This is a genomic window from Rathayibacter sp. AY1A3 (genome assembly GCF_002930975.1).
Classification (GTDB): Bacteria; Actinomycetota; Actinomycetes; order Actinomycetales; family Microbacteriaceae; genus Rathayibacter.
Genome location: NZ_PSTO01000032.1, coordinates 1 through 46,800 on the forward strand (window position 1 = coordinate 1; position 46,800 = coordinate 46,800).

Consider the following 46,800-nt stretch of genomic DNA (forward strand, 5'->3'; position numbering starts at 1 on the left):
CCGTCGCCTCGCCCTCGAGGTTCGGGTCGGTCGCGATGATGACCTCCTGCACCTCGCCGTCCGCCCCACCCGAGAGGAGGCGACCGCATGTACGAAGGCATCGTCCAGGAGCTGATCGACGAGCTCGGCCGGCTCCCCGGCATCGGCCCGAAGTCCGCCCAGCGCATCGCGTTCCACATCCTGCAGACCGAGACGTTCGACGTCACCCGGCTCGCCGAGATCCTGCTCGAGCTGCGCGGCCGTGTGCACTTCTGCGACATCTGCGGGAACGTGGCGGAGGAGGCGACCTGCGGGATCTGCCGCGATCCGCGCCGCAGCCGCGCCGTCATCTGCGTCGTGGAGGAGGCGAAGGACGTCCCGGCGATCGAGCGCACCCGCGAGTTCCGCGGGCTCTACCACGTGCTCGGCGGCGCGATCAGCCCGATCGACGGCATCGGCCCGGATCAGCTCCGCATCCGCCAGCTACTGCAGCGGCTCGCGGACGGCGAGGTGCAGGAGGTCATCATCGCGACCGACCCGAACCTCGAGGGCGAGGCGACGGCGACCTACCTCTCGCGCATGCTCAGCACCCTCGGCATCCGCATCACCCGCCTGGCCTCCGGGCTGCCCGTCGGCGGAGACCTCGAGTACGCCGACGAGATCACCCTCGGCCGCGCCTTCGAGGGCCGCCGGCTCGTCGAGAACTGACGCGGCCGCCGGAGTCGCATGACCGCTCCGGCATGCGGTCGACCGGTAGACTCGCCCGTCGGGTCGCGACGGCGGTCCAGCCACCGACACGGGAGCAGCACGTGAGCCTGATCGTCCAGAAGTTCGGCGGGTCCTCCGTCGCCGACGCGGAGAGCATCAAGCGGGTCGCGAAGCGGATCGTCGCCACCAAGCAGGCGGGCAACGACGTGGTCGTCGCCGTCTCGGCCATGGGCGACACCACCGACGACCTGCTCGAGCTCGCCCACCAGGTCACGCCCATCCCCGCCCCCCGCGAGCTCGACATGCTGCTCTCCTCGGGCGAGCGCATCTCGATGGCGCTGCTGGCGATGGCGATCAAGAGCATGGGCTTCGAGGCCCGCTCCTTCACCGGCAGCCAGGCCGGCATGATCACGGACGCGCAGCACGGCGCCGCCCGCATCGTCGACATCACCCCGGTCCGTCTCCGCGAGGCGCTCGACGAGAACGCCGTCGTCATCGTCGCGGGCTTCCAGGGCTTCAACCGCGACACGAAGGACATCACCACCCTCGGCCGCGGCGGCTCCGACACCACCGCCGTCGCGCTCGCCGCGGGACTCGGCGCCGACACCTGCGAGATCTACACCGACGTCGACGGCGTCTTCACCGCCGACCCGCGGGTCGTCAAGAAGGCCCGCAAGCTCGACCGCATCACCAGCGAGGAGATGCTCGAGCTGGCCGCCGCGGGAGCGAAGGTGCTGCACATCCGCGCCGTCGAGTTCGCCCGCCGCCACGGAGTCACGCTCCACGTGCGCTCCTCCTTCAGCCCCAACGAGGGCACCATCGTCTACAACGCCGAGACCGCCGGCGCCGAGCAGAACGGACAAGCCGTGGAAGAGCCCATCATCGCCGGAGTCGCCGCCGACCTGAACGAGGCGAAGATCACCGTCGTCGGAGTCCCCGACATCCCGGGCAAGGCCGCGCAGATCTTCACGATCGTGGCCAAGACCGGCTCCAACATCGACATGATCGTGCAGAACGTGTCGGCTGCGGCGACCGCCCGCACCGACATCTCGTTCACTCTGCCCAAGGCCGACGGCCAGACGGTCCTCATGGCTCTCAACGCCGAGAAGGACGAGGTCGGCTTCGAGTCCCTGCAGTACGACGACCAGATCGCCAAGCTCGCGCTCGTGGGCGCCGGGATGCGCACCAACGCCGGCGTCTCCGCGAAGCTGTTCCGCTCCCTCTACGAGGCCGGGATCAACATCGAGATGATCTCCACGAGCGAGATCCGCATCTCGGTCGTCACCCGCGCCGACACCGTGAACGAGGCCCTGCGCGTCGTGCACACGGCCTTCGGGCTCGACGCCGAGGACGAGGCCGTCGTCTACGCCGGCACCGGCCGCTGACGGCCGGACACCCTCGCGATCCGGCCGTTCCTCCCGAGCGGCCGGACCGACCGGTACCCTCTCCCTCGATCCCCCCGCCACGAGCGGCCCGCGCGCCGCACGGACGAAAGAGCACAGCATGAGCAGCACCCCCCTCCACGTGGGCGTCGTCGGCGCGACCGGCCAGGTCGGGAAGGTGATGCGCCGCCTCCTCGAGGAGCGCGACTTCCCGATCGCGTCCATCCGCTTCTTCGCCACCGCCCGCTCGGCGGGCACGACGCTGCCGTTCCGCGGCGAGGACGTCGTGGTCGAGGACGTGGAGACCGCCGATCCGTCGGGGCTCGACATCGCCCTGTTCTCGGCCGGAGCCACGGGCTCGCGCGCGCAGGCGCCCCGCTTCGCCGCGGCCGGCGTCACCGTGATCGACAACTCCAGCGCCTGGCGGATGGACCCCGAGGTCCCGCTGGTCGTCAGCGAGGTGAACCCCCACGCCATCGACCAGGCGGTCAAGGGCATCATCGCCAACCCCAACTGCACCACGATGGCCGCGATGCCGATCCTCAAGGTCCTCGACCGCGAGGCGGGGCTCACGCGCCTGATCGTCAGCACCTACCAGGCCGTGTCCGGCAGCGGACTGGCCGGAGCGAACGAGCTGGCCGGCCAGGTCCGCGCCGCCGTCGTCGACGAGCACCTGCTCGACCTGGTGCACGACGGCTCGGCGGTCGACTTCCCCGCGCCGGACAAGTACGTCGCCCCGATCGCCTTCGACGTCATCCCCTTCGCGGGGAGCCTGGTCGAGGACGGCTCGAACGAGACCGACGAGGAGAAGAAGCTCCGCAACGAGAGCCGCCGCATCCTCGAGCTCCCGGAGCTGCTGGTCTCGGGCACCTGCGTGCGCGTCCCCGTGTTCACCGGCCACTCGCTCTCCGTCAACGCAGAATTCGCCTCCGCCCTCAGCCCCGAGCGTGCTCGCGAGCTGCTGGCCGACGCGCCCGGCGTCGTGCTGCGCGAGGTGCCGACTCCGCTGGAGGCCGCGGGCAAGGACCCGAGCTTCGTCGGCCGCATCCGCGCCGACGAGGGCGCTCCGGAGGGACGCGGCCTCGCGCTCTTCATCAGCAACGACAACCTCCGCAAGGGCGCGGCCCTGAACGCCGTGCAGATCGCCGAGCTCATCGCGGCGAAGCAGCCCGTCTCCTGACCTCCGTGGACGGGGCCGGCGCCGAGCGCTCCGGCCCCTTCCGGGTGGAAAAGCCGCGAATTTGATGGGGGAGCGGGGCCCCTCCCCGCCGCGGCGTGCTCGGGCGAGCGTAAACTCGACTCTCGTGAACTCCTCGGAACCGGTCGACGTCGCCCTCATCGGTGGGGGCATCATGAGCGCCACGCTCGGCGCCCTCATCACCCAGCTGCAGCCCGACTGGACGATCGCCGCCTACGAGCGCCTCGGCGACGTGGCGCAGGAGTCGTCGAACCCGTGGAACAACGCGGGCACCGGTCACGCGGCCCTCTGCGAGCTGAACTACATGCCCGAGGCGGCCGACGGCTCCGTCGACCCGGCCAAGGCGATCCAGATCAACGAGCAGTTCCAGATCTCGCGCCAGTTCTGGTCGAGCCTGGTGGAGTCCGGCGACATCCGCGAGCCCTCCAGCTTCATCAACCCGGCGCCGCACATGACCTTCGTGCACGGCGAGGCCAACGTCGAGTACCTCCGGAAGCGCTACGAGGCCCTCAAGGACCAGCCGCTGTTCGCCGGCATCGAGTTCACCGAGAGCGTCAAGACCATCCACGAGTGGGCGCCCCTGCTGATGGAGCAGCGTCCCGCCGGCGGCGGCCCCTACGCGGCGACGCGCATGCCGGCCGGCACCGACGTCGACTTCGGCTCGCTGACCCACCAGCTGTTCGACCACGTCGTCGCCCACGGCGGCACGCTCGACACCGGCCGCGAGGTCACCGACATCACCCGGCAGAAGGACGGCACCTGGCGCCTCGACCTCAAGCAGGTCGTCGGAGGCACGCCCCAGTCGGTGACCGCCCGCTTCGTCTTCGTCGGCGCCGGCGGCGGTGCGCTGCACCTCCTGCAGAAGTCGGGCATCCCCGAGATCAAGGGCTTCGGAGGCTTCCCGATCTCGGGCCAGTTCCTCCGCACCGACAACCCCGAGCTGGTCGCCCGGCACAAGGCGAAGGTCTACGGCAAGGCCGCGGTCGGCGCGCCCCCGATGTCGGTGCCGCACCTCGATGCGCGCGTCGTCGACGGCGAGTCGTCCCTCCTCTTCGGCCCCTACGCGGGCTTCACGCCCAAGTTCCTGAAGCGGGGCTCGTGGCTCGACCTGCCCCTGTCGATCCGGCCGCACAACATCGGCCCGATGCTCGCGGTCGCCCGCGACAACCTCGACCTGATGAAGTACCTGATCGGCGAGGTGCTCGCCGGCCGTGGCAAGAAGATGAAGGCCCTGCGCGAGTTCCTGCCCACCGCCCGCGACGAGGACTGGTACCTGATCACGGCCGGCCAGCGCGTCCAGGTGATGAAGAAGGACGAGAAGAAGGGCGGCGTGCTGCAGTTCGGCACCGAGGTCATCACCGGAGGGGACGGCACGATCGCCGGCCTGCTCGGCGCCTCGCCCGGAGCCTCGACCGCCGTGCCGATCATGCTCGACATCGTGCAGAAGTGCTTCCCCGACCGGATGAAGGCCTGGGAGCCGCGGATCCGCGCGCTGGTGCCGAGCTACGGCTCGACGCTGAACGACGCGCCCGAGAAGGCCGAGCAGACGGTCACCGCGACCGCCGAGACGCTGGAGCTGTCCGCCTCGGTCTGATCGGCTGCGATCCGTTCGAACGTATGTTCTAATGGCTCCATGAGGTGGAGCGGGCAGTCGATCGGCACGGCCGACGAGGCCGCGCTGCCCGGGCTCGTCAAGCTCACCGACCTGGTGCGGACGGTGCGCACGCCGGAGTTCGAGGGCATCACCTTCTACGAGGTGCTCGCGAAGTCGGCGCTCAACCGCGTGCACACCTCCTCGAAGATGCCGTTCGGCTGGAGCATCAACCCGATGCGCGGCTGCACCCACGCCTGCACCTACTGCTTCGCCCGGCCCACGCACGAGTACCTCGAGTTCGACGGCGGCCGCGACTTCGACTCGCAGATCGTCGTGAAGGTGAACGTCGCCGAGGTCCTCACCCGGGAGCTCGCGAAGCCGAGCTGGGAGCGGCACCCCGTGGCACTCGGCACCAACACCGATCCGTACCAGCGCGCCGAGGGCCGCTACCGGCTGATGCCGGGCATCATCGCCGCGCTCGCCGCCTCGGGCACCCCGATCTCGATCCTCACGAAGGGCTCGCTGCTGCGGAGAGACCTGCCGCTGCTCCGCGAGGCCGCCGAGCACGTCCCGGTCGACCTCGGAGTGTCGATCGCCGTCTACGACGAGGGCCTCCAGCGCTCCGTCGAGCCGGGTGCGCCGACCGCGGCGGCGAGGCTGGCGACGGTCACCGCGGCACGGGAGGCCGGCTTCGACTGCTCGGTGTTCCTGATGCCGATCCTGCCGTTCCTCACCGACACACGGGCGCACCTCGACGAGTCGCTCCGGGCCTGCCGCGAGGCGGGCGCCAGCACGATCATGTACTCGACCCTCTACCTCAAGCCAGGGGTGAAGGAGTGGTTCCTGCAGTGGCTCGGGCAGGAGCACCCCGAGCTGGTCGACAAGTACCGAGCGCTCTACCCGGGCCGCGACGCCTACGCGCCTCTCGAGTACCGGCGCTGGCTCTCCGCGCGCATCCGCCCGCTGATGCGCGCGCACGGGCTCGAGCGCGGCGAAGAGGACCCGGCCACCGGCTCCGTCAAGTCCTCCGCCCTCAATTCGCTCGGGACGCTGCGGACCCTCGGCGGCGAGCGGCGCTCCCTCCAGCACGACGGGCTGCTGGTCGGGGAGCTCGGGCCGGAGCGCGCCGCGATCCTGCCCGGCGTCGGGCAGCCGACGCTGTTCTGAGCCGGGGGCGGGCCCGGCCGCGGCTAGGATCGTCCGCATGGTCACCCGCTCCGGTGAGCCCTCGGGCTCCTCCGCCCGGAGCGCCCGCGACGCGGCACCCCGTGCGGTCCGGCTCGGCCTGCTCGACCCGCGCGAGGACCTGCTCGCGGCGACGAGCGCGTGGATCCGCACCCACGCCCCGGACTTCGAGGTCGTCGTGGCCGCCTCCACCTGGCACGACCTGGTGACGAGCGATGTCTTCCCCACCCAGGTGGTCGTGATGGACGTCGAGCTGCGCGAGCCGATCTCGATCGAGGCGCGGATCCGGACCTGCCGGGCGGCCGGAGCCGCGGTCGTGGCGCTCTCCGCGAGCGAGGACGACGAGGTCCGCGAGCGCGCCCTGAAGGCCGGAGCGGTGCGGCACCTGGCGAAGTCGCGCCCGCTCGCCGAGGTGATGGAGCAGACCCGCGCCGCTCTCGAGATGCGATCTGCCGACGTCTCGTCCGCGCAGTGGCGGCCCCTGCCGTCCGGAGTCGCGGCGCAGCAGCGCCCACGGCTCAGCGCCGGCGAGCTGGAGGCGCTGCGCCTCTACGCGTCCGGATCGAGCACCCCCGAGGTCGCCGCCAAGATGAACGTGCAGTTCGAGACCGCGAAGACCTACCTGCAGCGCGTGCGCCGCAAGTACGTCGCCGTCGGCAGGCCCGCGAGCCGCCGGGCCGATCTGATCCGCCGCGCCGGCGAGGACGGGTTCCTCCCGTGACCGGCCCCTGCTCACCCCGGAGGCCCCGCCTCCGGACCCGCCCCGAGGAGACCTGATGGCCAAGCTGTACTTCCGCTACGGAGCGATGAACAGCGGGAAGAGCACGTCGCTCCTGCAGGCCGCGCACAACTACGAGGAGCGCGGGCACCGGGTGCTGCTGGCCAAGCCGGCCGTCGACACGAAGGGCGAGGAGCTGATCGTGTCGCGGCTCGGCGTGACCCGTCCGGTGGACATCCTGTTCGAGCCCGACGGGGACCCGGTGGCCGTCTTCACCGCGGCCCGGGCCCGCGTCCTGGCCGAGTCGAAGCGCGACGTGAGCGCTCTGCTCGTCGACGAGGCGCAGTTCCTGCCGGAGTCGCACGTCGACGATCTGCTCCGGATCGCCATCCTCGAGAACGTGCCCGTCCTGGCGTACGGCATCCGCACGGACTTCCGCACCGCCGCGTTCCCGGGCAGCAGGCGGCTCCTGGAGATCGCCCACAGCCTCGAGGAGCTGAAGACGATCTGCCGGTGCGGGCGCAAAGCGATCTTCAACGGGCGCGTCGTGGACGGCCGCTTCGTCTTCGACGGCGATCAGGTCGCGATCGACGGAACGGCGGTCACCTACGAGTCGCTGTGCGGCGCGTGCTACCTCCAGGAGAGCCGCGGCCGGCTCCGCGGCTGACCGGTCGAGCGTTCCTCACCGGTGCGACACCCCTCCGAAACGAGGAAGTGGGTAGCCTGACGACGTGACAACACCGGAAACGGAATTACGCCTTTCGAAGCAGCAGGAAAGGTCGGGGGAAACGATGACGGCGCAAGGGGCACCGCTGAGGCGTCGGCCGTCGTGGGAGCAGGACTACCGGCGACGGCTGCTCATCACGGACGTCGTCGCGATCGTCGTCTCCGTCTTCGGCACGCAGCTCTTCTGGTTCGACCTGAACCTGAACTCGGACCTGGGGTTCAAGAACCCCGCCGACATCGCGGTCAGCTACACCTGGGTGTCCGTCGCCCTGTCGGTCGGCTGGCTCCTCGCCCTCCAGGTCTTCGACACGCGCGACCGCCGGATCGTCGGCACCGGCTACGTCGAGTACCGCCGCGTCGTCGACGCCTCCATCTGGCTCTTCGGCATCGTCGCGATCATCGCCTACCTGCTCCAGATCCTGCTCGCGCGCGGCTACATCATCACGGCGTTCCCCGCCGGGATCGTGCTGATCTGCGTCGGCCGCCTGGTCTGGCGCTCCTGGCTCACCCGGCAGCGCCGGGCGGGCCGCTTCTCGAGCCAGGTCGTGCTCCTCGGCTCCCGCGCGAGCGTCCTGCACACCGCGCGCGAGCTGCGTCGCGGCACCGAGGCCGGCTACAAGCTCGTCGGCGCCGTCTCGACCTCGGTCGGCGGTGCGGACGCGCTGCGGAGCGAGCAGGAGCTCTCGGGCCTCGCGGTCCACGGGTTCACCGGGATCGACGGCGTCCGCGCCGTGATGGACGCCACCGGCGCCGACACGGTGGTCGTCACGAGCTCCGACGAGCTGGCACCGCAGCGGATCCGCGAGCTGAGCTGGACGCTCGAGCCCGGGCGCGAGCACCTCGTCGTGGCGCCGAGCCTCACCGACATCGGCGGTCCGCGCATCCACACCCGCCCCGTCGCGGGCCTTCCGCTGATCCACGTCGAGACCCCGCGCTTCGACGGCCGCCAGCGGTTCGCCAAGCGGCTCTTCGACATCCTCGCGTCGACCATGCTGATCATCCTCAGCGCGCCGGTGCTCGTCGTCGTCGCCGTGCTGGTCAAGGTCACCAGCCCCGGGCCCGTGCTCTTCCGGCAGGAGCGCATCGGCCTGAACGGCGCGACCTTCGAGATGCTGAAGTTCCGCTCTATGGTCGTCGACGCGGAGGCGCGACTGGCGGCTCTCGCGTCGCAGCAGCGTGCGGAGGGGAACTCGATCCTCTTCAAGATGGCGAAGGACCCGCGCGTCACCCGGGTGGGCGCGATCCTCCGGCGCTTCAGCCTCGACGAGCTGCCCCAGTTCCTGAACGTCTTCCGCGGCGACATGTCCCTGATCGGCCCCCGCCCGCCGCTGGCCCGCGAGGTCGAGCAGTACGAGGAGCACGTGCACCGCCGCTTCCTGATGAAGCCGGGCATCACCGGGCTCTGGCAGGTCAGCGGACGCTCGAACCTCTCGTGGGAGGACACCGTCCGCCTCGACCTGTACTACGTCGAGAACTGGTCGATGACCGGCGACATCGTCATCCTCTTCAAGACCGCGCGCGCCGTCCTCGCCCGCGACGGGGCGTACTGATCGCCGGGGGGAGGGGCGCCGAGCCCCGCACCCTGTCCGTCTCGGTCCTCGAGACCCCGTTCCGCGTGGTCTTCGGACGCGGCGTCGGCGACGAGGACGCGGCGCGGATCGCCGACAGCTGGGCCGCCTGCGCGTCCGAGCCCGACGCGGGAGCACGCGACGTCCTCGCCGAGGTGGGGCAGGATCCCTCCGTCCCGGTCGACGGCTCGCCCCGGGTCTCGAGCGCCACGCTCGCGCAGCTCGAGGAGTCCCTGACCTCGACCCTGACCCTCGAGGCGATCGGCGCCCGGCGCGCCGACCTGCTGATGCTCCACGCCTGCGGGATCTCCGACGAGTCCGGCCGCGTGCTGGCCTTCGTCGCCGCCTCCGGGACCGGCAAGACCACCATCGCCCGGACGCTCGGGTCCCGCTTCGGCTACGTCACCGACGAGACGGTCGGCGTGAACCCGGAGGGGCGCGTCCTGCCCTATCCCAAGCCGCTGTCGGTGAAGCCGCTGACCGGATCGGCGCCGAAGGCGCAGCTGGCCCCCGGGTCGCTCGCCCTCCGACCGGTCCCGGAGGCGCCCCTGCGTCTGGCCGGAGTCCTCCTGCTCGAGCGCCGCGACGGCGTCGGGACGCCCTTCCTCGAGCACGTCGACCCGGTCGACGCCATCGAGGACCTGGTGCCGCAGACCTCCTACCTCTCGGCCCGCCCGCGGCCGATCGCCGATCTCGTCCGCACCCTCTCGGCGCTGGGCGGCGTCCGGCGACTGGTCTACTCCGAGGCCGCGAGCGTGGTGCACCTGGTCGAGGAGGTCTTCGCGTCCCTCGGCGCCGAGGCCCCGTCCGCCTGGTCCGAGGTGGTCTCCGTGCAGCTCGACCCTGTGGGCGAGGCCCTGCCCGGCACCGTCCTGCGCACCCCTGCGGACGACGCGGTGGAGCTCGCCGACGGCCAGCTGCTCGTGTTCTGCGGCGGCACCCTCGTGCGCCTGTCCGGCATCGGCCCGACGATCTGGCGCCACGCCGGCCGGGGCTCCGATCTGCCCGGTCTCGTCGCCGCGGTGCTCGAGGAGGCGGGCCCGCCGCCCGCCGGCGTCGATGCGGAGGCGGTCGTCGAGTCGGCGGTCGTCGAGCTCGAGGGCCTCGGAGTGATCACGAGAGGGACTCCGCCGCAGCCCACCCCCGACGGGTGGCACGGTTGACGCGCCTGGCGCCGAGGGCGCGGAAGCGCTGTGTCAGAATTCGGAAGAACCCGTCTCCGGCGCCCGCCGCGTGATCCGTACCAGCGAAGGAAATCTGACTCTGTGGAACTTCGAGACGTCCTCCGGCTGCTGCGCGACCACTGGATCCCGATCGTCGCGGCGATCCTCCTCGGCACTCTCGTCGCCTTCGGCTGGTCGCTGACGCAGAAGCCGCGGTACGTCGCCGACTCGCAGGGCCTCGTCTCCGTCGCCACCACCGGTGCCGACGACGGCCAGGCGATCTACACGCAGCAGATCGCGCAGTCCGTCGCCAAGTCGAGCCTCGCCACCTACGTCCCGATCGCCACCTCGCGCGACGTGGCGCAGATCGCGATCGACAGCCTCGGCCTCGACGTCTCGCCCGCCACGCTGATCTCGGCGATCGCGGTGCAGGCCGACACGGTCGCCCCGGTGATGAAGGTCAGCGCCACCGCCTCCACCCCCGAGGGCGCGCAGAAGCTCGCCGATGCCTGGGTCGCGGCCATCGCCACCAAGGTGCAGCAGGTCAACCAGGAGACGGGCGTCGGCGACACGGTCTCCCTCACCGTCCTGCAGACCGCGGCGCTCCCGTCCTCGCCGGCGTTCCCGAACCTGCGCCTCGTCCTCGCGGTCGGCGCGCTCGCGGGCCTCGTCCTCGGTCTCGTCTACGCGTTCGTCCGCAACACGCTGGACCGGCGCATCCGCACCGCCGAGATGGTCGAGCGCCTGTTCGACCTCCCCGTGGTCGGCACCCTCCCCGTCGACAAGCGCCTCAGCGAGACCAACCGCATCGTCCCCGAGGCCGACACGACCGACTACATCAAGGCCGACGGCAAGCACGCACTCGCCGAGGCGCTGCGCGAGCTCCGCACGAACCTGCAGTTCATGAACATCGACAGCCCGCCGCGCATCATCGTCGTGACGAGCCCGCTGCCCTCGGACGGCAAGTCGACGGTGACCGCGAACCTCGCGGTGACGCTCGCCGCCTCCGGCCAGCGCACCGTCGTCGTCGACGGCGACCTCCGCAAGCCGACGGTCGCCAAGTCGTTCGGCCTCGTGCCCGGCGTCGGCCTGACCGACCTGCTGATCGGCAAGGCGGAGCTGCAGGACGTCCTGCAGCCGTGGGGCCCGTCCGGCAACCTCTGGGTGCTCGGGGCCGGAACGATCCCGCCGAACCCGTCCGAGCTGCTCGGCTCCAACGGCATGGACATCCTCCTGCACGAGATCGCTCGCGAGGCCATCGTGATCGTCGATGCGCCGCCGCTCCTGCCCGTCACGGACGGCGCCATCCTCACCGCCCGCACCGACGGCGCGCTCGTGGTCATCTCCGCGGGCAGGACGACGACCGACGAGCTGGGCAAGGCGATCCAGAACCTCGAGCGGGTCAGCGGCCACACCCTCGGCGTGATCCTCAACCGCGTGCCCGCGCGCGGCCAGGTCGGCCGGGGCTACGGCTACTACTACACGAGCTACTACGGCTCAGAGCGATCGGGTGCCCGCCCGGACACGGCCGTCGAGCCCGAGCCCGCGTCGACCTCGGCCTGAGCGCCCCGCGATGATCTTCCCGGGAGACGACTCCGCCCGCCCCGCCCGCCGGAGCTGGCGACCGGACGAACCGGTCGCCGCCTCCGCCGCCCCCGTCTTCACCGTGCTCTCGGTCTGCACCGGCAACATCTGCCGGTCGCCGATGGCGGAGCAGCTGCTGCGCGCCGCACTCGCCGACGCGACATCACCCGCGGGAGGTCCGCTCTTCGCGTTCACGAGCGCCGGAGTGAGGACGCGCGACGGACTGCCGATGGACCCGGTCTCGGCCCGCTTCTCGGCTCAGCACGGGGGAGACCCGGCCGCGCACACGAGCGCGGTGCTCGGCGACGCGATCGTCGGCGACGCCGACCTCCTGCTCACGATGACGCGCGACCACCTGGTCGACGCCTCCCGGCGCTTCCCGTCGCTCCTCCTCCGCGGCTTCACGCTGCTCGAGTTCGCCCGCGTGCTGCCGTTCGTGCTGCGGGAGGTGCCGCTGCCGACGGTCGAGGACCCCGCCGCGCGGCTCCGCGCCGTCGTGCGGCTCGCCGCCGCCCACCGCGGGCGCGCCCCGCGGGGCGAGGGCGGCGACGACATCGAGGACCCGATCGGCCGCAGCGAGGCCGTGCACGAGCGCGTGGCGGCGCAGATCGCGGCGGCTGTCGCCGACGTCTCCCGTGATCTGAGAGCATTGGCGCGGCGGTAGTCGCGCGTCCGCGGGCGCGCTGACGCCTCGCCGCATCGCATCGCTCCTCCTCACCGTCGCGACCGCGACACGAACCCGCCACGATTCGGAGAACCCCTGTGAAGCTTTCTGTCATCGGCTGCGGCTACCTCGGTGCCGTCCACGCTGCCGCCATGGCCGAGCTCGGCCACGACGTCATCGGCATCGACGTCGACCAGAAGAAGATCGACGCCCTGGCCGCCGGCACCGCGCCGTTCTTCGAGCCCGGCCTCCCGGAGCTGCTGTCCTCCGGCGTCGCCTCCGGGCGCCTGCGCTTCTCGACCGACATGGCCGACGCCGCCGGTGCGGCCGTGCACTTCGTCGCCGTCGGCACCCCGCAGAAGCCGGGCGAGAACGCCGCGGACATGACCTACGTCGACTCGGCGATCGACGGTCTCCTGCCCTACCTCGAGGCGGACTCCCTCGTCGTCGGCAAGTCGACCGTCCCCGTCGGCACCGCCGCCCGCCTGGCCGACCGCATCGCCTCCTCCGGTGCGACCCTCGCCTGGAACCCCGAGTTCCTCCGCGAGGGCTTCGCCGTCAAGGACACGATCAGCCCCGACCGCCTCGTCTACGGCGTGCCCGCGGGCGAGGCCGGAGCAGCGGCGAAGGCGACCCTCGACGAGGTCTACGCGACGGCGCTCGCGGCCGAGACCCCGCTCGTGGTCACCGACTACGCCACCGCCGAGCTGGTGAAGGTCTCGGCCAACGCCTTCCTCGCGACCAAGATCTCGTTCATCAACGCGATCGCCGAGATCGCGGAGGTGACCGGCGCGGACGTCACGCAACTCGCCGACGCCATCGGCTACGACGTGCGGATCGGCCGCCGCTTCCTGAACGCGGGCATCGGCTTCGGAGGCGGCTGCCTCCCGAAGGACATCCGCGCCTTCTCGGCCCGCGCCGACGAGCTCGGCGTCGGCGAGTCCGTCGCCTTCCTCAAAGAGGTCGACGCGATCAACCTGCGTCGCCGCCAGCGCGTCGTCGACCTCGTCACCGAGGGCCTCGGCGGCTCCGTCGCGGGCCGCCGCATCGCGGTGCTCGGTCTGGCGTTCAAGCCGGAGTCGGACGACATCCGCGACTCGCCGTCGCTCGACGTCGCCGCGCGCCTGCACGACCTCGGTGCGACCGTGGTCGCGACCGACCCCGAGGCGATCGAGAACTCGCGCCGCCGCTACCCCGAGATCACCTACACGACCGACGTCGACGAGGCGCTGGCCGGTGCCGACGCCGTGGTCGTCGTGACGGAGTGGAAGCAGTTCCGCGCCCTCGACCCCGCGGCCACGGCGGCGAAGGTGGCCAACACCTTCCTCGTCGACGGTCGCAACTGCCTCGACCCCGCCGCCTGGCGTGCGGCCGGCTGGGAGTACCGCGGCCTCGGCCGCTGACGCGGCGGAGCCGTCGTCTCAGCGGACGCGGCTCGGCTGATCCGCCACGACGCCGGAGGTGCCGCGGAGGGGGATGTGCGCGAAGGCGTCGTCCCACTCCGCCGCCCTCCGGCGTCGTCGTGCGCGGACGACCATCCGGAGCAGGACGCCGGCGACCGCGCCGAGAAGCGCGCCGGAGGTGTTCATCACGACGTCGTCGACGGTCGCGAAGCGCGCCGAGAGGAAGAGCAGCTGGCCCGCCTCGATCAGCGAGCTCACGACGGCGCCGACGGCCACAGCGACCCACGCCCTCCGGAGTCGCAGGTTGAGGGCCAGGAGCAGCCCCAGGGGCACGAACAGGGCGATGTTGGCGGTCGACTCGATGAACGCGTAGTCGACCATCGGGAGGCCGTGCCGGGCGAACCAGGAGGTCACCCGGCCGAGATCTCCGCGCACTCCCGCATCGACGGGCGTCGGCCAGAAGGCGATCGCTGCGAGCGCGACCACGTAGGGCACGCCGATGGCGAGGGTGAGGCGGGTGAGCGACCGGGTCACGGTGCTCCTCTCGTCGGTCGTCGGGCGGAGGCGGCGACGACGGCGGAAGAACAGTCTCGCTCCCGGCTGCTGGGATCGGGCCGGGAGGCACGCCCGTGCGCAGGACATTCGGGACGCCGACAGGGGTGCTCGAGCCGGAGAGCGCGGGGCGGTGATCGCGCCGGCTCCGTCGTCGACCGGGCTCCGGCCCGGGCGAGCATCCGCCTGCGGGCGGAGCCCCGCCACAGCAGAATTCCGAGAACGCCCCGGGAACGACGAAGCCCGGCCGGATCATCGATCCTGGCCGGGCTTCTCACCGGTCGGGGTAGCGGGATTCGAACCCACGACCTCCTCGTCCCGAACGAGGCGCGCTACCAAGCTGCGCCACACCCCGGTGTGCTCATCACGGAGAACCGCTCACGAGCCTCGACAATAGTAGCCGATTTCCGGACCGCCGTCGGACACCCCTCGTCAGGCCGCCGGAGTGAGCGTGACGAGGGTCACCTCGGGCCGGCAGGCGAAGCGCACCGGTGCGTAGATCGAGGTGCCGACTCCGGCGGACACGTTGAGGTACGAGCTGCGCAGTCCGTTGTCCCACGTCGTCGAGCCGGCGACCTTGTCGCGCGGGATGTCGCAGTTGGTGACGAGGGCGCCGAAGCCCGGGACGCAGACCTGCCCGCCGTGCGTGTGCCCAGCGAGGATCACCTCGGCGCCGCGGGCGACGAAGTCGTCGAGGATGCGCTGGTAGGGCGCGTGCGCCACGCCGATGCTGACCCCGGCCGGTCCGTCCTCCGCGCCGCGCAGCTCGTCCACGGCTCCGGCGACGAGGTCGATGCGGTCGAGGCCGATGTGCGGGTCGTCGACGCCGAAGAACTCGATGCGCGTCCCCTTCACCGTGATGCTCTCGGCGCGGTTGTTGAGGTCCACCCAGCCGAGCCCGTCCGAGAAGAAGCCGGTCAGCCCGTCGGTGTCGAGATCGGCCTCGTGCTGCTTGGGGTTCTTGGAGGGGCCGACGAAGTAGCGGAGCGGGTTCTTGATCCGAGGGCCGAAGTAATCGTTGGATCCGTTGACGAAGGCGCCGGGGATCCCGGCGAAGGGCTCCAGGGCCCGGCGGATGCCGAGCACGCCGTCGCGGTGGCCGAGGTTGTCGCCGGTGTCGACCACGACGTCGGGGGCCAGGGCGAGGAGCGAGCGGATCCACTCCTGCTTCTTCGTCTGCCACGGGGCCATGTGCAGGTCCGACACGTGCAGGACGCGGATCGGCTCGGAACCGGCGGGCAGCACCGGGAACGACGTGCGCCGGACGGTGAACAGCGTCCGCTCGACGCCGATGCCCCAGGCCGCGGCGACGGCTCCGGCCGCGGCGACGGTCGCGAGGGCGGTGGTGAGGGGGCGACGGGTGCGTCCGGTCATGGGTCCTTCTCTCGCACGTCGGCCGCGAGCGCGGCCGCGTTCATTCTGCCGGACGCTCCCTCGGGAGCAGCCGGGGGTGCGGGGGCTCAGCCCGCGCGGGGCGGGGCGCCCGGTCCGGCGCTGATCTGCAGGGTGATCTCCGCGCCCCGGGAGACGCGCGACCCGGCGGGCGGGTTCGTCTGCGCGACCGTCCCTGCCGGGCGGTCGGAGGGGACCGGAGAAGTGTCGACGCGGACCGTGAAGCCGACGGAGCGCAGGCGTGAGGCCGCCGCAGAGGGGCTCTGGCCGGTGACCTGGGGCACGGCCTCCTGCGGAGCGTCGACGAGCGAGCGGACCGGAGCCGGGAACGCCGTCCCGCCGTACTTGGCGTCGGCGACGCGCATGATGCGCGGCCAGATCTGGTGGCGCACCTGACCGGCGTTCACCCGGTTGAGACTGAATCCGCGCATGGAGGTGAAGCCGGTCACGTTGCCGACCCAGGTGGCGGTGGCGACCTCGGTGCTCGCGCCGACCATCCACGTGTGCAGCGCGTCGTCCGTGGTTCCGGTCTTGCCGATGTGCGGCACCCCGGTGCGGGGGTTGGAAGGGGCGCCGGTGCCGCCCGTCACCACCTGCTGCAGGGCGTAGCCGGCGGTCGCGGCCACCTCCTCGGACATCCCCTGGCTGCACTCGGAGGCGGGCGGCGCGACGTCGGCGCCCGTGCGGTCGACGATGCGGTCGATCGCGATGGGCGTGCAGACGGTGCCCTTGTTCGCGAAGCCGGCGAAGGCCGTGGCCATCGTGAGCGGAGCGATCTCGTTGGTGCCGAGGATGGTCGGCGCGAGCTTCTGCAGCTCGGTCCCGTCGGCACGGTGCACGCCCATCGCCAGCGCCGTGTTGCGGATGCCGCAGAGATCCAGCTGCTGGGCCATGGCGGCGAACGAGGTGTTGATCGAGCCGGTCGTCGCCTGCAGGGCCGTGGTCACTCCTCCGTTGCCGCCCTCGTCGTTCCCGGGGTTCCAGGACTCGCCGTAGTAGACGCCGTCGGGCTCGCAGCTGTCACGGAAGGTCGTGTAGGCGCGGCGGGTGCCGTCGACGCTCTCGCCGAGCGAGTGCCCCTCCTGCAGCCACTCCGCGAGGGTGAACACCTTGTAGGTCGAGCCGACCTGGAATCCCGAGGAGCCGCCGTACCCGAAGTCGGTGTTGTAGTTGACGCTCGTGTAGTTGGGGCCCGTCAGGTCCGGATCGTTGGAGTAGTCCTTGTTCTGGGTCATCGCGAGGATGCGGCCGGTGCCGACCTCGACCGAGACGCTCGCGCTGCCGATGTTCACGTTCGCCATCGACTTGGGCACCCAGTCGTCGGTGGCCGAGACGGCGGCCTGCTGCAGGTCGGAGTCGAGGGTCGTGTAGATCCGGTAGCCGCCGCGCTTGAAGGTGGCGTCGCGCTCGTCCTGACTCGCACCGAACGCGTCGTCGTTCTTGATGACCCAGGTGACGTAGTCGCAGAAGAAGGCCGCGACTCCGGCCGTCTGGCAGCCGGTGCTCGGCTCGGTGATGTCCGGCGTCACGGGCTCGGCGACGGCCGCCTGCGCCTGCTCGGACGTCACCTTCGACTCGAGGTCCATGCGGGTCACGATGTAGTCGCGCCGGTCCCGGGTCTGCGGGTAGCCCTCCGCGGCGGGGTTCGCCGGGTCGCCGGGCCGGTCGAAGCGGAACTTCTCGGGGTTGTTCACGATCGCGACGAGCGCGGCGGACTGCGCGAGCGAGAGGTCCTTCGCGCTCACTCCGAAGTAGTAGCGGGCGGCCGCCTCGACGCCGTAGACGGTGCCGCCGAACAGGGCGATGTTGAGGTAGCCCAGCAGGATGTCGTTCTTCGGGTACTCCTTCTCGAGCCCGATGGCGAGCCGCATCTCGGCGACCTTGCGCTCCGGAGTGGTCTCCGTGGCCTCACGGTAGGCCGCGTCGCGCTCGATCGGATCGCTGAGCGCCTCCGCTTTCTGCACGAGCACGTTCTTGACGTACTGCTGCGTGATGGAGGAGCCGCCCTGGACGTCCCCGCCCATGGCCGTCGTCGCGGCCGCGCGGACGGTGCCGAGCAGATCGATGCCGCCGTGCTCGTAGAAGCGGGGGTCCTCGGAGGCGACCACGGCGTCCTTCACGAACGGCGAGATCTCGTCCCAGCCCACCTCGACGCGGTTCTGGGCGTAGAAGGAGGCGAGCAGCACGTCGCCGCCGGAGGAGTCCTTCGCGTACACGTCGCTCTTCTCGGCGAGCGTGCCGATCTCGAGGTACTCGGGGAGGTTGTCGAACATCTCCACCGTGTTGCCAGCGGCCATGCCGCTCAGCGCGATCGCCGGCGTCACCGAGGCGGCCACCAGGACTCCCGCGACGACGCTCATGGCGACGATGCCGATCAGACCGCCGACGGCGCCCCCGATGGTCTTCACGACTCTGGTCCCGCCCTGCCCCGACATAGAATCAGCGTAGTCGCCGCGCTCGGACGAGCCGCGGCGCTCATCCCGCCGACGCGCGGCGCTCAGCAGTCGTCCCGCACCGGCCGCACCCGAGGAGAGCCATGTCCGTCCCGCGCTGGGAGTACATCACCACCCCGCTGATGATCCACAACACCACGGCGATCCTGAACACCTGGGGATCCGAGGGCTGGGAGCTGGTCCAGATCGTGACCGGTCCCGAGGGCGGCCTCGTCGCGTACCTCAAGCGCCCCGTCGCCGAGGCCGGCGCGTGATCGCCGAGCGTCTCGCGGAGCTCGGCGTCGAGCTGCCCGCCGTGGCGGTCCCCGCCGGCGCCTACGTCCCCGCCGTCGTGCACGGCGGCCTCGTCTACACGGCCGGGCAGATCCCCTTCGTCGACGGCGCTCTGCCGCTGGTCGGCAAGGTCGGCGCCGAGGTGTCGCCCGAGCAGGCGAAGGAGCTGGCCCGCACCTGCGCCCTCAACGCGCTCGCGGCCGTCGCCGACGCGATCGGATCGCTCGACCGGGTGACGCGGATCGTGAAGCTCACCGGCTTCGTCGCGTCCGCCTCCGGCTTCACCGGGCAGCCCGGCGTGATCAACGGCGCCTCGGAGCTGCTCGGCGACGTGTTCGGCGAGCCCGGCCGTCACGCGCGCTCGGCCGTCGGGGTGGCGGAGCTGCCCCTCGGCGCTCCCGTCGAGGTCGAGCTGATCGTCGCCTTCGACTGACGCACCGCCCCCTCCGGCCCACGCGGCGGGAGGGGGCGGCGCCCGGTCAGTCCGCGGCGATCGCGGAGGAGATCACCGCCATCACCTGCGTGTCCGCGAGCGTCGTCGTGTCGCCCACGGCACGTCCCTCCGCCACGTCGCGCAGCAGCCGGCGCATGATCTTCCCCGAGCGGGTCTTGGGCAGCTCCTGCACCACGAAGATCCGCTTCGGGCGGGCGATCGCGCCGATGTGCTCGGCGACGTGCGCCTTCAGGGTGGCCTCGAGCTCGTCGTGTCCGTGGGCCAGCGCCTCGGCCTGACTCGCCTTCGCGATCACGAACGCGACCACGGCCTGGCCGGTGGTCTCGTCCGCGGCTCCCACGACGGCCGCCTCGGCGACGACCGGGTGCGAGACGAGGGCCGACTCGATCTCGGCCGTCGAGAGGCGGTGGCCGGAGACGTTCATCACGTCGTCCACGCGCCCCAGGAGCCAGAGGTCGCCGTCCTGGTCGCGACGCGCTCCGTCGCCCGCGAAGTAGCGGTCGCCGAACTTCGACCAGTAGGTCTCGACGTAGCGCTCCGGGTCGCCCCAGATGCCGCGCAGCATCGCCGGCCAGGGCTCGGTGATCACGAGCAGTCCGCCCTCGTCGGCGCCGACCGGCGTCCCGGAGTCGTCGACCACGTCGATCGAGATCCCCGGCAGAGCGACCTGCGCGGACCCGGGCTTGAGAGTCGTCACCCCGGGCAGGGGGGACACCATCATCGCGCCGGTCTCGGTCTGCCACCACGTGTCGACGATGGGGGTGCGGCCGCCGCCGATGACGTCGCGGTACCAGACCCACGCCTCCGGGTTGATCGGCTCGCCGACCGATCCGAGCAGGCGCAGGCTCGAGAGGTCGAAGCGCTGCGGGATCTGCCGGCCGAGCTTCATGAAGGAGCGGATCGCCGTGGGCGCCGCGTAGAGGATCGTCACGCCGTGCTTCTCGACGATCTCCCACCAGCGACCGGGATGCGGGCTGTCCGGAGTGCCCTCGTACATCACCTGGGTGGCGCCGTTGGCGAGCGGGCCGTAGACGACGTAGCTGTGCCCGGTGATCCAGCCCACGTCCGCGGTCGACCAGTAGACGTCCGACTCGGGGTGCAGGTCGAAGACCGCGCGGTGCGTGAAGGCGACCTGGGTGAGGTACCCGCCGCTGGTGTGCAGGATGCCCTTGGGCTTCCCGGTTGTGCCGCTCGTGTAGAGGATGAAGAGGGGCTGCTCGGCGGGGAACGGCTTGGCGACGTGGTCGGCGTCGACCGCCACGATCTCCTCGTGCCACCAGAGGTCGCGCCCCTCGTGCCAGGCGACCTCGTTGCCTCCGCGGCGCACGACCAGGACGTGCTGGACGCTGGACTCGCCGCCGAGGGCGAGCGCGGCGTCGACCGCCGGCTTCAGGGGCGAGACGGCGCCCTTGCGCCAGCCGCCGTCGGCGGTGATGACGAGTGTCGCCTCCGCGTCGTCGATGCGCGCTCGCAGGCTCTCGGCGCTGAATCCGCCGAAGACGACGGAGTGGACCGCCCCCAGCCGGGCGACGGCGAGCATCGCGATGACCGCCTCCGGGATCATGGGCAGGTAGATCGCGACGCGGTCGCCGGCGCGGACGCCGAGGCTCGTGAGCAGGTTCGCGGCGCGCTTCACCTCGGCGGTGAGCTCGGCGTAGGTGATCGAGCGGGAGTCGCCGGGCTCGCCCTCCCAGTGCAGGGCGACGCGGTCGCCGTGGCCGGCCAGGACGTGGCGGTCGAGGCAGTTGTAGGCCACGTTCAGCTCACCGTCGTCGAACCACTTCGCGAACGGGGGCTCGCTCCAGTCGAGGGTGCGCGTGAACGGTCGGTGCCAGTGCAGGAGCTCGCGGCTCCGGTCGGCCCAGAAGGCGAGGCGGTCGGCCGCGGCCTCGTCGTAGAGCGCGGCGGTCGCGACCGCTCCGGCGGCGAGATCGGCCGGCGGCGGGAACCGGCGGGTCTCGTGGAGGAGGTTGTCGATGGCGTTCCGGTCGGCGGCCGGGGCGTCGGGGGGAGTGGACATCTGCGATTCGCTCCTTCGCGAGTGAGACGTTCGCCGGCCCGCGCGGTCGGCGTCGCACCACCGTAGCGCCCGCCTTCAGCGCGGATCGCCGAGCGCCGCAAGCTGGGTGCGGGGCGGGTGTCGGATAAGAGTCCGCAGAGAACAGGATCCGGGCTTGGCGAATCGCGATCCGTCCCCTACAGTTGCATACGGCCGAATGAACTTCGGCCCAGCGGCGCAAGTGATTCCCCCCAATCCAGCGCCGCCGAGGCGGCACCTGTTCCCCCCAATGGGTGCCGCCCCCTTCTTCCCGCCGGATCCGGCGGAGGGACGCCCCCGCTCGAGCCCTGCTCGCGGGGGCGTTTCCGCGTTGCCGGGACGTCTCCTCGTCGACTGGGCTTCTCTGCGCCGTGGGGCCCCTCCTCGGAGCGGCTCCCTGCCCAGAGCCCCGGGCCGCCCCTGCGCGCGCGTCCGGCCCGGGTCGTTCCTCCACAGGCGCCGACGCGGGCGTCTCTCCTCCGATCGGGCAGGGAGCGCCCCGGCGCGCGGAACGGGCTCCTAGCGTGCCGGGATGACCCGCGACTTCGTCCCCCTCGTCCCCGCCGAGCACCGCCGCGACCCGCTGCCGGTGCGGCCCGCCGCCGCCGGTCTCGGGCTGCTCGCGCCGCACGCCGCGGATCCCGCGGTGACCGACCTCTTCGTGAACGGCGGCGCGGGCCTCTGGATCGACCGGGGCGGTGGTGCGGAGCGGGTTCCGGAGTGGACGCTCGACGCCGCCGGAGCACGGCGGCTGGCCGTCGCGCTGGTCGCGGCCGGTGGACGGCACGTCGACGAGGCGAGCCCGTGCGTGGACGTCAGGCTCCGCCACGGGGTCCGCGTGCACGTCGTGCTGCCGCCGGTGGCGACCGGGGGAGCGCTCGTGTCGGTGCGGGTGCCGCGGTCGGACTCCTGGACGCTCGGGGAGCTGCAGGCGGCCGGGATGCTGGACGACGACGGAGTGCGGCTTCTGCGCGGGGCGGTCCGCGAGCGGTGGAACCTGCTGATCACGGGAGCCGGTGGATCAGGCAAGACCACCCTGCTCGGCGCCCTGCTCGGGTGCGCGGCGCCGACCGAGCGGATCGTCGCCATCGAGGACGTCGGCGAGCTCCGGCCCGCGCATCCGCACGTCGTCTCGCTCGAGGCGCGGCAGCCCAACCTCGAGGGCGCCGGTGCCGTGGGCCTGGACCGGCTCGTGCGGGAGGCGCTGCGGATGCGTCCGGACCGCCTGGTCCTCGGCGAGTGCCGCGGCGTCGAGCTGCGCGAGCTGCTGTCCGCGCTGAACACCGGGCACGACGGCGGTGCGGGGACCCTCCACGCGAACTCCCTCGAGGACGTGCCCGCGCGTCTCGAGGCGCTCGGGGTCCTCGCGGGGCTCGGGCCCGAGGCGATCGCCCGCCAGACGGTCAGCGCGATCGACCTGGTGCTCCACCTCGAGCGCCGCGACGGGCGGCGGCGGCTGGCGGCATTCGGGACGTTCGTGCTCGACGCGGCCGGCCGCCTGAGGGTCGAGGACGGGTCGCTCCCGAGCGCCTCGAGGTCGAGCGCGTGACGGGCCGCGACGGGCTGGACGAGGTCGCGGCCGTCGTGCACCGACTGGCCGTCCTCCTCGCGGCGGGAGTGGCTCCCGCGTCGGCCCTCGGGCATCTCGCGGGGGCGGAGGGGGCGGACAGCGGGGACGCGCGGCGGCGGCGACTGCTCCGGGCGGTGTCGGAGGAGGCCGGCCGCGGGGGCGACGTGACGGAGGCGCTGCTGCGCGGGACGCCGGTTTCGCGGCGGAGCGGCTCGGAGCGGAAGCGGCCGCGACAGCGAGCGCCGGACACCGGTGAGGCGACCGCGTGGGCGGCGCTGGCCGCCGCGTGGCGGGTGGCCGCCGACTCCGGCGCGCCGGTCGCCGCCGCTCTCGGCGAGCTGGCGGAGTCCCTGCGCGAGCTGGCGCGCGCCCGCCGGGACATCGAGGTGGCTCTGGCCGGTCCCTCCGCCACCGGGAGGGTCGTGAGCGCGCTGCCGCTGGCGGCGCTGGGTCTGGGGGCACTGCTGGGCTTCGACGTGGTCGGCGTGCTCCTCGGGACGGTGCCCGGTGCGGTCTGCCTGGTCGGGGGAGCCGGGTTGATGGCGGCCGCGCACGCGTGGACGCGGCGCCTCGTCCGAAGCGCGGCCCCGGCCGATCCGGCGCCCGGGCTCGCGCTCGACCTCCTCTCGGTGGCGCTGGCCGGTGGCGGCTCGATCGAGTCGTCGCGCGCCCGGGTCGTGGCGGCGCTCGCCGAGTGCGGGCTCGACTCGGGCGAGCGCGTGCTCTCCGACGCGGACACGGTGCTCGCCCTCTCCGCGGCGGCGGGCGTGCCGGCCGGACGCCTGCTCCGGAGCGAGGCGGCTCTGGTCCGGGCACGGGCGTCCTCCGGGGCGCGGGAGCGAGCCGCTCGGCTCGGCGTGACCCTGATGCTGCCGCTCGGGATCTGCGTGCTGCCGGCGTTCCTGCTGCTCGGAGTGGCTCCGATGGTCGTCTCGGTGCTGCTCTCGACGTTCTCGGTGGCGGCGTGACGCGGTCGACCGCTCCTCCACAGGGGCGGGATCGGGAGGCGTCTCCACGGATCGGCCGGAGGGTCGATCGGTGGGATCGGGAGTCAGCGATCCTCGGAGGAGGGGCACGGAGCGGGGCGGAACGGAGCAGGACGGATGAGAAGTGACACGGCGATCAGCGGCGGGGGAGTCTCCCGGAGTCGAGGACTCGGTAGGAGCAGGGATGCGGGAAGTGGTGTGCCCGGAACGAGCCGGGGCTCGAGGAGCGGCGGAGGTGCGGCGTCCGGTGGAGGAACGGGCATCGACGTCTCCGCGGGGCGCGTCGAGTGGCGCCGACCCGGGTGGGGAGGTCTCGGCGCTCTGGGCGACGAGGAGGGGTCGGCGACGGCGGAGTACGCGATCGCGACGATGGCCGCGGTCGGTTTCGCCGGGCTGCTGGTGGTCATCCTCAAGGGCGACGAGGTGCGGAGCATCCTGACCGACCTGGTGACCCGCGCGCTCACCGCGGCGGGATGAGAGGCCTTCCGCTGCTGCGCGGGCGGCTCGTCCAGGAGGAGGGCTCGGCCACTGCCGAGCTCGCGCTCGTGCTCCCGGCGGTGGTCGCGGTGCTGGCGCTGTGCCTGGGGTCGGTGGCGGCCTCGGCGCAGTACGTCCGGCTCGTCGACGCGGCCGCCGACGCGGCCCGGTCCGCGGCCCGGGGCGACGACCCCCGCGCGCCGCTCGCCCGGGTGACGGGGGCGTCGCTCACGGCGGGGGAGCAGGACGGACTGGTCTGCGTCGACGTCGCGGCCCGGCTGCGCCCGCTCCCGGCGGTGTCGCTCCCGGTCTCGGTCCGGTCCTGCGCGCTGGGCGGGGGCGGATGATCCGCCGGCTCCCCGGGGCTGTCCGCGACCGGGAGGAGGGATCGGCCGCGGTTGTGGCGATCGGAGTCGTCGCGGGCACGATCCTGGTGACGGCCGCCGTGCTCGCCGGCTGCGCAGGAGTCGTCGGGCACCAGCGAGCGGTCGCCGCCGCGGACGCCTCGTCCCTGGCAGCGGCCGACGTCGCCTCCGGCCTGCTGGCCGGGGATCCGTGCGGACGTGCCGCCGCCGTGGCCCGCGCGAACGGCGCCGAGCTCGTCCTCTGCGACGTCGACGGCGGCGTCGCGAGAACGGAGGCGGCCGTCGCCGCGGGTCCGCTCTCCCTCACGGCGCGGTCGAGGGCCGGCCCGCCGCCCTGAGGGCGGGGGCAGCAGCGGGCGTCGTCCGGACCGAGGTTCGGACGACGCCGCGGGAGCGCGTCAGTCGGAGGAGAGTCGCTGGTACCGGTACGCGGCGGCGGTCGGCAGGGCGCCCGCGCCCTCGTCGTGCTCGAGGCCGCCGGCGAGGAGGTAGATGTAGCGGGAGCCCGCCCTCGCCCCGGGGATCTCGAGGCGTGCGGCGGGGGCCTGATCGTCGCCGTATCCCCGGCGGAGGGTCTTGCCCTCCAGCGGTCCGTCGAGGAGCTTGGCCGTGTAGGCGGAGGTCGTGGTGGTGTGCGTCGTTGCCATGCCTCATCATGCGCCGATCGGCGCCGCGCGTCACCCCCGTCGACGGCAGGCCGGGCAGGCGGCTCCGAGGCCGTGTCCAGCGTCCTCCCGAGGTCCCCGTGTCCTCGGGAGGGGGCAGCACGTCCGGGGTCAGTGTGTATGGTGTGCCTGTCGGGCGCCCCCGCCGATGGGGACGCGTCGCCGTTCCCCGCACCACGTCGCCGCGCACCGTCTCCCCGCAGCAGGGGACGTCGGACCACTGGTCGTCCGACCCGACAGCACCAATCGAGGAGAACTGTGTCCGGCACGAAGAAGCTGGTGATCGTCGAGTCGCCGGCGAAAGCCAAGACCATCGCCCAGTACCTGGGCGACGGCTACGAGGTGCTCGCCTCCGTCGGGCACATCCGCGATCTCATCGAGCCGAAGAACCTCCCCCCGGAGCTGAAGAAGGGCCCGCTGGGCAAGTTCTCCGTCGACGTCGACAACGGCTTCGAGCCCTACTACGTCGTGTCCGACCAGAAGAAGAAGACGGTCGCCGACCTCAAGCGCGCGCTGAAGAACGCCGACGAGCTCTACCTCGCCACTGATGAGGACCGCGAGGGTGAGGCCATCGCGTGGCACCTCCTCGAGGAGCTCAAGCCCAAGGTCCCCGTGCACCGCATGGTCTTCCACGAGATCACGAAGGACGCGATCCAGAAGGCGCGCGACAACACCCGGGACATCGACACCTCCCTGGTCGACGCCCAGGAGACCCGCCGCATCCTCGACCGCCTCTACGGCTACGAGATCTCGCCCGTGCTGTGGCGCAAGGTCGGCCCCGGGCTCTCGGCCGGCCGGGTGCAGTCGGCCGCGACCCGCCTGGTGGTCGACCGCGAGCGGGAGCGCCTGGCGTTCGTGTCGGCGAGCTACTGGGACCTCGCCACCGTGCTGGCGCCCGAGTCGGACGCCGCGGCGGGCTTCGACGCCCGCCTGGCCCGGCTCGACGGCAAGCGGATCGGAAGCGGCCGCGACTTCGACGACCGCGGTCAGCTGAAGGGCGACGTCACCGTCCTCGACGAGTCCACCGCCGGTGCCCTCGCCGAGGCCCTGCGTGACCCCGCCACCACGGTCCGGGTCTCGAACCTCGAGTCCAAGCCGTACTCGCGCCGCCCCGCCGCCCCGTTCACCACGTCCACGCTCCAGCAGGAGGCGGCGCGCAAGCTCCGCTTCTCGGCGCGCCAGACGATGAGCGTCGCGCAGTCGCTCTACGAGAACGGCTTCATCACCTACATGAGGACCGACTCGCCCGGGCTCTCGCAGCAGGCGCTGAACGCCGCACGCACTCAGGCCGCGTCCCTCTACGGAGCCGAGACCGTCCCGGACAAGCCCCGGCTGTACTCCGGCAAGAACAAGAACGCGCAGGAGGCGCACGAGGCCATCCGGCCCGCGGGCGAGACCTTCCGCACCCCGGACCAGCTCTCGGGCACCCTCCGCGGCAACGACCTCCGCCTCTACGAGCTCATCTGGAAGCGCACCGTCGCCTCGCAGATGGCCGACGCCAAGGGCTCGACCGCCACCGTGACGCTGCTCGCCGAACCGGCCGGCGACGTCGCGAAGACCGCCGAGTTCACCGCCTCCGGAACCGTCATCACCTTCCGCGGATTCCTCCTCGCCTACGAGGAGGGGCGCGACGAGGAGCGTCACGGCGCCCGCGACGAGAAGGACGCCAAGCTGCCGGTGCTCGAGGTCGGCCAGAGCCTGGTCGTCGCCGAGGTCGAGGCCAAGGGCCACGAGACCTCGCCGCCCCCGCGATACACGGAGGCGAGCCTGGTCAAGGCGCTCGAGGAGCTCGGCATCGGCCGGCCCTCCACCTACGCGTCGATCATCTCCACCATCGTCGACCGCGGCTACGTCACTCCGCGCGGCACCGCCCTCGTGCCCAACTGGATCGCCTTCTCGGTGGTCCGGCTGCTCGAGGACTTCTTCTCGGACCTGGTGGAGTACGACTTCACCGCCGAGATGGAGGGCGACCTCGACCGCATCGCCGGCGGCGAGGAGGACCGCGTCGCCTGGCTCAACCGCTTCTACTTCGGCGGAGGCACGCACCCCGGGCTCCGACACGTCGTGGACAACCTCGGCGAGATCGATGCGAAGAGCATCAACTCCGTCCGGATCACCGACGACATCACCCTGCGCATCGGCAAGTACGGCCCCTACCTCGAGGTGGCCCAGGAGGAGGGGCAGGAGACGCCGCGTCGCGTCAACCTGCCGCTCGAGCTGGCTCCCGACGAGCTCACGCCCGCCAAGGCGCAGGAGCTCGTCGACGCCCCGGTGCAGACCGACCGCGTGCTGGGAAGCAACCCCGACTCGGGCAAGACCGTCGTCGTTAAGGACGGGCGCTTCGGCCCCTACGTGACCGAGGTCGATCCGGAGCCGGAGACCGCGGCGGATCCCGCCACCGGGGAGGTCGTCGAGCCCGTGCCCGCGAAGCGCGGCGCGAAGAAGCCCGCTGTCGTGAAGCCGCGCACCTCCTCCCTCTTCAAGTCCATGGACGTCGCGTCGATCGACCTGGCGACGGCGCTGCGCCTGCTCGACCTGCCGCGCACGGTCGGTGACGACCCCGAGAGCGGCGAGCCGATCACGGCTCAGAACGGCCGGTACGGCCCGTACATCAAGAAGGGCACCGACAGCCGGTCGCTCACCAGCGAGGACCAGATCTTCGAGGTCGACCTGCCGACGGCGCTCGAGATCTTCGCTCAGCCGAAGTACGGGGCGCGACGCGCGTCGAGCGCGCTGAAGGAGTTCGAGGCGGACCCCGTCAGCGGCAAGCCGATCCGGATCCGCGACGGACGCTTCGGCGCCTACGTGACCGACGGCGAGACCAACGTCACGATCTCCAAGGGCCTGACGATCGAGGAGATCGACTTCGAGCAGGCGGTCCAGATGCTCGCCGACAAGCGCGCGAAGGGCCCGGCCAAGAAGGCTCCGGCCAAGCGCGCGCCGGCCAGGAAGCCCGCGGCGAAGACGACCGCGGCCAAGACGACGGCGGCCAAGACCACGGCGGCCAAGACGACCGCGGCGAAGACGACCGCGGCCGCCAAGAAGACGACCGCAGCGAAGAAGCCCGCCGCGCCCCGCGCCACCGCCGCGAGCCGCGCGGCTGCGGCGGCTGCCGCCGAGACGTCGGACGCGACGGAGTCGTGACCGGGCTGTTCGTCACCCTCGAGGGCGGGGACGGCGCGGGCAAGACCACGCAGGCCCGGCTGCTCGAGGAGTGGCTGGGCACGCGTGGCGAGACCGTCGTCCGCACCCGCGAGCCCGGAGGCACCGAGGTGGGCCTGCAGATCCGCGAGATCGTTCTGCACCACCGCGGCGAGATCGATCCGCGGGCCGAGGCCCTGCTCTACGCGGCGGACCGCGCCCAGCACATCGGGACGCTCGTGCGACCGGCGCTCGAGCGTGGCGAGGTCGTCGTGCAGGACCGCTACATCGACTCCTCCGTCGCCTACCAGGGAGCCGGGCGGGTCCTCGACGCCGTCGAGGTCCGGCGGCTCTCGGAGTGGGCCACCCACGACCTGAGGCCCGACCTCACCGTCCTGCTCGACCTCGACCCCGCCGTCGCGCGGGGCCGGCTCGACGCGGCCCGCACCCGCTTCGACCGGCTGGAGGCCGAGAAGGCGGAGTTCCACGGGCGCGTGCGCGAGGCGTTCCTGGCGATCGCCGAGACGGACGCCGAGCGCTTCCTCGTCGTGGACGCCGCTCTCCCCGTCGAGGAGATCGCGGCCGCGGTGCGGGAGCGGGTCGCCGCGCTCCTCGACGGCGCGTCGGCTGTCGGTGCTCGCGGTTAGCCTGGTGGCATGACCGTCTGGAGCCAGCTCGTCGGGCAGGAGCACGCCATCGGCGCCCTGCAGGACGCCTCGACGCCCCGGGACGACCGTGGCCGGGAGTCGTCGTCGATGACGCACTCCTGGCTCATCACCGGCCCTCCCGGGTCCGGCCGTTCGAACCTCGCCTACGCGTTCGCCTCCGCACTGCTCTGCCGCCACGGCGGCTGCGGGGAGTGCCCCGACTGCCGCCAGGTCGCCGCCCGCTCCCATCCCGACCTCGCCGTGCTGACCACCGAGCGCGTGATCATCTCGATCGACGAGGTGCGGCGGCTGGTCAGCAGCTCGCAGTATTCGCCCTCGGTGTCGCGCTACCGCGTCATGGTCATCGAGGACGCCGACCGGATGAGCGAGCGCACGTCCAACGTGCTGCTGAAGGCGCTCGAGGAGCCACCGGAGCGCACGGTCTGGATCCTGTGCGCCCCGAGCGAGGCCGATCTGCTCCCCACCATCCGCTCCCGCGTCCGCTCCGTGCGGCTCCGCGTGCCGAGCGTCGAGGACGTCGCCGGTCTCCTCGAGCGCCGCGACGGGGTCGACCCCGAGACCGCCGAGCGCGCCGCCCGCCAGGCTCAGAGCCACATCGGGATGGCGCACCGCCTGGCGACCGACGCGAACGCGCGCGAGCGGCGCGAGGAGACGCTCCGCATCGCCCTGCGCCTCCGCGGCGTCTCGGACGCGGTGCTCGGCGCGGCGCGGATGATCGAGGTCGCGACCGAGGACGCCAAGGCGATCACCCTCGAGCGCGACGAGGCCGAGCGGCAGCAGGCGCTGCGCTCGCTCGGCGTCGAGCCCGGGGGCACCGTGCCCGCGCAGCTCCGCTCGCAGCTGCGGGCGCTCGAGGAGGACCAGAAGCGACGCGCGACGCGGAGCCTCCGCGACGGCCTCGACCGGATCCTCGTCGACCTGCTCTCCCTCTACCGCGACGTGGTGCGCCTCCAGCTCGGAGCGCCCGGCGGCGTCATCAACGAGGAGGTCCGGACCGAGATGACCGCGCTCGCCGACGCGACTCCGCCCGACCGCACGCTCGCCGTCCTCGACGCGATCGCGACAGCCCGGCAGCGGATCGACGCGAACGTCTCCCCGGTCCTCGCTCTCGAGGCGCTGCTCGTCGTCGCGGCGCGCCGCCCGGTGGCCGCGTGAGGCGGGGGCGCCGGTCGGCCGCCGTCGTCGCGCTCGCCGCGGCCGCGTCCCTCCTGACCGGCTGCTTCGCGCCCGGCCCGAGCGTCGACCGGACCTCCACCCCCTATCCGCAGACCGTCGACGACTCCCTGGAGCGCTACTACTCGCAGGTGCTGGTCTGGGACGACTGCGGCGACGGCGCTCTCTGCACCGACGCGACAGTCCCGCTCGACTGGGACGACCCCTCGGGGGAGACGGCGTCGATCGCCCTGGTGCGCCGACCCGCGACGAAGGGACCGGCGATCGGCTCCCTGCTCGTGAACCCGGGCGGACCGGGAGCGTCGGGCGTCGACTTCATCCGCGACAGCGCCGACTACGCGGTCGACTCCGCGCTCGCCGCCCGGTACGACGTCGTCGGCTTCGATCCGCGAGGAGTGGGCGCCTCGACCGCGGTCTCCTGCCTCGACGCCGCGGGCCTCGACTCCTACCTCTACGACATCACGCCGGGGGAGCGGGGCAGCGACGAGTGGATCCAGGCGCAGCGCACGACCGCCGCCGCGTTCGCCGCCGCCTGCCAGGAGCGCAGCGGGCCGCTGCTGCCCGAGGTCGGCACCCCGAGCGCCGCCCGTGATCTCGACGTGCTGCGCGCGGCGCTCGGCGACGAGACGCTGCACTACCTCGGCTACTCCTACGGCACGTTCCTCGGAGCGACCTACGCCGGGCTGTTCCCGGACCGGGTCGGCCGCCTCGTCCTCGACGGCGCGATCGACCCGGCGGCCACCTCGTTCGACGTGGTGCGCGAGCAGGCGAAGGGGTTCGAGAGCGCACTGCGCGCCTACCTCGCCGACTGCCTCCGCTCGGACGACTGCCCGTTCACCGGCACCGTCGACGCGGGGATGGCCCAGCTGAAGCGCATGCTCGAGGACGTGGACGCCTCGCCGATCCGGGCCGCCGATGGCCGTGAGCTCGGCGCGAGCACGCTGTTCACCGCGATCGTCTATCCGCTCTACGACGCCACGGCGTGGGGAGCGCTGAGCGAGATGCTGGCCGACGTCCGCCGGGGCGACCCCGCGGTCGCGTTCCAGTACGCGGACGCCTACAACGGGCGCGACGCGGACGGCCGGTACGCGGACAACACCACCGAGGCGTTCCTCGCGATCAACTGCGTCGACTACTCCTACGACGCCGACACCGCCTCGATGCGCGCCGACGAGGCCGCTCTCGAGCAGGCCGCGCCGACGATCGGCCGCTACATGGCCTACGGCGACATCCTCTGCAGCGAGTGGCCGGCGGCGTTCGAGGGCTCCCGCGAGCCGATCACCGCGGAGGGCTCGGCGCCCATCCTGGTCGTGGGCACCACGAACGATCCCGCGACGCCCTACGTGTGGGCGCAGGCGCTCGCGGGCGAGCTCTCCGCCGGTCACCTGGTCACCTACGACGGCGAGGGCCACACGGCCTACAACAAGTCGACGTCCTGCGTGAACGACGCGGTCGACGCGTACCTGCTCGAGGGGACCGTCCCGGAGGTGGATCCGCAGTGCTGACCGAGCAGGAGCGGCCCCGCGAGCAGCAGCCCGGGCTCCGCGAGCGCAAGCGCCTGGCCACGCGGCGGGCGATCGAGATCGCCGTCCTCCGCCTGGCGAGCGAGCGCGGGCCGGAGCGGGTGACCATCGAGGACGTCTCGCGCGCCGCCGACGTCTCCACGCGCACCTTCTTCAACTACTTCGCCTCGAAGGAGGACGCGCTGGTCGGCGGGCTCCCGGTCATCGCCGACGAGACGGCGGCGGCGTTCGTCGCGGGCCGGGGCGCCGTGCTCGAGGACCTGCAACGGGTCTTCGTCGCCGCGATGGAGGAGCCGCTCGAGGAGGATCGGGAGCTGCACGTCCTCCGCCGCGCGCTCTTCCGCGAGCACCCGCATCTGGTCGGTCTGAAGATCGCGGGCATGCGCGAGTTCGAGCTCGCGGTCGAGGGGCTCGTCGCCGAGCGTCTCGGCCAGGAGGACGACGACGCGGAGCGGGTGCGCAGCCGGGCGCGGATGCTGACGCTCCTCGGGCTCGCCGCCGTCCGCCACGCCTGGGCGGCCTGGGTCGATCACGACGGCCGGGAGGCCCTGCCCGGACGCATCGCCCGCTCCTTCGAGGAGCTCCGCGGCGCGCTCGCCTGAGCCGAGCGCGGCGGTCGCCGCCGCCGTCGCGGAGCCTCTGCTCGACCGCGCCGTCCTGATTCACGCCCGGGGGCGCGAGCAGGCTATGCTGTGTAATCGTGTCCGGGGCTCAGGCCCCGCGTGCACGCCGCCTTAGCTCAGTCGGCAGAGCGTCTCACTCGTAATGAGAAGGTCGTGGGTTCGATTCCCACAGGCGGCTCCCTCTCCCGTCATCCGCGACGTCCCGGCCGGATCCGCGAGTTCCCGGCCTCATCCGCGACCTCCAGGTCGCGTCGAACTCGCGTCGCTACCCTGTTGCGGATGACCGACACGCCTCCTCCCCGCCGTCGCCGCACTCTCGTGGTCGCCGCGGTGCTCGTGGCCGCCGTGCTCGGTGGCGGCGCCTTCGGCGTGGGGACGGCCCTCGGCAGCGCCGCGGAGCCCGGGGCGCTGCCCGTCGTCTCGACCCCGACCGCCACCGCGACTCCCACACCGACGCCGACGGCCACGGCGCGGCCCACCGCCGAAGCGGCGGCCGAGGCGCTCCGCACCTGCTCGGTGGCGGGGCTCGCCGCCGACTCGCGCCTGGGCTCGATGCAGGCGCGTGTGGTCGACGCCGCGACGGGCGAGGTCCTGTTCGACCGCGGGGGCGGGACCGCGTCCCGCACCGCCTCCGCCCTCAAGATCCTCACGGCCGCGTCGGCGCTCGCGGTCCTCGGCCCGGACACGCGCATCGCCACCACCGTGGTCCGCGGGAGCGAGCCCGGAAGCGTCGTCCTCGTCGGCGGGGGAGACCTCACCCTGACCCGGCTCCCGACCGGCCGGGAGTCGACCTACGCCGGAGCGGCCAACCTCGACGACCTCGCGGCGCAGGTCGAGAGCGCCTGGGAGGCGGACCCGTCCACCGCCGGGACGCCGATCACGTCGCTGGTGCTCGACTCCTCCCTCTACTCGGGCGAGACCTGGCAGCCGAGCTGGAACCGCAAGGAGCAGGTCGACGGCTACATGCCCGAGATCACGGCGCTCCAGGTGGACGGCGATCGCGAGGACCCCACGGCCTCGACCTCCGAGCGCGGCACGGATCCGGTCGGCCGGGCCGGAGAGGCGTTCGCCGACGAGCTGGACGGCTCGCCCGTGGTCTCCACCGGGACCGCTCCCGCGGGCGCCGCGGTTCTCGGCACGGTGGAGTCGGCCCCGGTCGGCACGCTCGTGCAGCAGATGCTGCTCGTCTCCGACAATGCGATCGCCGAGATGCTCGCGCGGCTCGTCGCGATCCGCACCGGCGCGGGCAGCGACTTCGCTGCCGAGCAGGCCGGTGTGCTGCAGGGGCTCGCCGGTTACGGCGTCGACACGTCCGGGATCGCGATCGTCGACGGCTCCGGCCTGAGCGACGACAACGCGGTCGCGCCGGCGTACTTCACCGAGCTGCTCCGGAAGGTGCAGGCCCGCGAGGGGCAGCTGGGGATCCTCCTGGACGGCCTGCCGGTGTCGGGCCGGACGGGCTCGCTCTCCTACTCCGACCGCTTCGCCGGCGACAACGCCGCGGCCGACGGCGCGGTGCGCGCGAAGACGGGCTGGATCGACACCGGCTACACCCTGGCAGGCGTGGTCACCGCGGCGGACGGCACCGAGCTGACCTTCGCGGTCTACGCTCTCGGCGACGTCTCCGACTCGGCGAAGACCGCGATCGACACCCTCGTGACGGGCGTCTACCGCTGCGGATCCTCGCTCTCCGACTCCTGACCCGGACGGGTCGACCTCCCGCTCCTCCTCGCCACCTCCTCCCGAAAGGCCCACGATGACCACCGCACTCCTGATCGTCGACGTGCAGAACGACTTCACCGAGGGCGGCGCGCTCGCCGTCACAGGCGGCGCGGCCGTCGCCCAGGGCATCACCGCGCATCTGGCGGCGCACGCCGACCGTTACTCCGCGGTGCTGGCCTCCCGCGACTGGCACGAGGGCGACTCCGACAACGGCGGCCACTTCGCGGTGGAGCCGGACTTCGTCGACAGCTGGCCCGTCCACTGCGTCGCCGGCACGGACGGCGCGCGGTTCCACCCGGCCCTGGACACCGCTCGGATCGACGTGCAGATCCTCAAGGGGCAGGGCCGCCCCTCCTACTCGGCCTTCGAGGGCACGACGGAGGCGGGCGAGGAGCTCGGCGCCGTGCTCGCGGAGCGGGGCGTCACCGCGCTCGACGTCGTGGGACTCGCGACCGACCACTGCGTGCGCGCCTCGGCACTCGACGCGCGACGGGCGGGGCTCGAGGTCCGCGTGCTCGAGGACCTGATCGCGGGCGTCTCCGAGGAGGCGAGTGCCGCGGCGCTGCGCGAGCTCACGGAGGCGGGAATCCGCGTCGAGCGGTCCGTCTGAGGGCTCGTCCCTCCACAGGGCTCAGGGAGGCGCAGGTCCTCGCGGCTCCCGGCGACACCGCCCCCGGAGCGATCGCCCGTCCTACACTGGGAGGACGAGAAGCTCCTCCTGGCGCGGTCTGCGCGCTCCGATCCGAAGAAGTGGTTCCCTCCTGTGACTGATTCCGTCGCGTCCCGCGCCGCCGAGACCGCTCTGCTCGCCCGCATCCCCACGCAGCTGCTGATCGGCGGTGAGTGGGTGGACGCCTCCGGCGGCGGCTCGATCGACGTCGAGGACCCGGCCACCGGAGCGGTCCTGGTCTCGATCGCCGACGCGACTCCGGAGGACGGGGTCCGGGCGCTCGACGCCGCCGTCGCCGCCGGTCCGTCGTGGGCCGCGACGGCGCCGCGGAAGCGGGGCGAGATCCTCCGGCGGGCGTTCGACCTCCTGCAGGAGCGCACCGAGGAGTTCGCGCTCCTGATGGCGCTCGAGATGGGCAAGCCGGTCGCGGAGGCGAGGGGCGAGGTCGTGTACGGCGGTGAGTTCCTCCGCTGGTTCAGCGAGGAGGCGGTGCGCATCAGCGGACGCTACGGCGTCTCGCCCGAGGGCAGCGGCCGGATGATCGTCTCGCAGCACCCGGTGGGCCCCTGCTACCTGATCACCCCCTGGAACTTCCCGCTCGCGATGGCGACGCGGAAGATCGCTCCGGCGCTGGCGGCGGGCTGCACCGTCGTCGTGAAGCCGGCCGAGCTCACTCCGCTCACCACGCTCGCCTTCGCGGCGCTGCTCGCCGAGGCGGGGCTCCCCGACGGCGTGGTCAACGTGGTCACCACGTCCTCGGCGGGAGCCGTGTCGGCTCCGATCTTGTCGGATCCCCGCCTGCGGAAGGTGTCCTTCACCGGCTCCACTCCCGTCGGGCGCACGCTGCTGCAGCAGGCGTCCGAGAACGTGCTGCGGACCTCGATGGAGCTGGGCGGCAACGCGCCCTTCGTCGTGTTCGAGGACGCCGACCTCGACCGGGCGGTCGAGGGCGCGATGCTCGCGAAGTTCCGCAACATCGGCCAGGCCTGCACGGCCGCCAACCGCTTCTTCGTGCACGAGTCGATCGCCGAGGAGTTCGCGGCGCGGATCGTGGAGCGCGTGAGCGCTCTGCGCGTCGGCCGCGGCACCGAGGACGGAGTGACCATCGGCCCGCTGATCGACGAGCGCGCGGTCGAGAAGGCGTCCGCGCTGGTGGAGGACGCAATCTCCCGCGGCGCGCGCCTGCTCACCGGCGGCGATCGGATCGAGGGGGCCGGCCACTTCTACCGGCCGACCGTGCTCGCGGGGGTCGACCGGGAGAGCGAGATCCTGCGCACCGAGATCTTCGGCCCGGTCCTCGCGATCGTGCCGTTCACCGACGAGGACGACGCCGTCGCGCTCGCCAACGACACCGAGTACGGACTGGTGTCCTACGTCTTCACGCGCGATCTCGCCCGCGGTCAGCGGATGATCGAGCGGCTCGCCACCGGGATGATGGGCCTCAACGTCGGCGTGGTGTCGAACGCGGCGGCGCCCTTCGGCGGGGTGAAGCAGTCGGGCCTCGGCCGCGAGGGCGGACTCGAGGGGATCCACGAGTACCTCAGCACCAAGTACACGCTCACCCCCGACCCCTTCGCCTGATCCGGTGGAGCGGATCGAGGTCACCGCGCTCGACGACCCGCGGCTGCGCGACTACGCGCACGCGACCGACGTCGCGCTGAAGAACGCCCGCGGCCCGCACGGCCTGTACATCGCGGAGTCGGCGCTCGTGCTCGAGCGCGCGATCGCCGCCGGGCACCGGCCGCGCTCGGTGCTCGCCCTCGGCGGTTCGGCCGGCGAGGCCGAGCGCCTGGTCGGCCGCTTCGACGTGCCCGTCTTCACGGGCCCGGGTGAGCTCCTGGCCGAGCTCACCGGGTACACCCTGCACCGCGGCCTGATCGCGGCGATGGACCGGCCCGTGCTGCCCGACCCGGCCGGCCTGCTCGCGGGAGCGCGCCGCGTCGTCGTGCTCGAGGACGTGGTCGACCCGACGAACGTCGGCGCGAGCTTCCGCTCGGTCGGGGCCATCGGAGCCGATGCCGTGCTGGTGACGCCGCGCTGCTCCGATCCGTACTACCGCCGCGCCATCCGCGTGAGCATGGGAACGGTCCTCCAGGTGCCCTGGACGCGCGTCGGCGACTGGCCGTCGACACAGCGGCTCCTGCACGGAGCGGGCTTCACGATCGCGGCGATGGCTCTGACCCCGGAGGCGGTGCCCCTGCGGGACTTCGCCGCCCGCGCTCCGGAGCGCGTCGCCCTCGTGCTCGGCACCGAGGGGCAGGGTCTCACCGCCGAAGCGCTCGCCGCCGCCGATGTCGCCGTCCAGATCCCGATGCGGCACGGAATCGACTCGCTCAACGTCGCTGCGGCGTCGGCGGTCGCGATGTGGGCGCTCGCCGAGCCCTCCTGAGAGGCGCGCCTGTGCCCCGTTGGGGGTGCCACTGGGGCGTGAGAGCGCGCCCAGCGCTCGCCGGAAGCATCGACTGCGCTACCGTGGCCGCACTCCTGCCCGCAGCCGTCACGAACGAGGTCGTCCATGCTCCTGCGCACGACGCTCCGCCCGCCCGTCGCGCTGCTCGTCGGAGTCGCGCTCGCACTGAGCCTCACCGCCTGCTCCGGTCCCGCCGCGGAGGTGCCGGACGGGTCCGTGCGCGACTCGGGCTCCGTCGCGACCGCCGCCCCGGCGCCCACCGGCACAGCCGATCCCGAGAGCGGCGCGCGCATGACCCGCCTGATCAGCGACTGCCTCGCCCGCTACGGTCTGAGCGACCGGCCGCCGCTCGCGAGCCCGCTCGCGGAGGAGGAGGTCCGCCTGGCGGCGCAGCGCGCCCGTGACGCGTACGACGCCACCCTGACCGACTGCTCGGCGCAGGCGCTCGCGTCCGGGGAGCCGAGCAGTGATCCGACGGGGGAGCCCGGCAGCGAGCCGACCGACGAGCCCGACGCCGACTCCACCCCCGCTCCGGCGGGCTGACCGTGCGACTCGAGGGGACGTCCGCGCTGATCGCGGGGGGAGCATCCGGACTGGGAGCCGCGACGGCGACGGCGCTCGACGCCGCAGGAGCGCACGTGGTCGTGCTCGACCTGCCGCACGCGGTGGAGGCCGCGCGTCTGCCCGCCTCCGTGCAGCTGATCGCCGGGGACGTCCTCGATCCGGACGCCGTCTCGCGCGCCGTGGCGGCGGCGGGGGAGCTGCGCGTCGCCGTGAGCTGTGCGGGCGTGGCCACACCCGGGCGGCTGCTCGGACGCGACGGGCCGCTGCCGCTCGAGCAGTTCGACCGGGTGCTGCGGATCAACACGACCGGGACGCTCAACGTGCTGCGCCTCGCCGCGGCGTCGATCGCCGAGCGGGAGCCGATCGATGGGGAGCGGGGAGTCCTGGTCACGACCGCCTCCGTCGCCGCCTTCGAGGGGCAGATCGGACAGGCGGCCTACGCCGCGTCGAAGGGAGCCGTGGCGGCGATGACCCTGCCGCTCGCGCGCGAGCTCGCGGCCCGGCTCGTGCGCGTGGTGTCGATCGCACCGGGCACGTTCGACACGCCCCTGCTCGCCGGGCTGCCGGACAGGGCCCGCGAGGCGCTCGGCTCGGCGACGCCGCATCCGGCTCGCCTCGGACGCCCCGAGGAGTTCGCGGCCCTGGTGCGGCACATCCTCGAGAACCCCATGATCAACGGCGAGACCATCCGGCTCGACGGGGCTCTGCGGCTGCCGCCGCGCTGAGGGACGAGCGGGCGCAGGCTGCCGGTCGAGACGTGCGGGCGTCTCGCTGCGCGGCTGGTCGACCGGCATGAGGCAGCGGCGGTCGCGAGACGCCGCTGCGGCGTCCGTCAGACGAGCAGCTGGTGCTTGGCGAGGTCCCGGTAGAGCGGCGTCGACTCGACGAGCTCGGAGTGGGTGCCGACTCCCACGACCTCGCCCTTCTGCAGCACGACGATGCGGTCGGAATCGACCACCGTCGACAGGCGGTGCGCGATCACCAGCAGGGTCCGGTTCTCGGCGACCGCGTCGATCGCCAGGCGCAGGCGCTGCTCGTTGAGTCCGTCGAGGCTCGACGTGGACTCGTCCAGCAGCAGGATCGGCGGGGCCGCCAGGAGCGCGCGGCCGATCGCGAGGCGCTGACGCTCACCGCCCGAGAGCATCACTCCGCTCTCGCCCACCGGCGCGTGCAGGCCGAGCGGGTTGCGCTCGAGCACGTCGGTCAGGTTCACCGCCTCGAGCACCCGGAGGCAGTCGGCGTCGTCGGCGTCGGGGCGGCCGAGGACGAGGTTCTCGCGGATGGTGCCGGCCAGGACCGGGGCGTCCTGCTCGACGTAGCCGATCTGCGCGCGGAGCGCATCGCGGTCGATGGCCGTGATGTCGACACCGCCGAGTCGGACGACGCCGCCCTCCGGGTCGTAGAACCGCTCGATGAGGGCGAGGATCGTGCTCTTGCCCGCTCCCGACGGCCCGACCAGGGCGGTGCGCTTGCCGCGCGGCACGGTGAAGGAGACGCCGCGCAGGACGGTGCGGTCGCGCTCGTCCGCTACGGCCGCCGCGTCGGGCACGGCGCCCTCCTCGTAGGAGAACACCACGTCCTCGAAGGAGATGGCCTCCTCCGCCACGCCGGCGCCGAGGCCGCCCGCGGAGGCGTCGCCGTCGCCCTCGATCGGCAGGTCGATGATCTCCTGAATGCGGCCGAGGGCGCCCAGCGCCGAGTTCACCGAGGTGATGGCGCCGATGAAGTTGCCGAGCGGCATCACCATCATGAAGAGGAAGAGGATGAACGAGACCAGCTGGGCGATGTCGATCGCGCCGGACGCGACGCGGTAGCCGCCGACGCCGAGGACGGCGAGGAAGGCGACCTGCATGGCGATCCCGGCCACCGGCACCACGAGGGCCGAGACGTGCGCGACGCGGATCCCGAGGCGGTACGCCTCCGTCGCGTGCTGGTCGACGACCGCGATCTCGCGATCGGTGGCTCCGGCGGCACGGATCGTCCGGACGGCGCTGATGGCGCGCTCGACGGCCGCGGCCAGATCGCCGACCTTCTCCTGGGCCTTGCGGCTGGCGGTGCGGATGCCGCGGCCGAGGGTCAGCGCGAGCCCGAGGGCCACCGCCACCACCGCCACGATGATCAGCAGCAGCACCCAGTCGATGACGGCCATCGCGATGATCGCGCCGACGAAGACGAGGGAGCCCGCGATCGAGTCGACGAGCCCCTGGGTCAGCACGGCGCGCAGGAGCGTGGAGTCGGAGCCGACGCGCGAGACGAGGTCGCCGGTGCGGCGCGCGTCGAACTCCCGGATGGGGAGGCGCAGCAGCCGCGCGACGAGGCGGCGGCGGCTCGAGAGCACGATCCCCTCGCCGGTGCGCTGGAGCAGGTAGTGCGCGAAGCCCGAGATCAGCCCGGAGGCCACGACCAGGCCGACGAGGGCCCACACCAGCGGGCCGAGATCGAGACCGGACTGGACCCGGGTGATGACCTGGCCGACGAGCAGGGGCTGGCCGAGGCTCGCCGCCGCTCCGAACAGGCTGAGGACCACGACGACCGAGAGGATGCCGCGGTGCTCGAGCAGGTAGGGCACGAGCTGCGAGAAGGAGGCGCGGGGTCCGTCGTCGCGGGAGGGTCGTCGTCCGCCGCGCCGGGAGGTGGTGGTGCTCATCGCCGTCCATTCTGCCCCGTCGTCGCTGCGAGCAGGCCGCCAGAGGGCGGGCCCGGTGCTCAGGGAGGGAGCGGAGACGCGGACGGCCCGCCGGGGGATCCCGTCGGGCCGTCCTCTGCAGGGAGTCCTACGAGACGTTGTCGTGGTACGACGCGTTCTTCGTCTCCTTGGAGAGCAGGAGCGCGATCAGCGTCAGCACGGCCGCGGCGCTGAGGTAGAGGCCGACCAGCACGGTGCTGCCGCCCGCCGCCCTCCAGAGCGCGACCGCGATGATCGGCGCGAGGGCCGCTCCGAGGATCGACGCGAGGTTGTACGCCATCGCCGAGCCGGTGTAGCGGACGTTGGTCGGGAACAGCTCGGGGAGGACGGCGCCCATCGGGCCGAAGGTCAGGCCCATCAGCGTGAAGCCGAGGATCAGGACCGCCATGACGCCCGCGAAGCCGGCGCTGAACAGGGGCACGAAGAGCAGGCCGAAGACGAGGATCGCCGCGGTCACCACGAGCAGCGTGCGCCGGCGGCCGAAGCGCTCCGCGAGCGGGCCGGAGACGAGCGTGAAGATCCCGAAGAACACGACGCCGACGATCAGCATGACGAGGAAGTCGTTGCGGGTGTAGCCGAGGCCCGGAACCGCGCCGTCGACGGGCGAGGTGCCGTAGGTCAGCGTGAACGTGGTCATGAGGTAGAAGAGCACGTAGGTCGCCAGCATGATGAAGGTGCCCAGGATGAGCGGGCGCCAGCTGGTGACGAAGACGCGGGCGAGGGGCAGCTTGGCGACCTCGCCCTTCTCGACGACCTTCTGGAACGCGGGCGTCTCGACGAGCTTGAACCGCACGTAGAGCCCGATGATCACGAGCACGGCGCTCGCCAGGAACGGCACGCGCCAGCCCCAGGCCGCGAACGTCTCGTCGCTCATCGTGCTCGCGAGCACCAGGAACAGGACGTTGGCGACGATGAAGCCGATCGGTGCGCCCAGCTGCGGGAAGGTGCCGTAGATGGCGCGCTTGCCGGCCGGTGCGTTCTCGGTCGCGAGCAGCGCGGCTCCGGACCACTCGCCGCCGAGGCCGAGGCCCTGGCAGAAGCGCATCACGACGAGCAGGAACGGAGCGAGGAACTCCCAGCCGGGCGTGAGCGCGGTGGGCAGGCAGCCGATCAGGAAGGTCGCGACGCCCATGGTGAGCAGCGAGGCGACGAGGGTGCCCTTGCGGCCGACGCGGTCGCCGAAGTGGCCGAAGATGATCGACCCGATCGGGCGCGCGATGAACGCGACGCCGAAGACGGCGAAGGAGGCGAGGAGGGCCGTGGCCGGGTCCTCGTTGACGAAGAAGAGCGACGGGAAGACCAGGACGGCGGCGGTCGCGTAGGCGTAGAAGTCGTAGAACTCGATCGAGGTGCCGATGAGGCTGGCGAGGATGACGCGGCCGCGGGAGTTCTGCGGGGCGGCCGCTGGCGCGTCGGAGACGGCGGGAGAAGACATGAGGGAGGGGCTCCGTGTGGACGGCGGCTCCCCCCGAGCCGGCGGGGCGGGGCGTCGATCGGGCGTCGCGGGCCGCTGAGGCGAGGGGGAGGAGAGAGGGGTCGCTCGTGACGACCCGTCCACTTTACTCCGTGTTCTCCCAGGTTCGTGTGCGGGCGGCCCCAGGACGGGGGCCGCCCGCAGTGGTTCAGCCGCGCAGCGAGCGGAGGAGCAGAGCGGTCGAGACCGCCGCCTCGGCCGCCTCGCGCCCCTTGTCCTCCTTCGAGCCGGGAAGGCCCGCGCGATCGATGCCCTGCTGCTCGGTGTCGAGGGTGAGCACGCCGAAGCCGACCGGCTTGCCGGTCAGGATCGAGACGGTGGTGAGCCCGGAGGTGGCGGCGTCCGAGACGTACTCGAAGTGCGGGGTGCCGCCGCGGATGATCACGCCGAGGGCGACGACCGCGTCGGCCCCCGCCTCCAGGGCCGCCTTCGAGGCGACGGGCAGCTCGAACGAGCCGGGCACGCGCACGAGCGACCAGGACGCTCCGGCCTCGTCGAGGGCTCGGCCCGCTCCGGCGATCAGGCCGTCGCTGATCTGCTCGTGCCAGGTCCCCGCGATGACGACGACGCGCAGTCCTGCGCCGTCGAGAGGGGAGGTGGTGGGGGCGCCGCTACCGGCCATTGCTACTCCTTCGTGGTGGCGCCGGCGATCCCGGCGTCGAGGGCGAGGCCGGAGATCCCGGCGTCGAGGGGGTCGTGGTCGAGGACGCTGTCGAGGGTGTGGCCCATGCGGTCGCGCTTGGTCTCGAGGTAGCCCTCGTTGAAGGCGCCGACCCCGACGACGAGCGGCACGCGCTCGGCGACGACGATGCCGCGGTCGGTGAGCTGGCGGACCTTCTCGGGGTTGTTGGTGAGCAGGCGCACCTCGGTGAGGCCGAGGTCCTCGAGGATCCCGACCGCCGCTCCGTAGTCCCGCGCGTCGGCGGGGAGCCCGAGGGCGAGGTTCGCGTCGAGGGTGTCGAGTCCGTCCTCCTGCAGGCGGTAGGCGCGCAGCTTGTTGATCAGGCCGATGCCCCGGCCCTCGTGACCGCGGAGGTAGACGACGACGCCGCCGTCCCGCTGGATCGTGTCGAGGGCGGCGTCGAGCTGGGGCCCGCACTCGCACTTCAGCGAGCCGAACGCCTCGCCGGTCAGGCACTCGGAGTGCACGCGCACCAGGGCGGGCCGCCCCGCGGCGACCTCTCCCGCGAGGATCGCGACGTGATCCGCTCCGGTCTGCCGGTCGCGGTAGGCGCGGATCCGGAACGGGCCGTGGGTGGTCGGCACCGTGGTCTCGACCTCGAAGCTCACCCGCGCGCTCTCCGGGACCGCGACCGTGACGGGCACCTCCGCGTCGCAGTGGAACTCCTGCAGGTACGCGATGAGGGCCGCGACCGTGGTCACCGGCACGCCCTCGCGCTCGCCGAGAGCGATCAGCCCGGGCAGCCGCATCATCTCGCCGTCCTCGGCGACGATCTCGGAGATCGCGCCCACGGGGTACAGGCCGGCGAGCTTCATCAGGTCGACGGCCGCCTCCGTGTGCCCGTCGCGCTCGCGCACGCCGCCGTCGACGGCGCGCAGCGGCAGGATGTGGCCGGGGCGGTTCAGGCGGGAGGGGGTCGCCTCGGGATCGGCCAGCACGCGCAGGGTGTGCGCGCGATCGGAGGCGCTGATGCCGGTGGAGAGCCGGTCGGCGGCGTCGACGGAGAGCGTGTAGGCGGTGCCGCGCGGGTCCTCGTTCTCGACCACCATCAGCGGCAGGGCGAGGCGGTCGGCGATCTCGTTGGTCATCGGCGCGCAGATGAACCCGGAGGAGTGGCGGACCATCCAGGCGATCGTCTCCTGGCTGGCGAGCTGGGCCGAGACGATGACGTCGCCCTCGTTCTCGCGGCCCTCGTCGTCCGCGACGATGATCGGGCGCCCGGCGCGCAGCGCCTCGACGGCCTCGGGGATGGTGGCGAGGCTCATGAGCGGGCCTCCGCGATCGAGCGCAGCGCGAGCATCCGCTCGACGTGGCGGGCCAGGACGTCGGTCTCGATGTTGACCTGATCGCCGATCGCGCGCGCGCCCAGCGTGGTGACGGCGAGCGTCTCGGGGATCAGCGAGACCTCGAACCACTGCTCCGGCACGGCGGCGGGGCTGATCGCCGAGACGGTCAGCGAGACGCCGTCCACCGCGATCGAGCCCTTGTCGACGACGAGCGGAGCGATGCCGGTCGGCAGCGAGAACCGCAGCACCCGCCAGGCCTCGCCCGGTGCGATGGCGAGCAGCGTCGCCGTGCCGTCGATGTGGCCCTGGACGATGTGGCCGCCGAGCCGGTCGCCCACCAGCGCGGCGCGCGCGAGATTCACGGGGTCGCCGACGCCCACGGTGTCGAGGGTCGACATCCGCAGGGTCTGCGCCATGACGTCGGCGGTGAAGCCCTCGTCCGTGTGCTCGACGACGGTGAGGCAGACGCCCGAGACCGCGATCGAGTCGCCGTGCCGCACGCCCTCGACGGCGAGGGGCCCGCGGATGCTGAGGCGGATCGCGTCGGCGCCCGCCTCGACGGCGGTCACGACGCCCTTCTCCTCGATGATTCCGGTGAACATCAGTGGGTCTCCATCTGCAGGGCGTGGGGGAGGCGGGCCGGGGTGCCGGCACCGCCCGCGGGGAGGACGTCGGGGCGCGCGGTCACGAGGAGGTCGTCGCCGAGGATCTCGACCGAGCGGAGGGAGAGGCGCCGGGCCCCGCCGATGCTCTCCACGCCGAGGTCGCCGAGCGCGAGGCGGGGGCCGCCGAGGAGCGCGGGCGCGAGGAACACGAGGTACTCGTCGACCAGTCCGGCGGCGACGAGCGCGGAGGCGAGGGTCGGTCCGGCCTCGACGTAGACGCTGCGGATCTCGGCGGAGTAGAGGTGCGCGAGGACCGCGGCGAGGTCGCGGGTGCGCTCGACCACGACGGCGCGGGGGTGCTCGTGCAGGCGGGCGCCTGGCGGCACGGGGCGCGTGCCGACGACGACGGGCACCGGCTGGTGGGCGAGGAGCTCGCCTCCGTCGCCGCGGGCGGTGAGCGCGGGATCGTCGGCGAGGACGGTCCCGGTGCCGACGAGGATCGCGTCGTGCGCGGCACGCTGCTCGTGCACGCGCTGACGGGCCGCCGCTCCGGTGATCCAGCGGCTGCTGCCGTCCGCCGCCGCGGTGCGGCCGTCGAGGGTCGAGGCCCACTTGAGCGTGACGAAGGGGCGGTGCAGGCGGGTCGCGGTGAGCCACGGGTGGAGGAACTGCTCTCCCTCCTCGGCGAGCACGCCCTCGATCACCTCGACGCCGGCCTCGCGGAGGGTGCGACCGCCGCCGGCCGAGCGCTCGCCCGGGTCCGGCACGGCGTAGACGACGCGGGAGACGCCCGCCTCGATCAGGGCGCGGCTGCAGGGACCCGTGCGCCCGGTGTGGTCGCACGGCTCGAGCGAGACGACGGCCGTCGCGCCGTCAGCGGCGCCCGCCGCGACGTGCGACAGGGCGTCGACCTCCGCGTGCGCGGTGCCGGCTCCGTGGTGCCAGCCCTCGCCGAGGACGGTGCCGTCGGGCGCGAGGATCACGCAGCCCACGCGCGGGTTGGGTCCGCGGGCGGGCCCGCGCTCGGCGAGCGCCAGCGCCCGGCGCATCGCGTGCTCGTAGTCGATCGTCATTCCCGGTTCTTCCGTTCGTCGCCGAACTCCGGGGTCTCGAGGGACGGTGCGCGGGCACCGTCGCTCAGCATCGCGCGGTGATGCGCGACGCTCGTGCTGCCTCTCCTCCGGACTTTCACCGTCGGTCCTGGAGTTCCACCAGGTCAACCGCCGCCCCTCTCGAGGGGCTGCGGCTCGCGGACTGTGACCGCCGGTTCGGAATTCCCACCGACCCCGGAGCACGTGCTGTCCCGTCAGCCTACCCACCCGCCGCCCGGCGGGAGCCTCCGCGCGTCACACTCCCGGCGCACGGTCGGCTGGCGCGGGCGGGCGGCGCTCGGACGCAGGGGCCGGGTCGCGCTCGTCGAGTCCCGCGCGGCAAAGGACGCCCGGCTCAGTGCCGGTGCTCGTCCACCCAGCGCGGGAAGGGGTCCGCGTACTCCGCCCAGGCGGCGGGGCCGGCCAGCAGCTCCTCGGGGGTGAGCAGGCAGCTCTGCAGGACGGCGTTCAGCCTCCCGGTGTCCAGGCCCGTCCCGAAGAAGGCGAGCTCCTGGCCGAGAGGCGCGTCCTCGTCCCAGCTGAGCAGGCTGGTCGGGTCCAGCGTCAGCACGTCGCCGGCGACCGACCACGAGCCGACCCGGTCGGCGCGCGTCGCCAGGCGCACCAGGCCGCGGGAGCGGAGGATGCGGCCCACCTTCTCCGCCACCAGCTCCTCGTGGACCGCCGTGCTCAGGCGGCCGGGGTGGAAGGGCAGCGGATCGCGGAACACGAACTCCTCGACGGTCGTGCCCGAGGCGCGGCGCCGCGAGGTCCCGTTGAGGGCGCACTGCCAGCCCATCGAGGAGGCGATCGCGTGCGCGCGCCGGGGGTGGAGCCTCCGTGGCGCCGCCGGGAGCTCACCGGCGGGGAGGAGATCGGCGGTGGGGGCGAGTGCTCGCAGGAGGTCGCGGACGAGTGCGGTCCGCTCGGGGTCGCTCTCGGAGAGGGGCTCGGCGAGGGCGATGAGGCTCGAGAACTCCAGGCGGGCGGCGAGGCGCTCCGCCGAGTCGAAGGAGGGGCCCGCGCCGCCGCAGAGCACGCGCAGGATCTCCTCCGTCGACGTCACGGCGACCACGTCGAGGATCGCGATGCGGGTGTCGGCGGGATGCCGCTGCGCGCAGAGGTGCTCGAGCACGAGTCCGATCTCGAGCGGGTCGGCCTGGCCATCGAGGGCGACGACCGTGTGACCGCGGTGGCCGTCGTCGGCGTCGGCCGCGAGGCGCCGATGGAGCTCCTCGGCGAGAGCGGGACCGTCGGCGCCGGGCGGATCGACCTCGAAGGCGATCCGGGACTCGGGCCTGCCGGCGAGGAGTGCGGCGGTCCGCCCGGCGTCGCGGGGGTCGGTCGCGGTGACGAGGGTGACGGCGAGGACGGGGGGTGCGGGG

42 protein-coding genes, 2 tRNA genes, 1 pseudogene and 1 riboswitch are annotated in these 46,800 nt (G+C 72.9%); of the genes and pseudogenes, 31 read left to right on the forward strand and 14 right to left on the reverse strand.

Annotated features, from left to right (window positions below):
* Nucleotides 1-64 (reverse strand): annotated as a pseudogene (locus tag C5C10_RS18245) (recombination protein RecR); the annotation flags it as partial.
* Between the two features lie 23 nt (nucleotides 65-87).
* Between C5C10_RS18245 and recR the strand changes: the two are divergent.
* The 12 genes from recR to C5C10_RS13620 all read left to right on the forward strand — a co-directional run bounded on the left by recR (nucleotide 88) and on the right by C5C10_RS13620 (nucleotide 13,872).
* Nucleotides 88-687: a recombination mediator RecR gene (gene recR / locus C5C10_RS13565; protein WP_104222157.1), complete on the forward strand. Its 600-nt coding sequence runs from the start codon at nucleotides 88-90 to the stop codon at nucleotides 685-687.
* Between the two features lie 101 nt (nucleotides 688-788).
* On the forward strand, nucleotides 789-2,072 hold the full coding sequence (locus tag C5C10_RS13570) for an aspartate kinase (protein ID WP_104222160.1): 1,284 nt from the start codon (nucleotides 789-791) through the stop codon (nucleotides 2,070-2,072).
* A 118-nt stretch (nucleotides 2,073-2,190) separates the two neighbouring features.
* Nucleotides 2,191-3,249 (forward strand): aspartate-semialdehyde dehydrogenase, encoded by a 1,059-nt coding sequence (locus C5C10_RS13575; RefSeq protein ID WP_104329493.1) that lies wholly within the window; start codon nucleotides 2,191-2,193, stop codon nucleotides 3,247-3,249.
* 64 nt (nucleotides 3,250-3,313) lie between these two features.
* On the forward strand, nucleotides 3,314-4,861 hold the full coding sequence (locus tag C5C10_RS13580; protein ID WP_104233746.1) for a malate:quinone oxidoreductase: 1,548 nt from the start codon (nucleotides 3,314-3,316) through the stop codon (nucleotides 4,859-4,861).
* 39 nt (nucleotides 4,862-4,900) lie between these two features.
* Nucleotides 4,901-6,028: an Rv2578c family radical SAM protein gene (locus C5C10_RS13585; RefSeq protein WP_104222165.1), complete on the forward strand. Its 1,128-nt coding sequence runs from the start codon at nucleotides 4,901-4,903 to the stop codon at nucleotides 6,026-6,028.
* 37 nt (nucleotides 6,029-6,065) lie between these two features.
* Nucleotides 6,066-6,767, forward strand: coding sequence for a LuxR C-terminal-related transcriptional regulator (locus C5C10_RS13590; RefSeq protein WP_104237728.1), 702 nt, complete (start codon nucleotides 6,066-6,068; stop codon nucleotides 6,765-6,767).
* A 55-nt stretch (nucleotides 6,768-6,822) separates the two neighbouring features.
* Entirely contained in the window at nucleotides 6,823-7,431 is a 609-nt protein-coding gene (locus C5C10_RS13595; RefSeq protein WP_104227256.1) for a thymidine kinase, read from the forward strand.
* A 124-nt stretch (nucleotides 7,432-7,555) separates the two neighbouring features.
* A complete protein-coding gene (locus C5C10_RS13600) occupies nucleotides 7,556-9,040 on the forward strand; it encodes a sugar transferase (protein WP_104283901.1) in 1,485 nt (494 codons plus the stop codon).
* A gap of 65 nt (nucleotides 9,041-9,105) precedes the next feature.
* Nucleotides 9,106-10,221: a hypothetical protein gene (locus C5C10_RS13605; protein ID WP_104329494.1), complete on the forward strand. Its 1,116-nt coding sequence runs from the start codon at nucleotides 9,106-9,108 to the stop codon at nucleotides 10,219-10,221.
* Nucleotides 10,222-10,323: 102 nt separating this feature from the next.
* Nucleotides 10,324-11,784 carry a polysaccharide biosynthesis tyrosine autokinase gene (locus C5C10_RS13610; RefSeq protein ID WP_181073467.1) on the forward strand — a complete coding sequence of 487 codons (1,461 nt, stop codon included), beginning with the start codon at nucleotides 10,324-10,326 and terminating at the stop codon, nucleotides 11,782-11,784.
* A 10-nt stretch (nucleotides 11,785-11,794) separates the two neighbouring features.
* The gene (locus C5C10_RS13615; protein ID WP_104227254.1) at nucleotides 11,795-12,469 is read left to right on the forward strand and encodes a low molecular weight phosphatase family protein; all 675 of its coding nucleotides are present in this window, start codon (nucleotides 11,795-11,797) and stop codon (nucleotides 12,467-12,469) included.
* Nucleotides 12,470-12,567: 98 nt separating this feature from the next.
* A complete protein-coding gene (locus tag C5C10_RS13620; RefSeq protein ID WP_104268851.1) occupies nucleotides 12,568-13,872 on the forward strand; it encodes a UDP-glucose/GDP-mannose dehydrogenase family protein in 1,305 nt (434 codons plus the stop codon).
* 18 nt (nucleotides 13,873-13,890) lie between these two features.
* Here the strand turns inward: C5C10_RS13620 and C5C10_RS13625 are convergent, their stop codons facing one another.
* The 4 genes from C5C10_RS13625 to C5C10_RS13640 all read right to left on the reverse strand — a co-directional run bounded on the left by C5C10_RS13625 (nucleotide 13,891) and on the right by C5C10_RS13640 (nucleotide 18,251).
* Nucleotides 13,891-14,406: a VanZ family protein gene (locus C5C10_RS13625; protein ID WP_244229599.1), complete on the reverse strand. Its 516-nt coding sequence runs from the start codon at nucleotides 14,404-14,406 to the stop codon at nucleotides 13,891-13,893.
* 299 nt (nucleotides 14,407-14,705) lie between these two features.
* A tRNA-Pro gene (locus tag C5C10_RS13630) sits at nucleotides 14,706-14,779 on the reverse strand.
* A gap of 77 nt (nucleotides 14,780-14,856) precedes the next feature.
* Nucleotides 14,857-15,798, reverse strand: coding sequence for a metallophosphoesterase (locus C5C10_RS13635; RefSeq protein ID WP_104222183.1), 942 nt, complete (start codon nucleotides 15,796-15,798; stop codon nucleotides 14,857-14,859).
* An 86-nt stretch (nucleotides 15,799-15,884) separates the two neighbouring features.
* On the reverse strand, nucleotides 15,885-18,251 hold the full coding sequence (locus C5C10_RS13640; protein ID WP_104222185.1) for a transglycosylase domain-containing protein: 2,367 nt from the start codon (nucleotides 18,249-18,251) through the stop codon (nucleotides 15,885-15,887).
* Between the two features lie 101 nt (nucleotides 18,252-18,352).
* Between C5C10_RS13640 and C5C10_RS17905 the strand changes: the two genes are divergently transcribed.
* Both C5C10_RS17905 and C5C10_RS13645 read left to right on the forward strand, forming a co-directional pair.
* Nucleotides 18,353-18,523 carry a hypothetical protein gene (locus tag C5C10_RS17905; RefSeq protein ID WP_164861113.1) on the forward strand — a complete coding sequence of 57 codons (171 nt, stop codon included), beginning with the start codon at nucleotides 18,353-18,355 and terminating at the stop codon, nucleotides 18,521-18,523.
* On the forward strand, nucleotides 18,520-18,975 hold the full coding sequence (locus C5C10_RS13645; RefSeq protein ID WP_208543361.1) for a RidA family protein: 456 nt from the start codon (nucleotides 18,520-18,522) through the stop codon (nucleotides 18,973-18,975). Before C5C10_RS17905 ends, C5C10_RS13645 begins: the two co-directional genes overlap by 4 nt.
* Before the next feature lie 46 nt (nucleotides 18,976-19,021).
* On the opposite strand, the gene acs is transcribed toward C5C10_RS13645, so the two are convergent.
* Entirely contained in the window at nucleotides 19,022-21,016 is a 1,995-nt protein-coding gene (acs, locus tag C5C10_RS13650; protein WP_104233737.1) for an acetate--CoA ligase, read from the reverse strand.
* Nucleotides 21,017-21,566: 550 nt separating this feature from the next.
* On the opposite strand from acs, the gene C5C10_RS13655 reads away from it, so the two are divergent.
* The 5 genes from C5C10_RS13655 (at nucleotide 21,567) to C5C10_RS13675 (ending at nucleotide 24,770) form a co-directional block, all read left to right on the forward strand.
* Nucleotides 21,567-22,583 carry a TadA family conjugal transfer-associated ATPase gene (locus C5C10_RS13655; RefSeq protein WP_104329497.1) on the forward strand — a complete coding sequence of 339 codons (1,017 nt, stop codon included), beginning with the start codon at nucleotides 21,567-21,569 and terminating at the stop codon, nucleotides 22,581-22,583.
* Nucleotides 22,580-23,572, forward strand: a complete 993-nt coding sequence (locus C5C10_RS13660; RefSeq protein WP_104329498.1) for a type II secretion system F family protein — start codon at nucleotides 22,580-22,582, stop codon at nucleotides 23,570-23,572. Before C5C10_RS13655 ends, C5C10_RS13660 begins: the two co-directional genes overlap by 4 nt.
* 216 nt (nucleotides 23,573-23,788) lie before the next feature.
* Complete coding sequence (locus tag C5C10_RS13665) at nucleotides 23,789-24,067, forward strand: DUF4244 domain-containing protein (RefSeq protein WP_244229600.1); 279 nt, start codon at nucleotides 23,789-23,791, stop codon at nucleotides 24,065-24,067.
* Entirely contained in the window at nucleotides 24,064-24,414 is a 351-nt protein-coding gene (locus tag C5C10_RS13670) for a TadE family type IV pilus minor pilin (protein WP_104222193.1), read from the forward strand. The genes C5C10_RS13665 and C5C10_RS13670 overlap by 4 nt, the downstream gene beginning before the upstream one ends.
* Nucleotides 24,411-24,770: an Rv3654c family TadE-like protein gene (locus C5C10_RS13675; RefSeq protein WP_104222195.1), complete on the forward strand. Its 360-nt coding sequence runs from the start codon at nucleotides 24,411-24,413 to the stop codon at nucleotides 24,768-24,770. The genes C5C10_RS13670 and C5C10_RS13675 overlap by 4 nt, the downstream gene beginning before the upstream one ends.
* A 60-nt stretch (nucleotides 24,771-24,830) precedes the next feature.
* Here C5C10_RS13675 and C5C10_RS13680 read toward each other — a convergent pair whose 3' ends face one another.
* The gene (locus C5C10_RS13680) at nucleotides 24,831-25,079 is read right to left on the reverse strand and encodes a hypothetical protein (RefSeq protein ID WP_104222197.1); all 249 of its coding nucleotides are present in this window, start codon (nucleotides 25,077-25,079) and stop codon (nucleotides 24,831-24,833) included.
* A gap of 276 nt (nucleotides 25,080-25,355) precedes the next feature.
* On the opposite strand from C5C10_RS13680, the gene topA reads away from it, so the two are divergent.
* The 12 genes from topA (at nucleotide 25,356) to C5C10_RS13740 (ending at nucleotide 38,316) form a co-directional block, all read left to right on the forward strand.
* Complete coding sequence (gene topA / locus C5C10_RS13685) at nucleotides 25,356-28,241, forward strand: type I DNA topoisomerase (RefSeq protein WP_104329499.1); 2,886 nt, start codon at nucleotides 25,356-25,358, stop codon at nucleotides 28,239-28,241.
* Nucleotides 28,238-28,885, forward strand: coding sequence for a dTMP kinase (tmk, locus tag C5C10_RS13690; RefSeq protein WP_104233730.1), 648 nt, complete (start codon nucleotides 28,238-28,240; stop codon nucleotides 28,883-28,885). The genes topA and tmk overlap by 4 nt, the downstream gene beginning before the upstream one ends.
* A gap of 9 nt (nucleotides 28,886-28,894) precedes the next feature.
* Entirely contained in the window at nucleotides 28,895-30,061 is a 1,167-nt protein-coding gene (locus tag C5C10_RS13695) for a DNA polymerase III subunit delta' (RefSeq protein WP_104222203.1), read from the forward strand.
* Complete coding sequence (locus C5C10_RS13700; RefSeq protein ID WP_104329500.1) at nucleotides 30,058-31,584, forward strand: alpha/beta hydrolase; 1,527 nt, start codon at nucleotides 30,058-30,060, stop codon at nucleotides 31,582-31,584. The genes C5C10_RS13695 and C5C10_RS13700 overlap by 4 nt, the downstream gene beginning before the upstream one ends.
* Nucleotides 31,578-32,204, forward strand: coding sequence for a TetR/AcrR family transcriptional regulator (locus C5C10_RS17910; RefSeq protein WP_159939603.1), 627 nt, complete (start codon nucleotides 31,578-31,580; stop codon nucleotides 32,202-32,204). Before C5C10_RS13700 ends, C5C10_RS17910 begins: the two co-directional genes overlap by 7 nt.
* 126 nt (nucleotides 32,205-32,330) lie before the next feature.
* A tRNA-Thr gene (locus tag C5C10_RS13710) sits at nucleotides 32,331-32,403 on the forward strand.
* A 101-nt stretch (nucleotides 32,404-32,504) separates the two neighbouring features.
* Nucleotides 32,505-33,926, forward strand: a complete 1,422-nt coding sequence (gene dacB, locus C5C10_RS13715; protein ID WP_104329501.1) for a D-alanyl-D-alanine carboxypeptidase/D-alanyl-D-alanine-endopeptidase — start codon at nucleotides 32,505-32,507, stop codon at nucleotides 33,924-33,926.
* A 55-nt stretch (nucleotides 33,927-33,981) separates the two neighbouring features.
* Nucleotides 33,982-34,557 (forward strand): nicotinamidase, encoded by a 576-nt coding sequence (locus C5C10_RS13720; RefSeq protein WP_104227241.1) that lies wholly within the window; start codon nucleotides 33,982-33,984, stop codon nucleotides 34,555-34,557.
* Nucleotides 34,558-34,710: 153 nt separating this feature from the next.
* Nucleotides 34,711-36,198 carry an NAD-dependent succinate-semialdehyde dehydrogenase gene (locus C5C10_RS13725; protein WP_104329502.1) on the forward strand — a complete coding sequence of 496 codons (1,488 nt, stop codon included), beginning with the start codon at nucleotides 34,711-34,713 and terminating at the stop codon, nucleotides 36,196-36,198.
* 4 nt (nucleotides 36,199-36,202) lie between these two features.
* Nucleotides 36,203-37,006: an RNA methyltransferase gene (locus C5C10_RS13730; protein WP_104329503.1), complete on the forward strand. Its 804-nt coding sequence runs from the start codon at nucleotides 36,203-36,205 to the stop codon at nucleotides 37,004-37,006.
* 126 nt (nucleotides 37,007-37,132) lie between these two features.
* On the forward strand, nucleotides 37,133-37,570 hold the full coding sequence (locus C5C10_RS13735) for a hypothetical protein (RefSeq protein WP_104233723.1): 438 nt from the start codon (nucleotides 37,133-37,135) through the stop codon (nucleotides 37,568-37,570).
* A 2-nt stretch (nucleotides 37,571-37,572) separates the two neighbouring features.
* On the forward strand, nucleotides 37,573-38,316 hold the full coding sequence (locus C5C10_RS13740; RefSeq protein ID WP_104329504.1) for an SDR family oxidoreductase: 744 nt from the start codon (nucleotides 37,573-37,575) through the stop codon (nucleotides 38,314-38,316).
* Nucleotides 38,317-38,423: 107 nt separating this feature from the next.
* On the opposite strand, the gene C5C10_RS13745 is transcribed toward C5C10_RS13740, so the two are convergent.
* From C5C10_RS13745 to C5C10_RS13775, 7 genes are all read right to left on the reverse strand, one after another.
* Entirely contained in the window at nucleotides 38,424-40,238 is a 1,815-nt protein-coding gene (locus tag C5C10_RS13745) for an ABC transporter ATP-binding protein (protein ID WP_104329505.1), read from the reverse strand.
* A gap of 127 nt (nucleotides 40,239-40,365) precedes the next feature.
* Nucleotides 40,366-41,712 (reverse strand): MFS transporter, encoded by a 1,347-nt coding sequence (locus C5C10_RS13750; protein ID WP_104222221.1) that lies wholly within the window; start codon nucleotides 41,710-41,712, stop codon nucleotides 40,366-40,368.
* Between the two features lie 187 nt (nucleotides 41,713-41,899).
* A complete protein-coding gene (gene ribH, locus C5C10_RS13755) occupies nucleotides 41,900-42,373 on the reverse strand; it encodes a 6,7-dimethyl-8-ribityllumazine synthase (protein WP_104292283.1) in 474 nt (157 codons plus the stop codon).
* A gap of 2 nt (nucleotides 42,374-42,375) precedes the next feature.
* A complete protein-coding gene (gene ribA, locus C5C10_RS13760; protein ID WP_104222225.1) occupies nucleotides 42,376-43,698 on the reverse strand; it encodes a GTP cyclohydrolase II in 1,323 nt (440 codons plus the stop codon).
* Entirely contained in the window at nucleotides 43,695-44,321 is a 627-nt protein-coding gene (locus C5C10_RS13765; RefSeq protein WP_104329506.1) for a riboflavin synthase, read from the reverse strand. Before C5C10_RS13765 ends, ribA begins: the two co-directional genes overlap by 4 nt.
* Complete coding sequence (gene ribD / locus C5C10_RS13770) at nucleotides 44,321-45,397, reverse strand: bifunctional diaminohydroxyphosphoribosylaminopyrimidine deaminase/5-amino-6-(5-phosphoribosylamino)uracil reductase RibD (protein ID WP_258060595.1); 1,077 nt, start codon at nucleotides 45,395-45,397, stop codon at nucleotides 44,321-44,323. Before ribD ends, C5C10_RS13765 begins: the two co-directional genes overlap by 1 nt.
* A gap of 91 nt (nucleotides 45,398-45,488) precedes the next feature.
* Nucleotides 45,489-45,621: riboswitch (FMN riboswitch) on the reverse strand.
* Nucleotides 45,622-45,770: 149 nt separating this feature from the next.
* Nucleotides 45,771-46,800: GTP-binding protein (locus C5C10_RS13775; protein WP_104329507.1), on the reverse strand; the 1,030-nt coding region annotated here is incomplete at its 5' end.

Excerpts from the sequence above, each read along its gene's own strand:
- recR (WP_104222157.1), top strand. The coding sequence starts at position 88 with ATGTACGAAGGCATCGTCCAGGAGCTGATCGACGAGCTCGGCCGGCTC.
- C5C10_RS13575 (WP_104329493.1), top strand. The coding sequence starts at position 2,191 with ATGAGCAGCACCCCCCTCCACGTGGGCGTCGTCGGCGCGACCGGCCAG.
- C5C10_RS13580 (WP_104233746.1), top strand. The coding sequence starts at position 3,314 with ATGGGGGAGCGGGGCCCCTCCCCGCCGCGGCGTGCTCGGGCGAGCGTA.
- C5C10_RS13585 (WP_104222165.1), top strand. The coding sequence starts at position 4,901 with ATGAGGTGGAGCGGGCAGTCGATCGGCACGGCCGACGAGGCCGCGCTG.
- C5C10_RS13590 (WP_104237728.1), top strand. The coding sequence starts at position 6,066 with ATGGTCACCCGCTCCGGTGAGCCCTCGGGCTCCTCCGCCCGGAGCGCC.
- C5C10_RS13595 (WP_104227256.1), top strand. The coding sequence starts at position 6,823 with ATGGCCAAGCTGTACTTCCGCTACGGAGCGATGAACAGCGGGAAGAGC.
- C5C10_RS13600 (WP_104283901.1), top strand. The coding sequence starts at position 7,556 with ATGACGGCGCAAGGGGCACCGCTGAGGCGTCGGCCGTCGTGGGAGCAG.
- C5C10_RS13615 (WP_104227254.1), top strand. The coding sequence starts at position 11,795 with ATGATCTTCCCGGGAGACGACTCCGCCCGCCCCGCCCGCCGGAGCTGG.
- C5C10_RS13635 (WP_104222183.1), bottom strand. The coding sequence starts at position 15,798 with ATGACCGGACGCACCCGTCGCCCCCTCACCACCGCCCTCGCGACCGTC.
- C5C10_RS13640 (WP_104222185.1), bottom strand. The coding sequence starts at position 18,251 with ATGTCGGGGCAGGGCGGGACCAGAGTCGTGAAGACCATCGGGGGCGCC.
- C5C10_RS17905 (WP_164861113.1), top strand. The coding sequence starts at position 18,353 with ATGTCCGTCCCGCGCTGGGAGTACATCACCACCCCGCTGATGATCCAC.
- acs (WP_104233737.1), bottom strand. The coding sequence starts at position 21,016 with ATGTCCACTCCCCCCGACGCCCCGGCCGCCGACCGGAACGCCATCGAC.
- C5C10_RS13655 (WP_104329497.1), top strand. The coding sequence starts at position 21,567 with ATGACCCGCGACTTCGTCCCCCTCGTCCCCGCCGAGCACCGCCGCGAC.
- C5C10_RS13670 (WP_104222193.1), top strand. The coding sequence starts at position 24,064 with ATGAGAGGCCTTCCGCTGCTGCGCGGGCGGCTCGTCCAGGAGGAGGGC.
- C5C10_RS13675 (WP_104222195.1), top strand. The coding sequence starts at position 24,411 with ATGATCCGCCGGCTCCCCGGGGCTGTCCGCGACCGGGAGGAGGGATCG.
- C5C10_RS13680 (WP_104222197.1), bottom strand. The coding sequence starts at position 25,079 with ATGGCAACGACGCACACCACCACGACCTCCGCCTACACGGCCAAGCTC.
- C5C10_RS13695 (WP_104222203.1), top strand. The coding sequence starts at position 28,895 with ATGACCGTCTGGAGCCAGCTCGTCGGGCAGGAGCACGCCATCGGCGCC.
- dacB (WP_104329501.1), top strand. The coding sequence starts at position 32,505 with ATGACCGACACGCCTCCTCCCCGCCGTCGCCGCACTCTCGTGGTCGCC.
- C5C10_RS13720 (WP_104227241.1), top strand. The coding sequence starts at position 33,982 with ATGACCACCGCACTCCTGATCGTCGACGTGCAGAACGACTTCACCGAG.
- C5C10_RS13735 (WP_104233723.1), top strand. The coding sequence starts at position 37,133 with ATGCTCCTGCGCACGACGCTCCGCCCGCCCGTCGCGCTGCTCGTCGGA.
- C5C10_RS13745 (WP_104329505.1), bottom strand. The coding sequence starts at position 40,238 with ATGAGCACCACCACCTCCCGGCGCGGCGGACGACGACCCTCCCGCGAC.
- C5C10_RS13750 (WP_104222221.1), bottom strand. The coding sequence starts at position 41,712 with ATGTCTTCTCCCGCCGTCTCCGACGCGCCAGCGGCCGCCCCGCAGAAC.
- ribH (WP_104292283.1), bottom strand. The coding sequence starts at position 42,373 with ATGGCCGGTAGCGGCGCCCCCACCACCTCCCCTCTCGACGGCGCAGGA.
- ribA (WP_104222225.1), bottom strand. The coding sequence starts at position 43,698 with ATGAGCCTCGCCACCATCCCCGAGGCCGTCGAGGCGCTGCGCGCCGGG.
- C5C10_RS13765 (WP_104329506.1), bottom strand. The coding sequence starts at position 44,321 with ATGTTCACCGGAATCATCGAGGAGAAGGGCGTCGTGACCGCCGTCGAG.
- ribD (WP_258060595.1), bottom strand. The coding sequence starts at position 45,397 with ATGACGATCGACTACGAGCACGCGATGCGCCGGGCGCTGGCGCTCGCC.